The sequence below is a fragment of the Blautia massiliensis (ex Durand et al. 2017) genome, assembly GCF_051861785.1.
Taxonomy (GTDB): Bacteria; Bacillota; Clostridia; order Lachnospirales; family Lachnospiraceae; genus Blautia_A; species Blautia_A luti_A.
Map to the genome: position 1 here is coordinate 287,681 of NZ_CP146725.1, position 57,671 is coordinate 345,351.

Here is a 57,671-nt window from a genome sequence, read left to right on the forward strand (position 1 = left end):
CTCCTTACCGTTACTGTCACGATATAATTCATGCATGGAAAAATCCAAACCTAAAAACTTTTGCATCTTCTTTTCCTGCACTTGATTTTCATACTCAAAAAGAATACTTGCATAGTATTTTCCACTTGGTGTCTGACTTACTGTTACAGATTTCAGTCTGTATTCACTTGGAACAGACCTGTGCTGTTTTAACCGAACTTGTCCAATCTTAGGTAATTTCAAATATCCATTAGATATCGTTATGTTCCCATTGATGCAGACCGTGGAATAGCTGTTTTTATTCCGCTTTTTTGATTTGAACCTTGGAAAACCTATTTTCGGTTGTTTGAAAAAATTCTGAAATGCTGTATCAAGGTGCCTGAGCGATTGTTGCAATGCGATACTATCTACTTCCTTTAAAAATCCGTATTCTTCCGTTTTCTTCATTGCAGCCATTTCTTTTGCACAAATGGTATATGTTACGTTGGTCTTGTTCTCCTCATATTGCCGAATCTTTCTATCAAGCCAATGATTATACACCATTCTGACACATCCAAAAGTCCTGGCAAACAAAATTTTCTGTTCATCATTAGGATATATTCTGAATTTATATGCTCTGTTTGCCATTCAAACGCTTCCTTTTCCTCGAAAAAACGCCTGCGATACTTGACCACAAGCACACAATGCTAGTACAGTAAGAATATTAAATGTGCGTTATCATCTAAATTTATTGTATTTTAATTTTTATTATCTGACTAAAGATATTATACTATGATCAGAATGTTCTATCAAGTAGGTAACAGGCGCAATTCATCTCCCACCTTAGAGGTCGAAGTCTTCTTGCTGTAAAAGGACAAAAAAAGTGACTCCACCATCGGAAATTTTTTCACATTGTTTTACAGACTCATTCTGGCTTGTAAAATTTGCACACTGCATGGCAGTAAATTCAAAAATGCTGAATACGGCACTTAAGATCCATACAATACCAATAATCTCAAATATACATGAGAGAAAAAGAGGGTGATTAAACACATGACTTATAATTTTAAAATCCCTCTTTAGCAGGTGCTCTGTCAGTTTCTTTGCTAGTATCAACATTTTTGCATCGAAGTTTTTTATTACCAAAATGATGTACAATGGCATAAATGACTGTATGATCAATTTTCTTTTTATATTTTTGTTTTCAGCCATTAATCTCTCCAAACAAAACTCTTACACTATATTATACGACAAATTGCTTTAGTTTTCTCTTATTTTGATATTTTCACACCACATCCTCTCGCATCCCAAACCCAACCTCAGATCCTCGCTCTACAAGAAAATCCAAAACAACTAGTACCTGTTTTCGCCTGTGTTCCTCTCTTCGTAATGTAGCCTTTTCTCTCTTTATCAGGCCGCTCATATATTCTTCTATATAATACTGCGTATTCATCGGCAGATCTGCTTTTTTCAGATGAGGGTTATTTTTTATGATAATACTCAGCCATTCCACACCTTCTTTGGAAAACGTATCTTTTCCTATGGAATTTAATATGTACGCAATCGAATATAAAACGATTGGATGGTAGCCGATTGTGACTGCTGCCTTTCTGTAGAAATTCGCATTTTCATGTTTCAGGGAATCCCAGGAGGTCAGATTTTCTGCCCATATCTCGGATGCCAGAAGGTAACTTTTTATCAACCGGTCAAATGCATATCTGTCTACAAAATATACTTCACTTCCGCTTTTTTCCATCATTTTTATCTCATTACATTTTCTGAAAATATCCGGCTGAAGGAGGTTCCAGAGATTCCAGAAAGCCTCATATCTGGGTCTTTCTACCTCGCAAACAACAATTTCCCAAATCCAGGTTGCAAATGTATCATCCATAGAAACACAAGGCATCATATTCTTAAGCAACTCCTTCTGTTTGAGTAATGACAGATTCAATACATAATCTGCCAGCCATTGTACATATTCACACTTTCCTACTGTGTTATTCGGCAAATTAAACGCTGCCGTTTCCATCAGATTAAAACGGGTCTTTCAGAGCACCTAACGATGGGATGAAGCATATATTTTTGGACGCTTCAGGCACGTTATTTTATGAGAAAAAACCATCATGCAGATTATCTTACATGATGGTTTCTAAAGCTATCCGAGTTCACAGTCATTGATTGCCTGCATGACGGCATCGGCGGTTATGATATTTAAATTTGAGCTGTTTCCAACCAACAGACTTGCATTACACAGTTTGTTGATCATACGTGGGGTCCCATTCGCTGCATTGAGGATTGCTTCCAGTGCATTGTCTTCGAATACCGTTTGTGTGCATCCTGCGCCATTCAGCTTGGCAGTAACATAGGAATGTCCTTCTGCTTTTGTCATACCTTCCAGGTTATAATTCATGACAATCCTTTGGCGGAAAGGTTCGTGGATGCTCAGGCGCAGGGTGCTGTTGAGCTGTGGCAGACCAGAAAGAAGAACAACTGCCCGGTCTTTGGAATCCATTTCAAAGTTGAACAGCATTTTTAAGTCATTGAGCACTGCGTTTCCGATATAGTTCGCTTCATCTATGATAATGACAGGCGTCTGTCGTTTTTCAAGTACGAGACGGTTGATCTCATCCTGGATGATCTTGAAGTTATCGGTCTTGCGGAATGCAGGCTGGGCTCCGAGCTCAGTGGCAAGGTTCCGGTAAAAATCATTTACGGTCAGGGTGGAAAGACTGGAATACATCACTTTATAAAGGGAAGTGTTCAGTCCCGAAGCCCAGTTCCTGACTGCGGTGGTCTTTCCCCTTCCGGCGCTTCCGGTGAGGAGCCCGAAACCTTTTGTGGTAAGCAGGTAGTCCAGCCGGAACAGAACCTCCTTGTACTCCTGTGTTTCTACGAGGACTTCCTTTGAGTTTTTCAGGAAAGGATTGAATTCCAATCCGTATCTTGCAGTATAATCCATGCTCATTCGTCTCCTTTACATAAGTGTACTTTTTCTCTTTTTATCAATGCGTTTTCCGTTTTGTTCAGAAGTCGGATCGGGGTTAGTGTTCCATCCGATTCCACGATGAAGATCTCTTTCATATCCGGAGAATAGCGCAGACGGATGCGCTGCCGTGCAAAACGGTAATCAACTTCGTATTCAATCTGGTCGATGACGATCACACTGTCAGCAGATACCCGGCGTTCAATCTCCAGAAGGAAGTTTTGGGTGATGTCTTCCTCAGAAAGCCTGCGGATCTGTTCCGGTTCCGAAAAGAAGCGGTCCTGTGGGGACAGCCCGTGGAGGGAAGAATGGGGGGATTGGTTGTATCTCTGGACAAAAGCATGCAGGCTTCCCCTCAGTTCTTCCAGTGAATGGAAATCCCGCATATCAAGGGCTGCCATCCACTGATCCTTCATGGTCCGGAACCATCGCTCGATCTTGGCTTTTCCGGTAGGAGTGTATGGCTGGCAGTAACTGAGTGTTGTACCGATCCTTGCAGCCAGGAGTTCCATTTGTTTGTTCTTATAAGATTTCCCATTGTCAAAGTTGAAAACTTTGGGGCGCCCGTACTTTGCTATGGCTGATCTCATAACGGACATCAGATTGATAAAGTTATCATTGTAGAACACATCGATCCCGGTAATGAACCGGCTGGCATCATCGATCAGGGCAATGATATAGACCCGGTGTTTTTTTCCGTCCGAATCTGTAAGGCGGGGACCGACACTGCTGTCCCCGCACCAGACTTCGTTGATATGGGGGCGTTCATATCGGCGCATATCCTTGTTCGGTGTCTGCCGCAGTTCCGACTGAAGCCGTTTCACAAAGCGGCTGACGGTGGATTCGGATACCTGTCCGTTTATTACAGAGCCATCGGATTTCAGCTGCCTGTAAATAGCGGCCGCAGACATGCGTGGATAGTTGGTCTTGAAATACCGGATTCTCTCCTGAAGTTCTTCGTCAAGCTTGCGGCTCATGCCGGCATCTGAGCGCCCTTTCGGGACGAGACCTTCAAAACCATGGTTCTGATAGTCCAGATACCATTTTTCAATGGTGGCGGGAGCATAATGATGGAGCTTCCCGTCGGGTCCCATGAGTCCTTTTGCAGAAATTTCCGTGTAAAAAGCGGTCTTGCTTGGATAACGTTCATCAAGTCCTGCAATAATCGGTGCGATGGCGCCATAGCGCATCAGTGCGATTTCCTGTTGTTTTTCTTGTTTCATAGATTTCATCTGCCTCCTTTTTCTAAAGGATAAGGGATAAAACCAGACCTGTCGTGTAAGGTTATGTTGGCAGGATAAAAAGTTTATTGGAGGTTGATTTAATCTGCATGAACTGTCTGGAAAAGAGGGAAAAACATCCTGAAATCAGGCTGGGGATATCGGGGAGGTGAAGCCTCATGGAGAGCAACCGTTGCTTCCAATGTAAACGGTAGTTCCGGATGATGGATTTCAGGTTGTTTTCATCCACGAGGTACTGTTCTGCCAGTATGTTTTGGAATCCGGTCTCATGCTCATAAGCATGGATCAGACGGACGTGCAGAACCAGAGGGATCTGGGAATACGGGATCATGGATGAAAGTAACAGCGCATGGGTATGCCCACATGCTTTGCAGTACACACGAACAACAGAAAGGGAGATGATTCTGTCAGCAAGCTGGACACTGCGTTTATAAGAGCCATGGCGGATGAGACAGCCGGAGTGACCGCAGGTACATGAAATAAGGTTCAGATCGAGAGAATCCATTGTTTTATTGTAAAAATCCTGAGAAATAAGGTTGTAGTTTTCTGTATTAACTGTTATCATAGGTATGCATGAATGTAGCGTAAGCTATGTTTGGGTGAAAGCAGAAATCGAACTTTGGTCGGGGAGGTTTCTGCTTTTTATTTCGTGGTTACAAAACCATATGATAACACAAGAGGTCTCATGATAAAATAATCTGATGGAAAATACGTCAGATTCCTTTATACCAGGATCTCTTTTATTTTGCATGAAAAGTAAAAAATCGGTTTGTTATAGTGTGGCTGATAATACTACTGGTCTTCTGCCATCTTCATCATCGTTATCAAAGATTTTTCCCCATACTTTTTTTCCTGTTTTTATGATAAATGAAAAATTATGCTCATCTTTTTTATCCAATAATTCATAGAAAAACAACAGACATTCAAAATCAAGTGAATCCGTATTTATTTTATCAATATCTGTTATTTCTTCTTTGAAATCCTGCTCTATAAGTTCTTTGTTTTCATCAAGGAATGTTTCCAACCGTCCTTTTTCTGCATACTTCCAGTCTTTTTTCTGATACATAGGATACAGATGGGCATAAGTATATAAGACTTTCAATGCCGCATGTCGGTCGTTTTTCCACAAAGTCTCAGAAATATACGATGAAATTCTCTTCAAATTTTCTGTACATTCCAACAACACTCCCGTAAATAAAAACATGGAATTATCCCAATTGGCAGACAATTTTTCGCAGGAAATCTGTCCGATCAATTCTAAAAGGACTGCATCCAGCACTCCAATCAATAGATAACTGTTGTCTGACAGAAGCACTTGTTTTATCCCTGTCTGTATAGTCTTCTCGCAATTGATAGCTGTTTCTTCGGAAAGTTCTTCTCTAAAATCCCGAAGAAGCACCACACACGTATGCATTGCAACTACGAATTTTTTTATATCTTCCGTATTATCAATATCATTCTCATTATTCAAAATTTCCTGCATCTCCGCATAGGCTTTCTCAGGCTGTTCTTCGTATTTCTTATAGTTTATGTAGCTTTCTGAGTTTTTCCGATAACGGGCATAAGACCACTCATCCAACTCCATGTGCAATTTTTTTCTTTCACTCTCTATATTTTCACTTCGTTCCGTCAGTTTCTCTCTTATCTGATCAATCATGTTGTTAAGTTCAGAGCTTCTTCTACTAAATTCTTCAGGCAGATTTTCATTCTCTATTTGATAATTCAGAATTACATTTTCAAATATTTTTTTCCGAAAATCCTGATTATTACTTGCAATTCTTTCCTTATCAAATATCTCACGCTTTGGAGTAATTCCCTTTAGAAGATTCACACCTGTTTCTGCAATTCTCCTGCTGAAATCGTAATGAAAAATTTCTTTTGTTCTAGCCAAAATACAGCTTATCTTAAATAATTTTTCAGGATAGGCTTCCACAACACTGAGCACCGTCGCTGTAATCGCTACATTATTACTGTTTTTCAGTAAAAATAAACAAAATTTATTCAATAGTTTTTCAGAACAGATTTCCGCCACTTCCAGCAGCCACCTTTCCAGTGCCATCAGAACACATTCCAGAACATTAGGATTCGGTGCGGTACCTCTATGCATTTTCCAGAGTCTGTCACTACTGATCTGTTTCACCTTTTCTTTTTCAGAAAAAACGATCTCTATTTCCTGACACTCACCATATTCTGTTGCCAATGAAGACTTTTGATAACATTCCGAAGCATAATTTAACAGATTCAGTACAAAATCCATACCCTGCTGTGGTGCTATAGCTAAAAGCTTATAAACAGGTGTCTGCAACGCACTCACTGGATGATACTCATATCCAAGATATGCTTTCAACCCAAATTCTGCTTCAAGCTGCGGATGTGTGTCCAATATGATCTCCGGTTCTGACTGAATCCAACAACACTCCAGCAGTTTTATCAGGGTCTCAGAAATAGCTGCATAGATCATTCCGCAATCCATTACATTAGAGGTCGCTTTTTCAATCAACGGATAATACTCCGATCTGTGATCCAATGCATTTTTCTGAATAACATCTGTAAAAAGTTCATCCAGTTCCGCTTTTATTTCTTTTGCCGCATTCAGTATAATATTGTCCAGCTTATCATAGACATTATTATTTTCCAGATCATATTTGTACTTTGTCTCCGCATAAATCTTTTTCCGCAGGTACAGCGCTATCAGACCTGCTGCTCTGGTTGCTTCTCCTTCATGATTCGCCTGTGTCCATGCATACAATGCTTCTGTTACCACTGACAAATTTTCCTCCGACCAGTCAATCCTGTCCCGATTGTCACAGGTATATTTCAGAAGAGTTTCCCATACTGTACCCTTTGGCCTTGTATACCGGTACTGATTAAATTCTCTTTCTTTCTGCCCATTAAGAATCTCCATGATTTCCGGATCTATCCCACCTCTACAAGCCGTATTCAACAAAAACATCATCCTCGTAAAAAGCTCCTGATCAGCCTGACCTAACAGAGTATCCAGAACAAAATATCCTTCTTCACTTTCAGAGTTCATTAATGCGATAAGTGTCTCGTCTTTCCATTGCTGTTCCAGCTCTTCATCGTCAAAAAGCCCAAGAAGAAATTCCAGTATCCGGTCGTCCTCATCTGATAACCGGCTTTCCAGCCAGATCCGGTATGATTTTCTGCTGCGGAGGGAATTTCCAAGGTCTGCGAAAAATGTTTTTTCGGAACAGGTATCCTGTTCCAGGTGTTCGGTAAAGATGTGATTGGTTACGATCTCTTCATATACATCATGACTCATCATCCAGTTTTTCCGGTTTTCCTGATAGGGTATGATAATTCCGCTGCTTTCCAGTGCGGAAACGGTCTCAAAATCATCGGTGGCTTTCAGGGAATAGGTATATCTTTCGTGCGCCATCATGTCACTGACCATCTGCTGGACGAAAGCTTCTCTTTTTACCGGCAGATTGTTGTACTGCTGAAAATCGTTACGGATGACCTGATTCCAGATTGCGTCCCGGAACAAGGTTACGTTCATGTTTTCATCTTCTGAGCTATGCTCCATATTCAGATACAGGTTCAGATAAAACAGATTGCACAGCAGGTCCTGTACTTTTGGGTCTGCGGGCAGCACGAAGGGATACTGAGTGTTTATCTGTGTCAGTGTCTCTTTTTTCAGTTTCGGAATTTCCTGTTGGCTGTATATAGTATTTTTCAGGTATGTATTGCAGAAACTTTCTTTATAAAAGGTGCGGATTGTGATCAGTATTTTCCATCCATGGTCCAGAAACTGACTGAGAATGTCTCCGAATACTTCCGGATATTTTGCAGTACAGTATTTTTCTGCGGAATCGATGATGCATAGTCTGTATTCTTCGTTTTTGTATAGTCCGAATAAATCCTGCAAACCGTAATTTCCATCATAGAGAAACAGATTTTCTTCTTTTACGTCCAGATCAGATGCTGAAAACATCAGTGTGATTTTCCCTTTCTGGTTTTTCTCTGCTTCAAGAAAGTCTTTTACTGTGGCTGATTTTCCGGCACCTGCTGCCCCGTGGATGATCATTACCTGGGTGTCTGATTCCTGGAAGTCTGTAAGTTTCTGGTAATCCTGGGGGATTTTTACCTCTTTCCCGGTAAATTGGATTGTAGAATGGATGTGTTTCAGAATGGAGTTTTTGTGGTTTATGAGGTTTTCGTGGAACCGGTCGATTCCGTCTTTTGCATTGAAATACAGATTTTTTACGTATTTCAGCTCCTCTTCTGCCAGCATTTTTTCTATGTGGCTCTGGCCTCTCCACTGGATTTCGATCCCTAAATCAGCTCCATATTTTTCAATGTACAGCTGATATTGTGGTTTGTCTTTGTCTTTTGCACTGCTGGCGGAGAATTCCTTATTGATATAGAAAATTATCCGGTCAATTCCGACATATTTGTTTTTTGCCCCTTTGATTGCGTCTTTCAGATCCTGTTCTTTGGATGACATCCGAGTTCCTGCGTCATAGTATTTGGCCTGGAATCCGACTTTATGGCCATTGACTGTATCTACGGGCTGTGTTTCGATGTAGGGCTGGTTGTAATATCGGAAAATTCCGTAGGTCTGTTTGAATTCATAGCAGAACAGAATATAGGCGAGGCTTTCAAATGCGGGGCGGGAATCTGTGGAAAATTTGTATTCGAATGCTTTCCAGTCGACGGGTCTGTTCATATATTTTACTTCCATCTCCTTTGTTCAATATCACTTTTCATAAACAACCGATACCTCTGTCCTTCCTTCACAGCAGTCAGCTTTCCCCTTCTTACAAGGTCGTCGATATTCTGCTTGGAACATCCCAGTTCTTCTGCTGCCTGGGAGGAATCTATAATATGGTCGCTTATCATGCTCTGAAGTTCACTGCTGGTAAGTGGAATCTTTTTCCCTGCTTTATGAAGCGTTTCTTTTGGAATGCACAGGCTTTCGCTTTCTCCCCAGCAGATTCCATAGCCTCCTGTTTCTACTTTGACTGAGCGGAAGATTTTTTCATTGTTTAATACTGGTACAAAGTATCTGTCTGAGCCGACCAGATCTTCTAATTTACATTTCCGGACGGAGTCATCGTAAAAGGATATCAACAGTGTGTAATCTTTCAGTGGGAATACATCTTTTACTTTTATGGTATTTCTTTTTATGATATAAGCTGGAAGATTTTTTTCTGAGATGGGTGTCAGGTAGTAATAGTCCTGTGCACAGCGGCCATCAGTCATGGCAAGGAGTTTAAACTCGTCATAGCAGTCCAGGCCATTGTCTTTCAGGATTCTTCCGAGATTTTGCCGGTCCTGGGGGATAATCCTCTGCTGAACCCAGATTTTACTCCAGTATGCATTTATGGTCTTTTCGCCTCGTTTCAGACGGGAAGAAAGAATTAAGGGTGTTTCCCAGATGTCTGCGTCGTCCGGGAGTTCTATATAAAATCGTTTGTCTTTTTCATAATAGATGAGATAGGCGAGATTTTTTCTTGTTTTATCTTCTTCATTTCTGATTACAAAAATCTTCATAGTATAACCACCTTTTCCAGATCATGTTCCAGATTTTTTCCTGTAAATACCGGGGAATAATTCCATCCAGTCCTTCCAATAATATTGCTTTATGTTTTTCCTGTAAGGGATGCAGCTGAGGCATTTTCTCCCGGGGAATCAGCTGCAGGTTTTGCTGTGCATAATAGGAGCCAACAAAACATTCGTGTCCTATTATTCCATTTATACCATCATAATTAGATAACTTATAGTATTTCTTTGGTTTTTGTAAGTCGTCTGTTGCTTTCAGAAAGGAACCTGCTGTTCCGGATGAGGATCGGATCTGTGACCATTGAAGATATTTCAGGTCTTGTTTTTCGTGAATGATACGGGTACTCATGCATGACCTCCTTTTTATTTTATTATATGGCTTTACTTGTTATACGTCAAGTTTTTAGTAATATAAAAGGTAGTCTCAGAATGGTTTGGTCTCTGAGACTACCTTTTTTCATCCAACAGTTTTTTCGGCCCTAATATAGTTCATATTTTAATTTTTATCTTCTGCATTATGAAGTACCTATCACCACCCTACAATCCTTCTTATAACAAGCAATCCCATACTTAATAACCGACCGCATGCCATCGTCCTCCAATTTTGCAGCATATTTCCGCTCTTCAATCTGACTCAGAGCTTTTATACAGGCGTCCTTCATTTTTCCTTTTTCGGCATACTTTACCTCAATGGCAATGCCAGTCCGGCTTTCTGGTATTTCTATCAGAATGTCACTGTAGCCGGTGCCGGATTCTGCATTTGACCGGATTATCCAGTTATCTTTATATCCGAGAAGTCCTAAAAGCATTCCATGATAAAAGTTTTCTTTCTTCGCAGTGGCAGTATCACGGATACTTATTGTATTCCACAGATAATTTCCAAAAAGTTCTTCTATTTTTTCCGGATTCTGTTCTGAAAAAGCATTGCAGAACTGATTCAGGGTGTCGCCATCCTGCCTTGAAGTCTGCCGGAACCACTCCCTGATCTGCTTTATGAAAAGATTTTTCACTTCCAGATTGGGGATCTTCAGACAGAACTGATTTTCTGCTGTTTTTCCCTTCTGGGTTAGATAACCGGTAGTAAAAAGCACGCTCCACAGGTTTTCGATACTGCTGTCCAGCTCATTATATGTCAGTTCCTGATGGATTTCCTTTGTGACAGTTTCTCCTGCAATCAGTCTTTCGATGTCATTTTTGGTCTGGCTATCTGCTCTGTTGATAAATCTTCGTATAATTACGTTTCCGCTGGTATTGGACCAGTAATCTTCCGGTTTGGCGTCTGGATCTGCATATAATTTTTTGCAGTAACATATCACGTCCCACGGGCAGTATACTTCCGTGTTTCCAAACTGATATCCATCATACCATTCTTTGACTTCTTTGTAGTGTCCGGATAAATCGTAATAATCTAGCATGTCATGTACTTCTGTATCGGTAAAGCCAAAGTACTCATCGTACTGCACATCCAGTACAGATAATACTTCAAAATTGTTCAGATCTGTAAATATACTTTCTTTGGCAATTCTCAAACAGCCTGTTAATACGGCAAAGTAAAGATTGGAATTGGTTTTTAATACATTGCCAAACATATTTCTGATCAGAGATACCATTTCCTCATAGTAGCCATACTGAAAAGCTTTATCCAGTGGTACATCATATTCATCAATCAGAAGAATGACTTTTTCTCCATAATATTTACAAAGTAAGGTCGATAGGGTCAACAGCGATTTTTCCATTGCTGAATATGACATTTGAAAATCACCGGTGTCAGAAACCATAGTCAGAGCTTTATACATTTTTTTATCTGTTTCAGATAATTCAGGGCTTTTTTCCAAAAAAGAGAATCTTAAGGCTTCTGCACCGATAGCATATTTCATTGCTGCACAGGTGCTTTCAAAGTTCATTCCTTCAACATTTTTTAAGCTGATGGAAATTACTGGAAAATGTCCCATATATTTTTCGCAGAATTCCCTGTCTTCGGAGATCTTCAGACCTTCAAATACTATTGGATCTGTCCCGATTTCAAAGAATGTCTGCAGCATATTCATATTCAGAGATTTACCAAAACGCCGCGGACGGGTGAAAAGATTTACTTCACTCCAGTTTCGGATGAGACTGTGGATCATTTCTGTTTTATCGACATAATAGAAGTTGTTTTTTATTATTTTTTCAAAATTGTCTATTCCTACCGGAAATTTCTTTTTTTCTGGCATTGAGGTTCCTCCCAAAACAAAAAAGGTTTCACGATATCATTATTTACTACAAATATGATATCATGAAACCTTTTTTACGTAAAGCTATACTCCCTGTTAAACATTCCGTTAATATTCAAATCGTTACTGTTCACTCCGTTCTCAGTAACACGCGGGAGTTTGACACATTGAAATCCAAAAAATTCTGAGTCCTTTTACATCACTCAGTCCTATACAAATGCCAATGGGAAAAGTACTTCCAAAACCATCCGAAATGAAGTAGAAAGAGCCTCAGAGTATGATTTTATACACTCTGAGGCTCCTCCCATATTCACATTTTAAATTTTTTATTCCACTGTCACGCTCTTCGCCAGATTTCGTGGTTTATCCACATCCAGGCCTTTGGCTACGCTTACGTAGTAGCCCAGAAGCTGAAGCGGGATCACTGCCAGGGATGTTGCAAAGTGCGGGTCTGTTTTCGGGATGTAGACGGTGAAGTCTGCGGTATCCTCGATATTGTAATTGCCAAATGTGGTCAGGCCCATAAGGTAGGCGCCACGGCTCTTGCACTCAACCATATTGCTGACTGTTTTTTCGTAGAGATCCGGCTGGGTCAGCACACCGATCACAAGAGTCCCGTCTTCAATCAGAGAGATCGTTCCGTGTTTCAGCTCTCCGGCAGCATAGGCTTCAGAGTGAATGTAACTGATCTCTTTCATCTTCAGACTGCCCTCCAGGCTGATAGCGTAATCGATTCCTCTTCCTACAAAGAAAGCATCTTTTACATTTGCCTGTTTTGAGGCAAACCACTGGATACGCTCCTTATCTTCCAGGATCTTACAGATCTTATCCGGAAGTGTCTGCAGTTCACTGATATAATTGCTGTAGGCTTCTTCTGTGATCGTTCCTCTTACCATTGCAAACTGGATCGCCAGTGTGTAAGCTGCGATCAGCTGTGTGCTGTACGCCTTGGTAGTAGCTACAGAAATCTCCGGTCCGGCCAGAGTATAAAATACATTATCAGCCTCACGTGCAATGGAAGATCCCACTACATTAACGATTCCCAGTGTATGAATACCATTTTCCTTGCATTTACGAAGTGCAGCAAGACTGTCTGCTGTTTCACCGGACTGGCTGATGATCACTGCAAGGCTGTTGGTGTTAAGGGCCATTTTTCGGTAACGGAATTCGGAAGCGAGCTCTACCCTTACCGGGATCTGTGCAAGATCCTCGATTACATACTGTGCTGCCATTCCTACGTGATAAGCGGAGCCGCAGGCTATGATATAGATCTGCTGGATGTTCCGGATGCTTTCTTCTTCCAGGCCAACTTCACTGAGGTCGATCTTTCCATCCTCGAGCACGGAATTCAACGTATCCAGTACTGCCTTTGGCTGTTCGTGGATCTCTTTCATCATGAAATGCTCATATCCGGCTTTTTCCGCTGCTTCTGCATCCCATTCAATGGTTTTCAGCTCTTTCTCGATCTCATCTCCATCAAGATTGTAGAAGGTGACTTCGCCTTTTTTCACACGCGCCATCTCCAGATTGCCGATATAATATACATTGCGGGTGTATTTCAGGATCGCCGGTACGTCAGAAGCGATAAAGGATTCATCTTCTGCCACTCCAAGGATCATGGGGCTGTCTTTTCTGGCTACATATATTTCACCCGGATAATCCTTGAACATGATCGCAAGGGCATAGGAACCACGGATACGTACCATGGAATGTGTGATGGCATCCACCGGTGTTCCCTCATATTTCTTGTAATAATAATCGATCAGCTTAACTGCTACCTCGGTATCGGTCTCCGAATAGAAAGTATAGCCTTTACGGGCGAGCTTATTTTTCAGTTCCTGATAGTTCTCAATGATACCGTTGTGGACTGCTACGATATTACCGTCGTCTGTCATATGCGGATGTGCATTGTTCTCAGAAGGTTCACCATGAGTTGCCCATCTGGTATGACCGATACCACAGGTTCCCGGTACAGTCTCTCCGCCGTTTGTCTTTTCTGACAGAACTTTCAGTCTTCCCTTGGCTTTGATCACTTCCGTCTCGCCCTCGCCGTCACGTACGGCGATTCCAGCGGAATCATATCCTCTGTATTCCAGCTTGGAGAGCCCATCTAAAAGGATCGGAGCTGCCTGGTGTCTACCTGTAAATCCTACAATTCCACACATATTTATCTGTCCTTTCTGTCTATGCAGGTATTTTCGCAAAAGACCGGGCTGTTACATCATATGCAACAGTCCGGTCAGAAGTTTCAGTTATTGCAATATAACATGTCCTACAGTATAGCACGTACCACTCTCGGTTTGCAACCCGCTTTTTCCAGAGCTGCAACGATCTGATTCTTATGATCTGTTCCGAATGCTTCCATAGTGATCCGAAGTTCTACGGCTGCATTTCGGTTGGTACTTACAAACTGGTTATGATCCAGTTTGATAACATTACCCTGATTTTCAGCGATCACACTTGCAACACGTACCAGTTCACCTGGCTTATCCGGGATAAGTACGGATACGGTGAAGATACGGTCACGCTGGATCAGTCCGTGCTGTACAACCGATGACATGGTGATCACATCCATATTTCCACCGCTTAAGATGGAAACGATCTTCTTATTCTTTACATCCAGATGACGGAGAGCTGCTACAGTAAGAAGTCCTGAGTTCTCTACGATCATCTTGTGGTTTTCTACCATATCCAGAAAAGCCACGATCAGCTCATCATCATCAATGGTAATGATATCGTCCAGATTTTCCTGGATATATGGGAAGATATTTTTTCCCGGAGTCTGTACTGCAGTACCATCTGCGATAGTATTTACGTGAGGAAGCGTTACGACCTCCCCTTTCTCCAGGGATGCCTTCATACATGCTGCGCCTGCCGGCTCAACACCGATGACTTTGATGTGTGGGTTCAGAAGCTTCGCAAGTGTGGAGACACCTGTAGCAAGTCCGCCCCCTCCGATCGGTACCAGAATGTAATCTACAAGCGGAAGTTCCTGTACGATCTCCATGGCGATAGTTCCCTGACCGGTTGCTACTGCCGGATCGTCAAATGGATGGATAAAGGTATATCCTTTTTCTTCTGCAAGGGCAAGTGCGTGTGCACAGGCTTCGTCATATACGTCGCCGTGAAGGATAACCTCCGCACCGTAACTCTTGGTGCGCTCTACCTTGATCAGTGGTGTGGTAGTTGGCATGACAATGACTGCTTTTACTCCATATTTATGTGCAGCATAAGCAACACCCTGGGCATGATTTCCTGCAGATGCAGTGATCAGACCTTTGTTCCTCTCTTCGTCAGAAAGTGTGCTGATCTTGTAATATGCGCCACGCACCTTATATGCACCGGTACGCTGCATATTCTCTGGCTTCAGATAAACCTTATTTCCCGTCATATCTGAGAAATAACTGCTGTATATCAGCTTTGTTTCCTGTGTCACTTCTTTTACTTTTGCTGCTGCTTCCTCAAAGCTCTCTAATGTAAGCATTTGTATTTAGCTCCTTTCTTCTACGTCAAAGAGGGCGTTTACAAATGCGTCTGCATCAAATTTCTGCAGATCATCGATACTTTCGCCTACTCCGATGTATTTTACTGGTATGTCAAGCTCAGACTGGATCGCTACTGCAATTCCACCCTTGGCTGTACCATCAAGTTTGGTAAGAATGATTCCGGTAACGTTTGCGACCTCGGCAAACTGTCTTGCCTGGGAAAGCGCATTCTGGCCCGTGGTTCCGTCAAGAACTACCAGCGTTTCCAAATATGCTTCCGGATACTCACGTTCCAGAATACGGTAAATCTTGCGAAGCTCTTCCATAAGGTTTTTCTTATTATGAAGTCTTCCTGCGGTATCGCAGATCAGAATATCTGCATTTCTGGCTTTGGCTGCTGCCACGGCATCATAGACAACAGATGCCGGGTCTGCTCCGTCCTGGCCGCCGATGATCTCAACGCCTGCACGGTTGGCCCACTGTGTCAGCTGCTCCCCGGCTGCCGCACGGAAGGTATCTGCAGCTCCGAGGATGACCTTTTTTCCCTGATCCTTTAATTTACCGGCTAATTTGCCTACAGAGGTAGTCTTACCTACTCCGTTGACACCGATCACAAGGATCACGGATTTCCGGTTCTCAAACTCATATTCTGTGCTTTCTACCTGCATCTGTTTTTTGATGCTGTCGATCAGAAGCTGTTTACACTGGGACGGCTCCTTGATATGCTGCTCAGCAACCTGCTCCTTTAAATGCTCCAGAATGGAAGTGGTTGCGTTAATGCCGATATCTCCCATGATCAGGATCTCTTCCAGTTCTTCATAAAAATCATCATCAATACTGGAAAAACCGCTGAAAATGGAATCAAAGCCGGCAACGATATTGTCTCGCGTTTTGGTAAGTCCGCTTACCAGACGTTTAAAAAATCCTTTTTTTTCTTCTGCCATACTGATTCATCCCCTCTGCTACTGGGTAAGCTGGTTCTCTACTAAATCTACGGATACCAGCGTGGATACCCCTTTTTCCTGCATGGTAATTCCATAAAGCCTGTCTGCTGCATTCATGGTACCACGTCTATGTGTTATTATAATAAATTGTGTGTTCTTCGTCAACTTCTGAAGATATCCCGCAAAACGTCCTACATTGGAATCATCCAGTGCAGCCTCGATCTCATCCAGAAGACAGAATGGTGAAGGCTTCAGATTCTGGATCGCAAAAAGAAGTGCAATGGCTGTCAGTGCTTTTTCTCCACCGGAAAGCTGCATCATGTTCTGGAGTTTTTTTCCGGGCGGCTGGGAAATGATCCGGATCCCTGCCTCAAGGATATCCTCGTCTTCCGCAAGTTCCAGAGTTCCCCGGCCTCCGCCGAACAGTTCTTTGAAGGCTTTATCAAATTCTTTCTGGATCTCTCCGAATTTTTCGCTAAACTGCTTCCGCATGCCCTCATCCAGCTCCTGGATGATCTGTTCCAGCGTTTTTTCCGCTTCCAAAAGATCGTTGTACTGACCGCTTAAGAACGTATGCCGTTCCAGAAGTTCTTTGTAATCCTCAATGGCATTGACGTTGACAGAACCAAGAGCTCGGATCTCGTCCTTTAATTTATGGATCTGCTGCTTCATCACATGCCTGTCATTCATTTCTTCTTTCCTGTACTGCAAGGCATTATTCGGAGTGATCTCGTATTCTTCCCACATATAGGAAGTCCTTGCTTCCCGGTTCTCTTCGATCTTTTCTGCCTGAGTCTTCAGTCGGAAGCATTCTTTGTCCAGAAGACTGATCTGGCCGGACAGCTCATCACGCTTTTCAAAAAACTCCTTATGGCTTTTTGTGCGCTCTTCCTTTTCCTGCTGCCATTTTTTCAGCTGTTTTGCAGCTGCCTCTTCTTTTGCGGCAAAGCCTTCGATCTCCTTACGGACCTTGTCGATCGTCTTTCTCTTTTCTGCAGTTTCCTGGCTGCCCTTTTCCAGAGAATCCAGAATTTCTTCCCTCTCTTTCGAAAGAACTTCGATTTCCTCTTTCAGGCGCCGCAGATTTTCCTTTATGAAGCTTTCCTTCTGCTGGGATGCAGATGCGTCAAGACGGATCCTTTCCAGCTTCTCTGAAGTCTCCGCTTCGTCCTTTTTCCAGTCCTCCAGCTCCTTCTGCCGGGTCTCGATAAACGTTTCCAGCTCTTCCTCATCCCTTTTGGATGCTTCAAGTTCCTGCGTGATCTTTATGTTATCTGCCTGCATGTCTCTTGCCTGAAGACGGATCTCCTCCTGCTCCCTCTCGATCCTGGTATAACCGCCGCGGATCTCCTCCGCTTTTTTCTCCAGCTGTTCAATGTTCAACCTGGCTGTATTCTGCTGAATGGATTGTTCCTGAAATTTCTGCTGCAGCGCCGCCACCGTATCACGCATCTCATTTCTTCTGCTGCGGTTATCTTCCATGGACTGTCGGATCTCATGATACCCGGCTGCCAGCTCTTTTACCTTCTTTTCCAGTTCCTCGATCTCACGACGACGCCCAAGAAGATTGCTGTTGTTCTTAAAAGCTCCACCGGTCATGGAACCGCCTGGACTTAAGGATTCTCCCTCCAACGTTACCATACGGATACTGTGTCGGTATTTTCTGGCAATGGCAATAGCATGATCGATATGATCCACCACCAGCACTCTGCCAAGAAGATACCCGATCAGACCGTCATATTCCTTCTCTGCAGTTACCAGGCCACTGGCAAGACCAATAGCTCCCGGTTCGTTCAAAGCACCTCTCTGATTAAACTCGCCTCTTGAAGAAATGCTGTTTAACGGGAGAAAAGTCGCACGACCATACCGGTTTTTCTTCAGGAATTCGATCATCTGTTTGGCAGTCTGCTCGTTATCCGTAACGATATTCTGAATACTTCCGCCAAGAGCAGTCTCAATAGCGATCTCATAATTTTTTTCAACGTGAATGATATCCGCCACTACGCCACGGATCCCAGGAACATGATTCTTCTGTTCCATGACACGGCGGATACTGTTTCCATATCCATCATAACGTTCTGTGATATTGCGAAGGGATTCCAGTCTGGATGCCTCTCTATGATAGGACGTCTGTTCCTTTTCCAGCTGTGTATTCTGCTGTTTAAGGGTTTCCTGGATGGTATGTATCTCTTTTGTAAGACGGCTGCCTTCTTCTCTGGTTTCCTGAATGGCCTTCGTGATAGTGTCGTATTCCTTCTGTGCCTGATCGATCGCTGACTGCTGCTCCTCTTCCTGGGTTTTCAGGGAAAGGATCCTCTGACTGATTCCTGCTTTCCGGATATCCAGCTGCTCCTTCATGGCATCAAAACGCTGTGCCTTACCTTTGGTGTTTGCACGGGAATTAAGGATCTCAATGATCTCATTCTTACCATCTTCCACTGCCTGGGTACATTCTTCGATGCTGCTCTGGATATTGTCCATTTTTTTCTGCTCGTCAGCAAGTTTTCTGTCGATCTCCCGTAAATTTGCCTGAAGATCTGCTTTTTGCTCTTCCAGAGCCTTCTGGTCTGCAGATTTTTTCTCCGTATCTTCCTGAACTGCTAAAAGACGGCTGCGATAATGACTGTCATTCTGCTCTCCTGCCAGGATCTGTTCATGAAGAACATTGATCTCACCGGACAGCTGTTGTTTACGGATAGCACGATCCCGGCTTTCTTCCCGCAACGCCTCCATCCGCTCATTCAGCTCTTCCAGTATTTTTTCCAGACGTTCATATTCATCCTTGGTACGACTATGAGCATTCTGGGCTTCTTTTAACTGATTTTCTGCGATCCTGGTTTTTTCTTCCAGCTCGCGGATCAGATTTCCGGTGTGTTCATATTCCAGGAGGAACATATTTATATCCAGCTCTTTCAGATTTTCTCTTTTTGCCAGATATATTTTTGCAGTCTCAGACTGACGTTCCAGCGGTTCCAGCTGCTTGGTCAGCTCACTTAAGATGTCCGTGACACGGACCAGATTCTGTTGTTCTTCCTCAAGCTTCTTCAGTGTGGTATTTTTTCGTCTTTTAAATTTGACGATCCCGGCTGCCTCGTCAAAAAGCTCCCGGCGTTCTTCGGGTTTTCCACTTAAGATCTTATCGATCTGACCCTGTCCGATGATGGAATATCCTTCTTTTCCGATACCGGTATCATAGAACATCTCATTGATATCCTTTAAACGACAGGAGCTGCCGTTGATGCGGTATTCGCTCTCACCGGAACGATACAGTCTTCTGGTAACGGTTACTTCTTCAAAATCCACCGGGAGCTTGTGATCGCTGTTATCAAGTGTAATCGCCACGGACGCAAAGCTCAGAGGCTTGCGAAGCTCCGTTCCTGAAAAGATAACATCCTGCATATTCCCGCCTCGAAGCTGCTTGGCGCTCTGTTCTCCCAGAACCCAGCGGACTGCATCGCCAACATTACTTTTTCCGCTGCCGTTAGGTCCTACGATGCCGGTGATCCCGTTATGAAATTCAAAATTTATTTTCTGTGCAAAGGATTTAAATCCCTGCACCTCTATATTTTTCAGATACATTGGCCACCTGCTGTTATTTTATACTGCGTATTGCCTCTAGGGCTGCAGCCTGTTCTGCTGCCTTTTTTGTATGGCCAGTTCCGGTTCCCATACTTTTTCCATTGATCAGCGCCTCCACAGTAAAGCTCTTGCTGTGGTCCGGTCCCTCTTCTTTCAGAAGACGATATTCCACCGGATGATTTCCGCCTTCCTGTACCATTTCCTGAAGCACTGTCTTGCTGTCATAAAAAATCCTCTTATCCTCCAGATCGTTCAGGATAAATTTCATAACAAAAGCCTGTGCCGGTTCAAATCCACCGTCCAGATACATAGCCCCGATCAGAGATTCCAGGGCATCAGAAACGATGGAATCTCTTTTACGACCGCCCATCATTTCCTCACCTCTTCCAAGGAGGATAAACTCCGGAAGCCCGAATTCTCTTGCACAGTAGGCAAGACTCTTTTCACATACCATACTGGCACGTTTCTTGGTCAACTCACCTTCCTGATTATTCCGGAATTTTTTGTACAGGAAATCACTGCTGATCAGCTCCAGCACCGCATCTCCAAGAAACTCCAGACGCTCATTGCATCCAAGCTTTCCAAGGTGTCTTTCGTTGGCATAGGAGCTGTGTGTCATTGCCTGCTCCAGTAAAGATTTTGCGGTAAACTGGTATCCGATAGTCTGCTCCAGCTTTTTTAAATTATTTTCCATTTCTTCTTCCCTTCGTTACCCGGCGAAGAGTCTCCACTGCATCGCCGACAGTAACGATCTCCTCGGCTTCCTCCGGGGCGATACGAACATCAAAAGTTTCCTCCAGATCAATAAGAATCTGAAAAAAATCCAGAGAATCCACTCCCAGATCATCCACAAAGGTAGTTTTTTCTGTAATGGCATCCATATTTCTTCCCAGAGTTTTTTCGATGATGGTCTTCAGCATTTCCAGTTCCACGACTGTTCGCCTCCTGTTCTGTCTGTAATATTTCCGGCAATCCCGGTTTTATTTTTTTTCGCTTTTTTCTTCCGCCTGTGCTTTCTGCTCAGCTGCTATAAACTCCTCGATCTTTTCATTGATCTTCTCTTCCTTAAACTGCTCGCACTGAAAGATCGCATGACGGATTTCTACGCTTCTGGCACTTCCGTGGCTTTTGACCACAAGACCTTTCAGACCAAGAAGCGGTGCTCCGCCATATTCACTGGCATCAAATGATTTTAAGGTTTCCTTAAGAGCAGGTTTTACCATCAGAGCTCCCATTTTACTGCGAATGTTTGTCATCATACCTTTTTTGATCATAGATATCAGAGTAGCTCCAACACCTTCATAAAGCTTAAGGATCACATTTCCTACAAAAGCTTCACAGACTACTACATCTGCATAACCTGACGGGATATCTCTCGCCTCAATACTTCCGATGAAATTGATATCCTTACATGCTTTTAACAGAGGGAAGGTAGCCTTTACCAGCGCATTGCCCTTTTCTTCCTCAGCACCGTTATTAACGATAGCAACTCTTGGCTTCTTAATACCCACTACATTTTCCATATAGATGGAACCCATCTGCGCAAACTGTACCAGGTGATCTGGTCTCGCATCTACATTGGCACCACAGTCGATCAGAAGGGAAACGCCCTTTGCCGTAGGGATCAGCGGAGCAAGAGGTGGTCTCCGGATCCCTTTGATCCTGCCTACGATCACCTGGCCTCCTACCAGTACCGCACCGGTGCTTCCGGAGGAAACAAAGGCATCGGCCTCCTGTTTTTTTACAAGATTTAATCCCACTACAATAGAGGAATCTTTCTTTTTTTGGATAGCCATGACCGGAGGTTCCGCAGTCTCGATCACCTGAGACGCATGCACCACACGGATCCTGTCCCTAGGATAATCCGGATATTTCCGAAGCTCTGCTTCAATCACATCCTGTACTCCTGTAAGGATGACCTGGATGTTCTCTTTTTCTTTCACAGCTTCCACCGCGGCTTTTACCGGTTCCTCGGGAGCATTGTCACCACCCATTGCATCTACAACGACTTTTACCATTTCTGACATATGTTGTCCTTTCTCTGTCCGAAATCTTTTCGGAATGCATATGGTACACTGTAGTGAAAATCCTCATACACATCCGTATAAGGATTTTCATTGCAGAGTACCAAAAGTTAAGCGGATATTCGAAATCCGCATTCGCTACCTGCTCATAACCGAATAACTGCTTCGCAGTTTATCCGGTTAACGTACCGTTATTTATGATACTAGAGTTTTGCCTGAGAAGTCAATATCTTTTACTCTTTCTGATTTTCAATCTGTTCTGCAAGATCATTTAAATATACCCAGCGATCCATTTTTTCGTCCAGCTTCTGCTGGATTTCCTGCTGCTCGTCGGAAAGCTCCCTGAGTTTTCCCGCTTTTGTGGCATTGGCAGCCATCTCTTTGTCGATCTGCTCCAGACGTTCTTCCAATGCTGCGATGTCATCGTCAATAGTGTCAAATTCTTTCTGTTCTTTATAGGTAAATTTCAGTTTCTGTTTCCGGTTCTGTTTCCAGGTATCTGCAGCGGATTTCTTTTTCTCAGGCTCGGCTGTTTCTCCCTGTACTGTACCGCCATTCATATCTGAACGCGTTTCCAGAGACTGTCCCTTTCTTTCCTTTGCTTCCAGATAATCCGTATAACCGCCCTCATACTGGACAAGCCGGCCATCTCCCTCAAATGCCATAATACGGTTCACCACATTATCCAGGAAATAGCGGTCATGGGACACCGTGATCACGATGCCGGAAAAAGAATCCAGATAGTCCTCAAGAATGGTCATGGTGGGAATATCAAGATCATTTCCGGGCTCATCAAGAAGAAGAACATTTGGCGCCTCCATCAGAACCTTCAAAAGATACAGTCTTCGCTTCTCACCTCCGGAAAGCTTCTCCACCGGAGTGTACTGCATGGCCGGATCAAAAAGAAATCTCTCAAGCATCTGGGAAGCTGTGATCCTTCCTTCTTTTGTCGGAACATATTCCGCCACCTCACGGATATAATCGATCACCCGCTGTCTTCCATCCATATCCGGAACGTTTTGGGCAAGATACCCGATACGGATCGTTTCTCCGATCTGAATCTCTCCGGAATCCGGCAAGATCAGTCCATCTGCCATTTTAAGAAGTGTGGACTTACCGCAGCCATTTGGTCCGATGATCCCGAGACGCTGATCACGAAGAACAATATGATCAAAATCATTAATCAAAAGACGACCTTCGATGGTTTTACTTACATGATGAAACTCTATGGTTTTCTTTCCCATACGGGTCTCAATGGAATCCATTTCCACATTCTGCTCTTTCAGCGGGGTTTTTCCCGCCTTCAGTGCTTCCAGACGGTCAAGCCTTGCTCTCTGTTTTGTACTTCTGGCACGACAGCCTCTTGCTGCCCATTCCAGTTCCATCCGAAGTACACTGCGGCGCTTCCGGTCACTGGCAAGCTCCATTTCCTCTCTCTGCGCTTTCAGCTCCAGAAATCTGGAATAATCTCCTGCATAGGAATATAATTTTCCGTGGCTGATCTCCAGGATCCGGTTTGCCACACGATCCAGGAAATAACGGTCATGAGTGACCATGATCACCGTCCCGCGAAAATTCCGGAGAAAATCTTCCAGCCATATGACCATTTCTCCGTCCAGATGGTTGGTAGGCTCATCCAGGATCAGAATGTCAGCCGGATTTAAAAGCATCCTTGCCAGCGCCACTCTTTTCTTTTCACCACCGGAAAGATTATCCATATTAATATTCTGATCGGTAATACCAAGTGTATTCAGCATGCGTCTGGCCTCACTTTTGGTACTCCAGTCCTTCTGCCATTTGCCTTCTGCCACATAGTCCAGAATGGTCATATGCTGCGGAAATTCCGGAGTCTGGGGAAGCCAGCTGATCCGGATCCCGTTCTGGGTGATCACCTGCCCTTCGTCCGGTTCTTCCTCTCCGGCGATCACGCGGAGCAAAGTAGTCTTACCGGTTCCGTTTACACCGATGATACCTATTTTTTCTCCCTGATCGATGCCGCAGGAGATATCATCAAATATCACCTTATCTCCAAAAATTTTGTGGATATGTTCTATATTAAGAATGTTCATGCGCATTTTCTCCGTTTTCTTCCAAAGTATATAAAAATCATTTCCATGATAGCGAATTTCCACGATTCCGTCAAGAATCACTGTTATGACAGGGGAAAGGGCTGTACCTCAAATCTGGAAGTACAGCCCTCTTGGGGGATTGTTTTTTATCTGGATCTTGGTCAACAGTTTCTGGTGTCGCCAGCTGCTGCCTTTATTCTTCGTATATCCACCGCCTTTCGTATCTTCTGACGCTATTGTAAAAAAATTATCAGGAAATGACAACAGACCTGTGACAAAATGACAGTTTCCATGAAATATGACATTTTTATGGTCAAACGGATATTTTCAATAAAAACAGGTGACTTGATCTGTTTGATCAAATGATCCTCAATTTTTTATTTCTGATAATTTTCTACATAATACGTCATTTCGGGCAAAAACCGACATTGGATGTACGCCAAAATTATGATATACTATTTTTACTACTCTTTTACAAACCGGAGGTTATATTATTTTGAATATTGCAATTATTGATGACATCTCAATGGATGCAGAAGCCCTGAAGAGTATCATTGTTTCCTATTTTGAGAAAAAACATATCCTGACAGAAATCTGTCAGTTTTTCAACGCAGAAGATTTTTTTGAGAATTATCAGCCCGGAAAATTTCAGATCCTGTTCCTTGATATTTATATGGACGGAATGACAGGTATGGAAGCTGCGCGCAGGATCCGAAGACAGTCCGATAACTGCATCCTTGTTTTTGTCACTACCAGCAGTGATTTCGCCGTGGAAAGCTATGATGTAGGAGCCTCCTATTATCTGCTGAAACCATTTCAGCCGAAAAAGCTCTGTTCCATCCTGGATTCCTTCCAGTCCAGATATCTGCTGGCATCCCGTTACATTGAAGTAGTTTCTGACCGGATTCCCATCCGGGTCCCTCTGCGCAGTATTTTATATGCAGATACATTCCGAAATGCAGTGTGCCTTCATACCGATGTCGGTCCGGTACGTTCTTATCTTACCTTTCACAAATTTGAGGAGCAGATCCGGGACTGTCCCAATTTTCTCTCCTGTTACCGTGGCTGTGTCGTCAATATGGACCGTATACAGGAAGCTTCTGAAGAAGGCTTTCTTCTGGACAACGGGGAGGTCGTCCAGATCCGGAAACGTGGCTCTTCTGCTATCCGTAAAGCCTATCTTCAGTATCTCTTTGCGTCAGATGAAGAAATATCTCAGCTTTAAAAATGCCATTTTCAGACTGAAAATCCGCAAATCCTCCATAACGTGCCGCAATTTCCATGATCGACGCAGTTCCGATCCCCTGTCCGGAATGCTTACCTGAAAAAAATCCTGTTTTATTTCTGCGTAAGGGATCTGTGCAGCTGTTCTCTTCTTTTATAAGAAGTTTATTACTTCTGGTACGTATCTGTACACGGACAAATCTGGAACTGCCTTTCGGACAAAGCTGTGCCGCTTCTATGGCATTTTCCAGAAGATTTCCAAAGAGACGACAGAAATCTGTATCCTGGATCCCTGTTTTTTCCGGTGCCTCTACCTGACACTGAAAAACGATCCCGTTTTTTCTGCATAGTTCTTCATAATAATGTAAGATCGCATCGGCAACCTGATTTTTACAGTAAGAATGATAGGTCAAACGTTCCTGAAATTCACGGGTATACCGGCAAAGGTATTTCTGCATTTCTCCATACTGCTCACGTTCCAGTAATGCAGACAGAACACGAAGGTGCTGACGCATATCATGACGGACACGGCTGGTTTCTTCCATCTGTTCTTTTAATCGGTCGTAATGATTTTTCTGGGCAAGGAGACGAAGTTCAGTCTGATGACTGTATACCTCATAAGTCAGACGGATCTTATATGCTTCTGACAGGTCTCTCCACAGAACACAGCCAAACGCAGCTGTCAGTATCAGCCCACCTGTCTCCGGGAAACCTCCTCCCAAAATCGGCTCATAAAGATACCCTATCCGATCTGCCACAAGGGAACAGGCATAAATCGTTGTTCCCGCCAAAACGATCTTTCCATATCTGCAATCTGTTTCTCCAAAAGTATTGAGCAGCATATAGATCGCTGCCACCCATTTGACTGCCTCACTGATCCAGACAACATCATAAAGAAGCCTGGCTGAAGGAAGTATACCCGCAAAAATCTCCAGAAAGAAAGCTACTACGATCCAGAGATTGATCAAAAGAAACAGATATATGCCCCTTTTTTTTCCTATAATACAATCCTCAAGCCGAATCATGCAGGAAAGGATCAGATAATAGATCATAGTTTCCAGGGCATACCAGGGCCTTGTGGGAAGAAGAAAAAAATTATGTACCAGGGAGCATAACGAATATCCTGCCACACAGAGACAGACCAGATTAAAAATAGCAAATTCTTTTGTCCTGGTTCTGACATGTACCATAAGAGTCCCAAACATGATACAGATACAGAACGCAATGGCACAGCCGCTTCCGAGTACCCGCAGTCCTCTCTGTATGCTTACACGGACCGGAGATCCCAAAACCGGAATAGCCTGGATTCCGGATCTGATATGGTTTTTGTCTGCTACTGCTATGACAATCTCCACAACCCCGGATCCCTGAAACGTAAAAACACGGTTCATGACCCGGTCCATATAGGTTTTTTCGTCAGGATTCCCCACTTCCCCGGCCAGTTCTCCATTGATATAGATTCGGTATGCGGAAAAAACCTCCGCCATAGATATAGCCCAGATTTTCTCCTCTTCGGGCAGGATCAGAAGCATCCGGTATGTCCCACATCCATACGTAGAAGCCTCTTCATTCCCCAGTTCCATTTCATTACGCTCTCCGATCGAAATATAACAGCTGTAATATCCTGGATCCTTTTTCAGCATCTCCGGTGTAAGCAGCTTTCCCGGAAAATATTGCCATTCCCTGGCAAGATAATGTAGCTTTGCCGCCGCATCTTTATCATCCAGACAAAGGATTCCCTGAATGGGCTGCTCGCCTTTCGCTGTATATTCATTATTCATGAGATACATCATAAAAAAAGCAGTCATAGATAACACCACCGTAAGTCCAAAGATCAGGGTCCATTGCCTACTTTTCTCCTTTATGACTGTCACCTCGCTTTCCGGATCTGCTTCGGATTTCTACGATCAGCACTGTTATCATTGTTGCTGTCGTCAGGACTGCCACTGCAAAAGGATTCTCTTCTATATCATCTATTTTCCGACCTCTTACGCAGAAGATTCCTGTCTCGTCCGTGTCAACGATCAGAAAATCCTTCTTTTTATCCAGGAATGTCTTTAGTTTTCTTCCTCGGGAATCCGTAATTTCCATAGTTTCCGGATCTCCGTTGGGAAACATCTCTTTTACCGGTATCATGATCCGGCTCCCCGGAATATCCGTGATCTTCTGAGTGCCTTTATAGATCTTTATTTCATATGAATGATTGGAAACCTTTTGTACCAGTGCCTGTATTGTACCATTCTCTGCTACCTTCCAGCTTTGTGCCACAGAAGCAGGGATACGAAGACTGATTCCTTCTTTTTCAAAATTTATATCTCCCATATATTTCAGGATAAGATCCAGACGTTTTCCACTGATCACAGTCCATTTTTTAGTAACAACTTCTGTTACCTTTCTGGCCGACTGCTGTACTTCAGGTTCAGCCCGTACAGTTCTCGCGCTATAAATCATACCGACACACAGCGCAATAACTTCAAGTATCAACAAAAAACCATATCGTATTGTTTTTTGCAGATTATGCATATCTGGTCATCCCCATTACATATGTTTCATCTATCTGCATCCAGAATACCTCTTTTTCAGCTTTCAGGCAATCAAATCTATACGTAATAAATCGACATCTTTCGAACAAAACAAAGGTGCTGATCACTGCTACTGCACAGAATCAGCACCTTTTCATATATCATTATTTCTTTTTCTGCATACCTGGAAATCGCCGAAAATAATAGATGACAAACAGTACCGCAGTAATTATCCAGGACACCGGATAACTGAGCATGATACTGTCGATCCCCGGATGAGATCTTACAAAGGCAAACAACCAGATGATACGTAAAAGACAGACTCCTCCACAGGTCAAAATCATAGGAACCAGTACTCTTCCGGCACCACGCAGCGCTCCGGAAATAATTCCGATCACAACATAAATAGCATAGGACGGAATCAGGAAACGGATCATATGCACCCCAATGTCTACAACCACCTGATCGGTTGTAAACAAATGGTAGATCGGATTTGCGAACAGAATAAGTGCTCCGCTTACAATAAACGCCGAAATGTATGCCATCACCATACAGACGCGGACACTTTTTCGCATGCGGTGGTATTTTCCGGCACCATAATTCTGTCCCACAAAGGTGGTAATTGAGATGGCAAAAGCATTGCATACCATCCAGAACACCGCATCAATCTTTCCCATAGTTCCCCAGGCTGCCACTGTGTCAGTCCCCAGTTCATTGACAAAAATCTGAATGGTGAGATTGGCAATATTATACATCACCGATTCCAGTCCTGCCGGAAGTCCAATCCTGAGAACTGCCCCCAAAGACCGGAGATCAAAACGAATCTCATGAAATTCCAGACGATAAATATCCTCTGCGCGCATCAGGAACCAGGTTACAAGGATGGCACTGACTGCCTGGCAGCTGACTGTTGCAAGTGCAACACCGAGGACTCCCATATGGAAGATCACTACAAATACAACATCCAGCAGAATATTCAACAAACAGGTAATGATCAGCACATAGAGCGGTCTTTTGGAATCTCCTACCGCTCTTAGGATACTGGATACCATGTTGTAGACCAGATTGAAAAATGTTCCCGCAAAATAGATATGCAGGTACAGCACAGAATCGGGAATTACTTCTGCCGGTGTTTTCATCAGGTGAAGGATCGGCTCAGCCAGGATAAATCCTGCTGTTCCCACAATAATACTGGCAGCCAGACAGAAGATCATGGATGTGTGAAGTGCTTTTTTAAGGTTTTTGTGGTCTTTCGCTCCGTAAAACTGAGAAATCACTACAGACGCACCGGAACATAAACCTACAAAAAAACCTACGATGAGATTCACGATCATACTGGATGAGCCTCCTACTGCTGCCAATGCTTCTTTTCCCACAAAGCGGCCTACTACAACTGTATCGGCAGTATTGTAGATCTGCTGGAACAGAGTTCCAAACAAGATCGGAAAAAAGAATATCAGAAGCTGCTTCCAGATCACACCCTCTGTGATCTGGTTCACGGCGGTATTTTTCTGATTCTTGTTCTGTTTCATATTTCTTTATTTCCCCCCAGAGTATAAAAAAAGCCGGTATACTTATCTCAGCATACCAGACTCTTTTCGCATCATATATTGACTGTCTAATTAAAATTAGTCCTCAACTTTGATGATTTCCTTCTTATTGTAGCTTCCGCAAGCTTTGCAAACTCTGTGTGGCATCATAAGTGCTCCACATTTGCTACATTTAACAAGGTTCATAGCGCTCATTTTCCAGTTCGCTCTTCTCTTGTCACGTCTAGCTTTGGAAGATTTGTTCTTAGGACAAATGGACATAGGTTACACCTCCTTAAATTTACTGAATATATCACTGATAGCTGCCATGCGGGGATCCTTAGGCTCCTCCTTGCATCCGCAGGGACCTTCGTTCAGGTTCTTCCCGCAGCGGCTGCAGATACCTTTACAGTCTTCTTTACATAAGACCTTTAAAGGCCAGCATATCAATACCTCAAGATAGACCAACCGGTCCACATCCAGGTTCATACCTGTGAGATAGCTGCTTTCATCCAGATCATTGACACGCTCTTCATCAGAAAGCTTCATATCGAGCTTCTTCTTAAATTCCAGCGGTATCTCGACGGCTACTGTCTCAAGACAGCGGTCACAGGGAATGCCCACTGTGATCTTACCGGTTCCTGTAAGCTCAAGAACCTTATCACCGGTATTGGTGATCGTAAGCTCTACCGGTTCCTTCGCAAGTACCGGAAAACTTCCCATCTGAAAATCAATCTTCTCCAGTTCAGGAACAACTGATTCCTGGATCGTCTTGCCATCACAGGAAGAAATGTCTAATAAATGAATCTGCATAAGTCTCTCCTATCCACACTCAATCCATTATACATATGGTCTTGTGATTTGTCAACGTTATTTTCGGGAAAATATTACATTTTTTTAATTTTTTGTTACTGTTGGCTTAATCAGAAATTCGGGGTAAATTACGGGGGTGGACCTTTAATTGTCCGCCCCCCGAATGTATACTGCTGATCCACAGTAATATATAATTCTGCCTGATTACCGATCATGCCCGAACGGTTCTGTACCGGTACTGAAACAGCTGATTATACCAGTGCTACAGTCTCACGGCAGATTGCAAGCTCCTCGTTTGTCGGGATAACTGCAACCTTAACCTTGGAATCCGGTGTGGAGATCACGATTTCCTCGCCACGATGTCCGTTAGCATCTTTGTCAAGTGTTACGCCAAGGTATCCAAGATAGCTGACAACCTTCTCACGTACCGGGATCGCATTCTCACCGATACCTGCTGTGAAGACGATCGCGTCAACACCATTCATTGCTGCAACATATCCGCCTACGAATTTAGCGATGCCATAGCAGAGAACGTCGATGGCATTAGCTGCATCCTCGTTTCCGCCTTCAGCTGCCTCGTTGAGGTCACGGAAGTCGCTGGAAAGCCCGCCGGAAAGTCCGAGAAGACCGGATTTCTTGTTGAGTACGTTCATAACGCCCTCAATGTCCAGGTTCTCTTTCTTAGCAATGAACTCCATGATAGCCGGATCGATGTTACCGGAACGAGTTCCCATAACAACACCTTCAAGTGGTGTAAGACCCATTGTTGTATCTACACATTTGCCATTTACAACTGCGCTGATGGAAGATCCGTTTCCAAGGTGGCAGACGATAACTTTGGAGTTGTCTTTGTCAAGGCCAAGGAAATCAACAGCTCTCTTGGATACGAAGCTGTGGGATGTTCCGTGGAAACCGTATCTTCTTACTTTATATTTCTTGTAGAAGTCAAGCGGAAGTCCATAGAGATATGCTTTAGCAGGCATTGTCTGATGGAAAGCGGTATCAAATACGCCTACCTGCGGTACGCCTGGCATAAGCTCTGCACATACACGGATACCAATGAGGTTAGCCGGGTTGTGGAGCGGTGCAAGGTCATTGCACTCTTCTACTGCTTTGATCATCTCGTCTGTGATCACTGCGGAAGAAGCAAATTTCTCGCCTCCATGTACAACACGATGTCCGATCGCATTAACCTCTTTAAGGCTTCCGATTGCACCTGTCTTATCGTTTGTAAGAGCATCCAGTACCATCTGGATTGCTTCTTTATGTGTTGGCATAGCTGCCTCTGTGATCTCTTTGTCACATCCGGCTTTCTGGTATACCAGTCTTCCGTCGATACCGATTCTCTCGCAGAGACCCTTTGCAAGTACATTCTCTGTCTCAGAATCGATTAACTGATATTTTAATGAAGAACTTCCACAGTTGATAACTAATACGTTCATGATTTAACTCTCCTGATCTTTTAATAATTATTTATCCTCTGCCTGGCACTGTACTGCTGTGATCGCTACAACACCTACGATATCATCTGCAGAGCATCCGCGGGACAGATCGTTTACAGGTTTTGCGATACCCTGTGTAACAGGTCCGTATGCTTCTGCTTTACCAAGACGCTGAGCAAGCTTGTATCCGATGTTACCTGCATCAAGGTCAGGGAATACCAGTACATTAGCTTTACCTGCTACTTCGCTTCCCGGTGCTTTGGATGCGCCTACGCTTGGAACAATAGCGGCATCAAGCTGGAACTCTCCGTCAAGTTTAAGCTCCGGATGCTCCTCTTTGGCAATTCTTGTAGCCTCTACGACTTTATCTACGTCAGGATGCTTTGCACTTCCCTTAGTGGAGTGGGAAAGCATAGCTACGATCGGCTCCTCCTGAACAAGAAGCTTGAAGGACTCAGCAGAAGATGCTGCGATCGCAGAAAGCTCATCCGGAGTCGGGTTCTGGTTCAGACCGGAATCAGCAAATACGAATGCACCGTTTGCACCATACTCGCAATCCGGAACAACGATCAGGAAGAATGCGGATACAAGCTTGGTTCCCGGTTTTGTCTTCAAAATCTGAAGGCATGGACGAAGTGTATCGGCTGTAGAATGGCATGCACCGGATACCATGCCGTCTGCATCCCCCATCTTAACCATCATTACGCCATAGTATGGGTACTGAGTATGAAGGATCTCTTTCGCTTTCTCAGGTGTCATTCCCTTCTTTGCTCTCAGCTCTACAAATTTATCAATATATGCCTGAGTTCTGTCAGATTTCTCCGGATCTACGATCTGTGCACCGGAAATATCAAAGCCGCCCTCTGCAGCTTTCTTGTTGATCTCTTCCTCATTACCGATGAGGATGATCTTTGCAACTCCCTCTTTCAGAATCTTGTCAGTTGCCTCAAGAGTTCTCATATCCTCTGTCTCTGGCAGTACAATTGTTTTTACGCTTTCTTTTGCTCTTTTTTTAAGCAGTTCAACAAATCCCATGATTAAATGGCTCCTTTCTTGATGTAACAAAAACGCTAGTGTCTGTTCGGGCACTACACTATGTTTATTATACCCCCTTACCCTTTTCTTTTCAAGCGTTTCATTGTCAGAAAATGGCTATACTGCGTATTTTTTGAAGTGCAATTGTTACTGTTTACCGACAATGTTCTGCGATGTGTTTTTTGTGGATAAAGATCACAGATGGCCCGAGGATTTCGGCGCATGATCGTAAATTTGCGTGATTTCTGTATCTCACAAAGGGTGTTGCCGGACCCAGAGCGGACAGCAGTATTCTGTTTTATGGCAGCAAAACAGATTTCGAATGCCGCTTAACTTTTTACATTGCTTATGTTAAAATAGCACCATTATTATAATATAAGAACTTATTTCAAGATTTGAATTTTCAGAAACGGCAGGTACTTTTTTATATGAGAGTTGTTGGAATCATTGCAGAATATAACCCATTTCACAAAGGTCACGAATACCAGATCCGCTATGCCCGGGAGATCCTTGGTGCTGATTATATTGTGATCGCCATGAGCGGGGATTTTGTCCAAAGAGGGGCTCCTGCCCTTATGGAAAAACATCTCCGGGCTGAGATGGCTCTTCTCGGAGGCGCCGATCTGATCCTGGAAATGCCGGTACAGACAGTAACGGCCAGTGCGGAAGGATTTGCCGCAGGTGGCGTAAGCCTTCTTGACGGGCTTGGTGTTGTAGATGAGCTATGTTTCGGAAGTGAATGCGGAGATACAGAGACTCTTATGAATATTGCACAGATTCTTGTAAAGGAACCGTTTGAATACCGCAAACTCCTTCAGCAGAATCTTCGTACCGGAATGAGTTTTCCTGCTGCAAGAAGCAGTGCTTTGATCCGTTACATGCGAGAAAAAGCCACTTCCGCGCATAACACATTCGGCGTTTCATCAGAACATATTGAACTCATTCTTTCTTCTCCCAATAACATCCTGGGAATCGAATACTGCAAAGCGCTTCTCCGTCTTAACAGCCGTATCCTTCCTCATGCACTTTTAAGAAAGGGAAGTGGTTATCATGATACGGATTTTTCTCTTCTTTCCGACGAAGAATTTCCCTCTGCTTCCGGCATCCGGAGCCTTATGAAAAAATCCGAAGGAACTGTGCAGTCTGCGGATCTTTCCCGGTTGATCCCTTCTGCTTCCCTTCCCGGATTCCTGGATTCTCTCAAAAAAGGAGCATGGCTTTCTGACTCAGCACTGGATCTTCCTCTGCATTACAAACTGCTTCTGGAATCCGAAGAAACTTTAAAAATGTATCCGGAGCTTTCGGATGCACGGATCCGGCGTATCCTGAAATCCCGAAATCAATATGAAGGTTTTTCCCAGTTTGCGGATCTTTTGAAAACACGGGATATTACCCGTTCTGCTATCTGCCGCAGCCTTGTCCGGATCTTTCTTGACCAAAAAACAAAAGCACCCGGACACATTCCCTATGCCCGGGTACTTGGCTTTCAAAAAAACAGCGCTCCGCTTCTCAGCCAGATCAAGAAAAACTCCTCGATCCCGCTGATCACCAAAGCCGCCGATGCATCTGCGATCCTCGATGAAACTGCGCTTCGACTTTTTAATGAAACCTGTGCGGCTTCCAGTCTTTACGAAATGCTTCTCTGCCACAAAACAGGTCAGCCTTTCATCCACGAGATGAAAAAGCCGCTGCGGATCATTTAAGATCCACAGCGGCTTGAACGCTGATAAGTAATCTTTTCATGGCTTGAGATTGGATTTTGAACAACTTTCAGTTATTCAGTTTAATCCGCTTTTTCGGATCGCTTCCACTGCTTCCCGGATCTTCTCCGGCGGAAGTACCAGGGCGAAACGTACGTAGCCCTCTCCGTGGGGACCAAAGCTTGCTCCCGGAGTCACGATGACGCCGGCCTTTTCCATCAGTTCCATACAGAATGCCATGCTGTCGGTGCGGCCACCCGGGATCTTCGCCCAGACAAACATGGTGCCTTTTCCATTTGGAAGTTCCCATCCGATATCACGAAGTCCCTGGCAGAGAGCATCTCTTCTCTCCTGGTACTTCTGACACTGTTCTTTTACGCTGTCCAGCGGTCCCTGAAGTGCTGCAATAGCTGCTTTCTGAAGCGGCAGGAACATGCCGAAGTCGATCTGGCTTCTCAATTTGCGGAGCGCTGCGATCACATCCGGCCGGCCTACCAGAAAGCTAAGTCTTGCGCCTGTAACATTGAAGGATTTGGAAAGACTGAAAAATTCCACTCCAATATCTTTCGCTCCCGGAGTGGCCAAAAAACTTCCTCCAAATGCCCCGTCAAAGATAATATCGCTGTACGCATTATCATGAATGATCAGAATATCATATTTTTTCGCAAATTCCACGATTTCTTCGTAAAGTCCCGGAGTGGCAATGCTTCCTACCGGGTTGGACGGCAGGGATACTACCATATATTTAGCCTTATTCGCTATTTCTTCCGGAATTCCCTTTACATAGGGAAGGAAATCATGCTCTGCAACCAGAGGATAATAGTAAGGAACTGCTCCTGCCATCAGACTTCCTGCTGCAAATACGGGATAGCACGGATCCGGAAGAAGCACTGTATCTCCCTCATCACAAAGCGCCATGCCAAGATGCCCCATTCCTTCCTGGCTTCCATAAACAGTCATTACCATGTCCGGTGTCAGTTCCACATCAAAACGTTTCTTATAATAAGTACAGACTGCGTCCAGAAGCTCCGGCAGATCGCGGAGACTGTATTTCCAGTTGTTGTCATCCATAGCTGCTTCCGCTACAGCTTTCTTGATATATTCCGGAGTCTTGAAATCCGGAGTTCCCACACTCATGTTATAGATCTTCATGCCCTGTGCTTCCAGCTCCATACGCCGGTTGTTCAGAGCAGCAAAAATTTCATCTCCAAATCGGTCCAGTCTTTTTGAAAACTGCATGTCATTCGTCCCTCTTCCATAATAAAATCAAACGGATATTCGCAATCCGCTTCGCTACTTGCTCATAAATGAAATCACAAAGTGATTTCATTTATTTTATCACGGTAACGTGACATACTCAAGAATTTTCATAAAAAAAGAACCATCACCTGTGTAAAGCAGCTATTCATTTTCCACTTTACACACGATCGGTAACGGTTCTTCATTATTTATTCCGTTTATTCAGACAAAAGAATACGGTCATTATCCAAAGCCTTGCCCACTCCCGTTTTAAATTTCTCAAGAAGGCCATCCACGGTCATATCCTTCTTCTCTTCCCCTCCGATATCCAGCACGATATTGCCGGAGTCCATCATCAGGATACGGTTACCAAGATCAATTGCTGACTGCATATTGTGTGTGATCATCAGACAGGTCAGCTGATTTTCTTCCACGATCCGTCTGGTGAGATTAAGGACTTTCTCAGCAGTTCCCGGATCAAGGGCTGCAGTATGCTCGTCCAGAAGAAGTAATTTCGGCGGATTCATGGTTGCCATCAAAAGCGTCAGCGCCTGTCTCTGTCCACCGGAAAGAAGACCTACCGGATGGCTCATCCGCTCTTCCAGCCCAATGTCCAGCTTCTTTAATTCCTCACGAAAACGCTCTTTTTCCTGCCGGGTCGTGCGGGAAAGCCACCCACCCTTGCCGGCTGCAAGTGCAAGATTCTCTTCGATCGTCATTCCCGGTGCAGTACCACGCATCGGATCCTGATAAAGACGTCCGATCTCTTTTGCGCGTGCATGTTGCGGCATAAATGTGATATCCCTGCCATCCAGTTCGATCGAACCGGCATCTGTAAGAAAATCACCGCAGATTGCATTAAAAAGTGTTGATTTTCCTGCACCATTGGAACCGATGATCGTAGCAAAGTCGCCTTTTTTCAGTTCCAGGGAAAGATCTGTGATCGCCTTTTTTTCGTTTACGGTTCCCGGATTAAATGTTTTTGAAATATGGCTGATTTTTAACATAGATCATCTTCCCCCTTTTGCATGAGTCATTCTTCTTCGGATCTGCGGCCACTGTTTCTTAAGATACGGACCGGAAATTGCAAGAACAACGATCACAGAGGATACCAGCTTCAGCATAAATGCCGGCATATTGAACCGAAGTGCGATGGTATACACAAGGCGGAAGATAAAGGAACCAAACACCATTCCCACCGCTCTCACAAAAATTCCTCCATGTCCGAGAAGGGTACCTCCGATCAGCAAGGATGCCAGTGCGATGGTGACCATACCCTGACCGATGTTGATATCTACGGATTTCTGTGACTGAGACAGAAGACATCCGGAAAGTGCGGTAAATGCATTTGCCACGCAAAGGCCGATCACCGTTGTAAAGACCGGATTGATGGAGGAAGATTTTACCATATCAGAATTATTTCCGGTTGCCCGGATCGCAAGGCCAAGTCTTGTTTTCAGAAAGAATACCAGAAATACGATCACGAGGATCACTGCGATGGCTGCAATGAGGATATCTTCCCTGCCTTTTAACGGTGTACCTGCAAGCGCATCCTTCATCATGGTAAATACTGTGGTCGTCCGGTTCATATTGATCAGGGATGAGCCTCCCATAACTGCGATATTTACGGAATATAACGCCGTATTTACAATGATACCTGCAAGCAGGCTGTCTACTCCCAGCTTCGTCTGCAGGATAGCCGTTACAAATCCTGATGTAACACCTGCTGCCATGGCTGCCGCAATGGACAGAAACGGATGTCCGCTTACAGCAACTACGGCTCCTACAGCGGCTCCGAAGGTAAAGCAGCCATCTGTAGAAAGGTCGCAGACATTCAGCATGGAATAACTAAGGAACAAAGCAAGAACTGTCAGAGAACAGATCAGTCCAAGCTTCAGGGCAGTCTCCCCGAGGGAGAGCATAGTTGCAATCGTCACAGTGATTTCCTCCAATTGGATTTATTTCATAACTGCTCACAAAAGTGAGCGGTTAATTTATTTTGATTCTACTTCATCAAAGCTTTCTGCAGTTGTGATCTCATTTACCTGTGTGCAGAGAGGCTCAAATGCCTTCTTTACGGTATCGAAATCAAGTCCAAGTGCCTTGCAGGTTTCTGTATTAACTGTTGCAGTACCATTGTCAAAGGTTTCAACAGCTGTCTTAGACGGATCCGCATTATCTATCAGGATGTCAGCGATCATATCGGCTGTTTTCTGTCCCAGATTTGCATAATCAACCCCATATCCTACAAAGGCACCATTTAATGCAAAGGAGTCGGCACCTGTGTAGTGCGGGATTCCTGCGTCGATGAATTTTTCATAAATAGAAAGTTCTGCTGTCATGATGGTGTTGTCCGTAGGTGTAAATACGGCATCCACACCGTCAGCGATCAGTGCATCTGCTGCGAGCTGGACTTCATCGGTAGTGGTTCCGGTACGCTCCACATATTCGATTCCCTCTTTATCCAGATAATCTTTTGCTTCCTGGATCGCTGTTGTGGAGGAGTCCTGTCCTACATCATAGAGAAGACCGATCTTCTTTACATCCGGATTCTGTGCCTGGATCAGCTTCATGATAGAAGAAGTATCCAGGTAATCGCTGGTTCCTGTGATATTTGCACCAGGAGCATCCAGAGAATCTACAAGACCGGAGCCAACCGGATCAGATACTGCGGAGAAAACAACCGGTGTATTGCTTCCCTCTGTAGCGGACTGCATACGCATTGCCACCGGTGTAGCCACACCAACCATCAGGTCAACCTTATCCGCCTGAAAATCTGAAATGATCTGTTCCATAACACTGGCATCTGCATTACAGTTATCATAAGACACATCAAATGTGACACCCTTTTCTTTGCCAAGCTCCTCCAGACGGGACTGGATGTTGTCTACGATCTGGTTCAGGGAAGCATCATCTACATAATTGCAGATGCCTACTTTAAAATCCTCCGCCATAACCGGGCTTGTCATCATCATAGTTGTTGCTGCTACTGCTGCTGCGATCACTAACATTCTTTTTTTCATAGTTTTGTTCTCCCTTCTTATTTCCGCTTATGATTACCTTTTGTACACCTTGCGGTCTGCTTTTCCGGAACAACTTTCATGCAACAGAATCGCTTTTCCTGTAACACAAAAACCGTCCCAAGCTTATATCATGCTTGAGACGGTAATAAAAGTTCTTTATTATCGCGGTACCACTCAAATTGACGAATCGTCCACTTTCCGGTGTACTAACATACACTCCTCATTGGTAACGGGTTCGGTTCCCGTCGGCGCCTACTGTACAGATAAATAGTTCGGGCCGCCCTCAAAAGTCCATTCAACATCTGGTCCCCTGCGGATTTCCACCATCACCGCTCTCTGTGAAGCTTCCTGAAATGTTTACTTCTCTTTCTCACCGGTTTGTTTTTTAAGTTGTGTTTACTTTAGCACATCAACGTGAGTCTGTCAAGTCCAAAAATAAAATTAATTCTTAAAGCTGTGGATCGGTGCAGGGATCCTTCCACCTCTCTGTACAAATGCATCACAGGAGAAGGAATTTACAGGCATGATCGGAGCATAGCCAAGAAGACCTCCGAACTCAACCGTTTCGCCCACACCCTTACCGATAACCGGGATGAGACGTACTGCAGTTGTCTTCTGATTTACCATACCGATGGCAGACTCATCTGCGATGATACCTGCCAGTGTAGTCGCCTTGGTATCTCCCGGAACTGCAATCATGTCCAGACCAACAGAGCATACACAGGTCATGGCTTCCAGCTTCTCCAGAGTAAGAGCTCCCTCGTTTACCGCATCGATCATTCCTTGATCCTCGCTGACAGGAATAAAGGCACCACTTAATCCGCCCACAGCAGCTGCTGCCATAACGCCGCCTTTCTTCACCTGGTCGTTGAGAAGTGCAAGCGCGGCAGTTGTTCCAGGTGCACCGGCTCTCTCAAGGCCGATCTCTTCCAGGATCTCAGCTACGGAATCACCGATAGCCGGTGTCGGTGCAAGAGAAAGATCCACAATACCAAACGGCACGTCAAGACGCTTGGATGCCTCACGTGCAACCAGCTGTCCAACTCGTGTAACTTTGAATGCGGTACGTTTGATCATCTCGCAGAGAGTTCCGAAGTCCTCGCCACGAACCTGCTCCAGAGCTTTCTTTACAACTCCGGGGCCACTGACACCTACGTTGATGATGCAGTCCGCCTCTGTGACACCGTGGAATGCGCCTGCCATAAACGGGTTATCATCCGGTGCGTTACAGAATACTACCAGCTTGGCACATCCAAGAGAATCCTGGTCCTTAGTAGCCTCTGCTGTTGCGAGGATGATCTCGCCCATCAGCTTTACGGCATCCATGTTGATACCGGTCTTGGTGGAACCAACGTTTACAGAACTGCAGACGCGCTCTGTTTCTGACATTGCCTGAGGAATGGAGCGGATAAGAAGCTCCTCTGCCGGAGTCATTCCTTTGCTTACCAGTGCAGAATATCCGCCGATAAAGTTAACGCCAACTTCCCTGGCACATTTATCCAGCGTTCTTGCGATGGTCACAAAATCCTCCAGTTTCTTACATGCAGCCCCGCCAACCAGAGCAATGGGTGTTACGGAAATTCGTTTATTTACAACCGGGATACCGTACTCGGTTGCGATCTTATCACCGGTAGCTACCAGATTTCTGGCCTTTGTGGTGATCTTTTCGTATATTTTCTGATTCAGTGCATCCAGGTCAGGATCGATACAGTCCAGAAGGCTGATCCCCATGGTGATGGTACGCACATCCAGATTCTCCTGCTCGATCATTTTATTTGTCTCGTTTACCTCAAAAATATTGATCATTTTATTTTCTCCCTGATGATTGATGTAAAGTAGATATCATATGCATTGGCAATCCGCATTCGCTGCTTGATCATACTCGATGCATCATGTTAAAAATATCTTCATGCTGGCAGTGGATCACAACACCGATCTCCTTGCCCAGATTTTCAAGCTCTTTTGCAAGTTCACCGCCATCCTTTTCACATTTTGCTGTGTCTGCGATCATCATCATGTTGAAGTAACCCTGAACGATGGTCTGAGAAATATCCAGAATATTAACCTGATTCTCTGCAAGATATGTACAAACCTTTGCAATAATTCCTACTGTGTCATTTCCTACTACTGTGATAATTGTCTTCTTCATCGTTTTTTCCTTTCTACACTGTGATTATTTCTGATATGTGATCCCTCTTCGCTACCTGGATCTTAAAATCCCTGGAACGGTACGGGTTGTCACCAAGTGTCACCTCCGAGCACACAGTCTCGTAGGCAAGTTCTTCATAGTTGTTTTCTCTGCTTAAATGGCCAAGAAAAACCGCCTTCAGATTATCATGGAGGATCCGACAGAGCAGACGTCCTGCATTCTCATTGGAGAGATGCCCACGGTCTCCCAGAATCCTCTGTTTGAGATAATAAGGGTATTTTCCAACCTGAAGCATGCGGATGTCATGATTTGCTTCCAAAAGCACTGCATCCAGATTCTCCAGATTTTTTACAATGTAATCATTATATTTTCCAAGGTCTGTGGCAATGCCCACAGAATGCTCTCCACATTCCAGGCGGTAACCCACCGGCTGTGCAGCATCATGGGGAATGGTAAAAGGATTTACCGTCAGATCCTTGATCCCAAAAGGCTCATCCTCCCGGATCTCGTGGATCAGTCCCTCCGGCATTTTTCCAAGGGATTTCATACGAAGCATGGCATCTGCTGTTCCACCTGTGGTATAGATGGGAATTCCATATTTTCTGGAGATCACTCCCAGTCCCTTGATATGGTCGGAATGTTCATGTGTGATCAGGATGCCGTCCACATCTTTCCCGGTAAGATCCAGGGAATTCAGGCCCTTTTCGATACTCTTCCCGCTGATCCCCACATCTACCAGAACATGTGCCTCCTCAGATCCCACATAAATACAGTTGCCGCTGCTTCCGCTGGCAATACTACAAAGTCTCATTTCTTTCTATCCCTTCTCTGATCTGTCTCCGGGTACCCTTCAGATCTCCATTGTTCTCGATCACATAATCCGTATGTTCTCTGAACACCTGGTCAGATACCTGGTTTCGGATAATGCCAAGAGATTTCTCTCTGGAATAACCACGGCTTTCCATCAGACGACGGATCCGGATTTCCTCCTCTGTATACACATACCAGACTTCATCACAGAATTCCTGATAATTCTCTTCCAGAAAAAGAGCAGCTTCCACAACACAGATCTCTCTTCCGGCTTCCTTCTGTTCTCCAAGAAGATCCAGGATTCTCTGCTTTACAGCCGGATGGATGATCCCGTTTAATTTCAAAAGCATATCCTTATCTGTGAATACTACATCAGAAATCCGTCTCCGGTCAATAGTTTTATCCTTTTTTATGATTTCTTTTCCAAACAATGCGATCACCGCATCGTAACATTCTTCCCCCGGTTCCATCAGAATGTGACCAAGCTGGTCTGCCTGGATCACATATGCCTGGAAATCTTCTTCCAGGATTCCAAGTACTGTACTTTTTCCGGCCCCTACTCCGCCGGTTACTCCGATCACTCTCATTTATTTCGCCTCATACCAGCTGTCACCCTGGTGCATATCTACGTCAAGTTCCACTGCAAGGTCTGCCGCTCCCTTCATCTCTTCTTCCAGAATACGGGAAACTTCCTCGATCTCTTCTTTCTTTGTCTCGATCAGAAGCTCATCGTGAACCTGCAGCACCAGCCTTGAACGCAGTCCCTCTTTTTTCATTCGTTCATAAACATGGTTCATGGCTATTTTGATGATATCTGCTGCAGTACCCTGGATCGGAGAGTTCATGGCTACACGTTCTCCGAAGGAGCGCTGCATGAAATTACTGGATCTCAGCTCCGGCACGGGCCTTCGTCTGCCGAACATAGTTGTCACATAACCGTGTTCCTTGCCATCCTTTACCAGACCGTCCAGAAAGCCCTTGATCTTCGGATAGGTCTCGAAATATTTCTCAATATAGGCAGCTGCCTCTTTTCTGGTAATACTCAGATCCTGGCTCAGTCCAAAGGAACTGATCCCATAAACGATTCCGAAATTTACCGCCTTGGCATTTCTTCGCTGAAGAGATGTCACTTCATCCAGCGGCACATGAAACACCTGGGATGCGGTGAGCCGGTGGATATCCTCCGCCTCACGATAAGCCTGGATCAGTTTTTCATCACCGGACATATGTGCCAGCACACGAAGCTCGATCTGGGAATAATCTGCATCCAGAAATACAAATCCCTCTTCCGGCACAAAAACCTTACGGATCAGCCTGCCCAGCTCCATGCGGACCGGTATGTTCTGAAGATTCGGATCTGTACTGCTGATACGACCGGTTGCTGTGATCGTCTGATTAAAAGTAGAGTGGATCCTTCCATCTTCTCCGATCACATTTCCGAGACCATCTGCATAAGTGGATTTCAGCTTGGTCAGCTGGCGGTACTCCAGGATATCTTTTACGATGGCATAATCCGGCGCCAGCTTATCCAGGATATCCGCCGCTGTGGAATAGCCGGTCTTGGTCTTCTTTCCACCTGGAAGTCCCAGCTTTTCAAAAAGGATCACACCCAGCTGTTTCGGGGAATTGATATTAAACTCCTCCCCTGCTTCCTGCCAGATGGTTTTTTCCAGCTCCTGGATACGGACTTTAAGTTTTTCACCATAGCTCTTAAGCTCTTCACCCTTAACGGAAATCCCCCATTTTTCCATGGAATCCAGGGTAAAGACAAGAGGAAGCTCGATCTCATCATAAACCTTACGCATGCCTGTTTCATCCAGTTTTTCAAGAAGAACCTTTCGGGCCATGCAGGGCACAAACGCCTGATAGCAGGCATAATTTCCAAGCCATTCCAGTTCCTCTTCCCAGGCCTTTTTCAGAGAAGTCTTTCCAAGAAGGTCTTCCTTTGAGGGGAGCATCATACCATCCAGATATTCTCTGGCGATGTCATCATGGGAATAGGAAGATTTCAGCGGGTTCAGAAGATATGCAGCAACCCCCGCATCAAAAACCTTCTTCGGATCATCAAGGGAAACATGTTTGAGAACTGATTTAATATCCATAGCACAGAGCACCGTACTGTCCGCCAGAGCTTTCAGTTTTCCGCAAAGATAATCCCCTGTGAGAAGTCCTCCTACCGGGATCTGATAGATTTCTTTTTCATCCAGGACCAGTCCCACGGTATACACCTGATCCGGATCTGCAAGAACAGAAATACCCACCTGATCTTTCTGCGCTGCTTTTTCAAACAGTGCCTCCACACCGGAAAGATCATTACAGGTAAAAAATTCCAGTTCCATGGAGGAATCTGCTGTCGTAGCCGGATCAAAACGGTTCAGCATGTTCTTAAATTCCAGGCGTTTACACAATTCATATGCCTCCGGAGTATAGGGATTTTCCACTTTCGCTTTTTCGTAGGAAAATTCCAGCGGACTGTCTGTGTTGATGGTTGCAAGCTCTTTGGAAAGCTGTGCCAGATCATAATGCTCGCGGAGAGATTCTTTCGCCTTATTAGGCTTTACCTCTTCCAGATGCTCATGAGCATTCTCAATGGAACCGAACTGCACGATCATCTTGGTCGCGGTTTTCTCTCCAACGCCCGGGATTCCCGGAATATTATCGGAGCTGTCGCCCATCAGCGCTTTCAGTTCTATGATCTGCGGCGGCGTTACCTGATATTTCTCAAGAACTTCCGCTGTATGGTAGTTTTCAACGGTTGTCTTTCCCCGGACAGTCTTCGGAAGCCGGATCAGCACCTTATCTGTGGCAAGCTGAAGAAGATCACGGTCTCCGGAAAGAATGGTAACATCCATACCCTTTGCTTCACTTCTTCTGGCGACCGTACCAAGAAGATCATCTGCTTCATAGCCTTCCAGGGACATGATGTTGATTCCCATGGCAGAAAGCATCTCCTTGATCAGCGGAACCTGTTCCCGAAGCTCCTCCGGCATGGGTTTTCGGGTACCTTTATAGGCTTCATATCTCTTATGCCGGAACGTAGGTGCACTCAGATCAAATGCAACGGTAAGATACTCCGGCTTCTCTTCCTCCAGGATCCTGAACATAATATTCAGAAATCCATATACCGCTCCTGTATGACGTCCTTCTGCATTGGTAAGATCCGGCAGACCATAAAACGCACGGTTCAGGATGCTGTGACCATCGATCAGTAATATTTTTTCACTCAAAATCAAATTCCCTCCTTCAGTTCCAGGATCACAAAAACAAGAAAGACCACCAGTGCCACGATCAGAACGCAGACTGCCACTGCAGCGATCGCTCTGTGAAATTTCTTTTTTCGGATATACCTTCTGGATTTTCGGATATCCTCTTCCAGAAGCTCCTTAAAATCCAGAACAGTATCTTCCTGTTTCTCATCCAGCTGCTGCATGGCCTTATGTACAATGAAATATGTGGCAAGCTCATCGTAGCAGGAGGAACACTTCTCAATATGCTCCAGAAAATCCTCCAGATCACTTAACGGCAACGTATGATCGATATATTTATTAACCATTCCCTCTGCAATACGACAGTTCATATTTTCCCTCTCTTTCAAAGCAGCGGATCCTCCCATATGATAAGCCTCTTCGGAGATCCCGCTTCACAATTTGCCCCAGACTGGGGAAATATTTCCCAGAATGTTATACCATTATAGCGAATTAAACGTTGAATGACAAGGGCGGTTTCCTGTGGTATACTTGAGATGTTCCGGTCAGAAAACAGAAAAACTGACCAAATATGAAAATCCATTCAAGGAGGATCACCATTATGAAATCTATAGCAATCGTTACAGACAGTAACTGCGGCATGTCTCCCGCTCAGGTAAAAGACCTTGGCATCTACATGCTTCCAATGCCGTTTTTTATAGATGATAAGGAATATCTGGAAGACATTGACATGAACCAATCAGAGTTCTTTCAGCATCTTGAACAAAATCCAGGCTGCAGAGTTTCCACATCCCAGCCTACACCGGAATCCGTCACTACCCTCTGGGACAAGCTGCTCAAAGACTACGACGAGATCGTACATATCCCCATGTCCAGCGGTCTCTCCAGCTCCATGCAGACTGCCCGCATGCTTGCAGAAGACTATGATGGCCGTGTACGTGTCGTAAACAACCAGAGGATCTCCGGAACCTTACGTTACTCTGCCATCGAGGCTATCCAGCAGGCTAAAAACGGTCTCTCTGCCGATGAGATCGGAACCTGGCTGGAAGAAACCCGCTTCGACTCCAGCATCTATATCACGGTAGCTACTCTGAAGTACCTGAAACAGGGCGGCCGCATCACTCCTGCAGCTGCAGCCATCGGAACCATGCTCCGTCTGAAACCGGTTCTGCAGATCCAGGGCGAAAAGCTGGACGCCTTCTCCAAGGCCCGCACCATGACCCAGGCAAAAAACACTATGACTAAAGCCATCAAAGATGACATTGCAGACCGCTTTGGAGAAAAGATCAACCTGGATGTCATCCACTCCCACAACCTGGAAGCAGCCGAAGAATTCCGAAAAGAAGTCCTCACCACCTTCCCGAATATCGGTGAAGTCAACATCTTCCCTCTCTCCCTGAGCGTTTCCTGCCACATCGGCCCCGGAAGTCTGGCACTCACCTGTTCCAAGGTACACCCGGAAATATGGTAAAGACTAGTCAGAAGCAATCCACATGGCCAGAGCACAGCCGGAGGGAATACTTCTGTATGGCTCTGTCTTTGGAGGAGGGCTGCTAGTCCTTAGGTTCCGGAAATCTGCGTTATAAAAAAAAGTTCGGCTGTCTGAGCGGCAACAAGCCGCGAGTTCCGAACTTTTTTTAATGGTTTTAGCAGATTTTCAGGGCCTTAGAACTAACGCCCAACGGAAGCCGAAGACCATACAGAAGTATTCCCTTCGGCGTCCCTCCCGCCAACATATTTAATTTTCCTGTGTATTCTCAATCTCCACCGGCGCTTCATTCAGGATCTTCATAAACTCCTCACCGGTGATCGTCTCATGCTCATACAGATACTTGGCAATCTCATGGAGCTTTCCGATATTATCTGTCAGGATCTTCGTAGCCTTTTCATGCTCCCGTCTTACAAGCTCCACAACCTTCTTGTCCAAAAGCGTCTGCGTCTCAAAGGAACAGGTTAGACTTGCATCTCCGCCAAGATACTGATTGCTTACATTTTCCATGGCAACCATGTCAAAATCATCACTCATACCATACCTGCTGATCATCGCTCTGGCAATCTTGGTCGCCTGCTCAATATCATTGGAGGCACCGGTAGTAATGGAATGGAAGATCAGCTCTTCCGCTGCACGGCCGCCTGTAAATGTAGCGATCTTATTCTCCAGTTCTTCCTTAGTCATCAGGAAATGTTCCTGCTCATCTACCTGCATGGTATATCCCAGTGCACCGGAGGTACGTGGAATGATCGTGATCTTATGGACCGGTGCAGAATCTGTCTGCTTGGCAGCAACCAGTGCATGACCAACCTCATGATAGGAAACGATCAGCTTTTCCTTATTGGAAAGTACACGGTTCTTTTTCTGATATCCGGCAATAACAACTTCGATGCTTTCTTCAAAATCCGCCTGTGTGGCAAATTTCCGTCCGTCGCGGACTGCACGGAGAGCTGCCTCGTTGACAATATTGGCAAGCTCCGCACCGGAGGCACCGACTGCCGCCTTGGCAATTTCATCAAACCGGACTGTATCCGCAATTTTGATTTTCTTGGCATGAACCTTCAGGATTTCCTCACGCCCCTGAAGATCCGGAAGCTCAACCGGGATCCTTCTGTCAAAACGTCCCGGACGAAGAAGTGCAGGGTCAAGGGAATCCGGTCGGTTGGTAGCTGCCAGGATCACAACACCCTTGGAACCGTCAAAACCGTCCATCTCTGTCAAAAGCTGGTTCAGTGTCTGCTCACGCTCATCGTTTCCGCCGCCCATTCCGGAGCCGTCACGTTTCTTGCCGATCGTATCGATCTCATCAATAAATACGATACATGGTGCCTTCTCATTGGCCTGTTTAAAAAGATCACGGACCTTGGCAGCACCCATACCCACAAACATCTCCACAAATTCCGAACCGGAAATTGAGAAAAACGGAACCTCCGCCTCACCGGCAACTGCCTTGGCAAGAAGAGTTTTACCGGTTCCGGGAGGGCCTACAAGAAGGGCACCCTTCGGCATGGAAGCACCGATCTCTCTGTATTTCTCCGGATTATGAAGGAAATCTACAATTTCCGTCAAAAGCTCCTTGGCTTCATCCTCACCGGCAACATCTGAAAATTTGATTCCCGTAGAGGATTTCACATAAACCTTGGCATTGCTTTTGCCAAAGGACATCATTCCTCCCGGTCCTCCGTTTCCCATGGAACTCATCATCTTCTTGCTGAGCCAGCGTCCCAGGAGAATAAAGATTGCGATCGGGAATACATATCCCAGGATCAGAGATAAAAGCAGGGACTGTCTCTGCGGTGCCGTACCCTCTATACTTACGCCCGCATCGTAAAGATGGGATACAAGATCCTGATCCTCTACAGATACCGTCTTACAATAGACATCATTTCCATCCACTTTCATAGTATAATAAATGTAATCGGAATTAAGGGTTGCCTCATATACTTTTCCTCTGTCTACGGCTTTCAGGAAGGTGGTGTAATCGGTTTCTTTTACACTTCTCTCAGAAAGAGCAGGAAGAGCAAAAACATTCAGCAGAACAATAATTACGACCGCAATAATGTAATATACATACAGCGGCCGCTTCTCTGGTTTTTTTGAATTCAGATTCATGCAGTCTCCTCCGTTATCTTATAGTATATTGCTATATCCACAGTGCTATATCAGGTGGTACAGCCTTGTAGTACACTCTACCACTTTTTTCAGTCAATTTCAAGGATGCCTCATCCGATTTCATAAACTTTTTAGAATTGAAAATCTTTCCAAATAATACCTTTATTCTGAAAAAATCCTTGCAAGCCACCTGATACTGTGCTATTATAATAAATGGTTATGCCGCTGTGGCGGAATTGGCAGACGCACTTGACTCAAAATCAAGCGGAGCGATCCGTGCCGGTTCGAGTCCGGCCAGCGGCATTCGCATAAAAGACCTGACGGAGAAATCTGTCAGGTCTTTATTATATACTACCAAAAAACACGAAAGGAATGGATATAAAAATGGAAAAAGACAAAAGCTTTTTAGGAACCGAGTCTGTCGGAAAGCTTCTTCTGCAGCTTGCACTTCCTACCGTTGCCGCACAGCTCATCAATATGCTCTACAATATCGTCGATCGTATCTATATTGGTCATATTCCCGGAGAGGGTGCTCTTGCCCTTACCGGTGTAGGTGTCTGTATGCCGCTTATTATGGTCGTATCCGCCTTCGCTGCTCTTGTCGGAAACGGAGGCGCTCCCAGGGCCAGCATCTTTATGGGTAAAAATGACACATCAAAAGCCGAACAGACTCTCGGAAACTGCTTCGCCATGCAGGTCATCATCTCCCTGATCCTGACTGTTATCCTGTTTCTCGGAAACCGCAGCCTTCTCCTTGCATTCGGCGCCAGTGCAAACACCATCGACTATGCGGTGGGTTACATGAATATCTATGCAGTAGGAACTATCTTTGTACAGCTGACTCTTGGCATGAATAATTTCATCACAGCCCAGGGATTCGCAAAAACCGGAATGCTCTCCGTACTGATCGGTGCGATCTCCAACATTATTCTGGATCCGGTTTTTATTTTCGGATTCCACATGGGTGTCCGGGGCGCTGCTCTGGCAACGGTAATCTCCCAGGCATTTTCCTGCATCTGGGTTCTCTCATTCCTCTTTGGAAAAAAGACCTTCCTGAAGCTTCGGAAAAGCACCATGAAACTGAAAGCCGATATCATTCTGCCCTGTATGGCTCTTGGCTCTTCTCTCTTTGTCATGCAGCTCAGTGAAAGCGTTATCTCTGTCTGCTACAATTCCTCACTCTTAAAATACGGCGGGGATGTTGCAGTAGGAGCCATGACCATCCTTACCAGCGTCATGCAGTTTGCCATGCTTCCTCTTCAGGGGCTTGGTCAGGGTGCACAGCCTATCATCAGCTACAACTATGGTGCACGTAACAAAAAACGTGTACGTTCTACATTTAAGCTTCTTGTAAAAACAAGTGTTTCTTATTCCGTGATCCTGTGGCTGATCATTATGATCTTCCCGCAGCTCTTTGCAGGAATGTTTACTTCGGACAGTACATTACTTGCTTTCACAAAGACAGCTCTCCGGATCTATATGGCAGTTGTGTTTATCTTTGGTATCCAAATTGCCTGCCAGATGACCTTTATCTCCCTTGGCAGAGCCAAAGATTCCATCATTGTGGCTATTGTCCGGAAATTTATTCTGGTCATCCCGCTGATCTATATCCTGCCCAATATTTTCCGTGCTGACCGGACAAATGCAGTTTATATGGCCGAGCCGGTTGCGGATATCCTGGCCGTTACATTTACTGCCATCCTGTTTTTCTTTGAGTTTAGAAAAGCCCTGGCAGAAATCTCCGGCAGCCGGAAGCTGTAACCCTGCATTTGACCACCTTCCGCCCTGCCCGCAATCTTATACCTGCCAGACACTTAAACATAAAACAGCCTTCCGGCATCACTACCAAGATGCATAGAAGGCTGTTTTTATATATTTCCGCTATTTTATTTCAGTTCGTCTTCATCCTGAAGAAGTTTCTCAAAAACAGGGAAGCAGTCAAAGGTTGCAAAATAATCTCTCGGTGTCTCGGCACGACGGATCATCTCAAAGCTGCCGTCCTCATGAAGAAGGATCTCTGCAGATTTCAGTTTACCATTGTAGTTATAACCCATTGCAAAACCATGAGCACCTGTATCATGGATCACAAGAAGATCTCCCTTGTCGATTTTCGGAAGCATACGGTCAATGGCAAATTTATCATTATTCTCACAGAGGGAACCTGTCACATCATATTTATGATCGCACGGCTCGTTCTCCTTACCCATAACCGTAATGTGATGATAAGCACCATACATAGCCGGGCGCATCAGATTTACTGCACAGGCATCTACGCCGATATACTCTTTATGTGTATGCTTCTCATGGATTGCTTTTGTGACAAGACAGCCATACGGTCCCATCATGAAACGGCCAAGCTCTGTATAGATCGCAACATCCCCCATTCCTTCCGGAACAAGGACTTCTTCATAAACCTTGCGGACACCTTCGCCGATCACACGGATATCATTTGGCTCCTGATCCGGTTTATAAGGAATTCCGATACCACCGGAAAGATTGATGAATTTAATGTGTGCACCTGTCTCCTTCTGAAGCTTCACGGCAAGCTCAAACATAACCTCTGCAAGCATTGGATAATAATCATTGGTCACTGTGTTGCTTGCAAGGAATGCATGGATTCCGAACTCTTTGGCACCTTTGGATTTCAGGATACGGAATGCGTCAAAGATCTGCTCGGTAGTCATTCCGTATTTTGCATCTCCGGGATTATCCATGATACCGTTACTGATCTTAAATACTCCACCTGGATTGTAACGGCAGCTGATCACTTCCGGGATTTTTCCGAGAGCTTTCTCTACGCTCTCAATATGTGTGATGTCATCAAGGTTGATGATCCCACCGATCTCATCTGCATATCTGAACTCTTTCTCCGGTGTGTCATTGGAGGAAAACATGATATCGCCCTTTTTGCAGCCTACTGCCTTGGCCATCATAAGCTCTGTCTCTGAGGAGCAGTCGCAGCCACAGCCATACTCCTGCAGAATATTGATCAGATATGGATTCGGTGTTGCCTTTACCGCAAAAAATTCCTTGAATCCTTTGTTCCATGCAAAGGCCTCTTTCAAGGCTTTTGCATTCTCACGGATTCCCTTCTCATCATAGAGATGGAAGGGTGTCGGAAACTTTTCGGTAATTTCGTTGAGTTTCTCAAGTGTCACAAATGGTTCTTTTTTCATAATAACTGCATCTCCTGTTTTTCCGACTGCTGTTCCCGAAGAAACCTCAGTCTTATTCTGCCTCGATCACGTGCATCATATTTGTCACTGCACCACGACCGTTTGTCATGTTGGTCGCAGGGTCTCCTGCTGTAAATACAACAAGGTCTCCTTTATGTATCAGATGACGGCAGCGGACAACATTCATGGCCTGAGACATGATATGGTCCGTGGTATCTCTCTGATATCCTTTCAGAGGTGTTACACCCCAGATCAGCTGAAGTTTATGCTGGATGGTTGAGTTCGGTGTGATCGCATAGATCGGAACCTTCGGGCGGAAATTGGAGATCAGTCTGGCTGTATTTCCACTCATTGTCGGTGTTACGATAGCGTTCGCCTTCAGGTTCTTTGCAGTACGCACCGTTGCAAGTGCCACTGCACTGGAGATCTTCTCTCTTCCATCCATGGAACGATGTTCAATAAACACTTTATAATCCAGATGCGGCTCTGTCATCTCTGCGATATCTGCCATCATCTTAAGAGCATCAACCGGATATTTACCAGCTGCTGTCTCTCCGGAAAGCATGATCGCATCGGTTCCGTCGTAGATCGCATTGGCAACATCGGCTACCTCTGCACGTGTAGGACGCGGATTACGGATCATGGAATCAAGCATCTGTGTTGCTGTGATAACCGGTGTATAATGTTCGTTACACTTACGGATGATCTCCTTCTGGATGTGAGGTACCTGGCTTGCAGGAATTTCCACACCGAGATCTCCTCTGGCAACCATGATACCGTCAGATGCTTCAATGATGGAATCAATATTCTCAACACCCTCTGCATTCTCGATCTTCGCGATAATACCGATATCCTTTCCACCATTATCATTCAGAAGCTTACGGATCTCACGGATCACCTCTGCGGAACGGACAAAAGATGCCGCGATGAAATCAAATTTCTGCTCGATACCAAAGATAATGTCCTTTTTATCCTGCTCTGTGATTCCCGGAAGATTTACTTTTACATAGGGAACATTTACACCCTTCTTCTCTCCCAGCTCACCACCGTTTAAGATATCACAGACAATATCGGTTTCCTTGATCGCCTTAACCTCCAACTCGATCAGACCATCATCAATGAGGATTCTGTTTCCCGGTTTTACATCCTTGTAAAGTGTCTCATATGTGATAGCAACCTTTGTGCTGTCGCCTTCAAAATCGCCAATTCCAAGTACAAACTGTTTTCCCGCTTCCAGCTTAACCTTCTGTCCGTCCTTTAAAAGTCTGGTACGGATCTCCGGTCCCTTTGTGTCAAGAAGCATGGCAATAGGCATATTAAGCTCCTCACGAAGCTCCTTGATCATATCCACACGGCCCTTCTGCTCCTCGTGATCTCCGTGAGAAAAGTTGAATCTGGCAATATCCATTCCATTCTCCATAAGAGCCTTCAGAGTTTCCCTGTTATTGCTGGCAGGTCCAAGTGTACAGATAATCTTAGTTTTTTTCATAATAATGTTCTCCTTCGCTTGTGCGTTTTACTGTACGTGTTTATGTGTAAATAAATGATCCTGACAATATTCATAATTTCCGTTGCACTTTGAGCAGAAACGAAACTCCAGGTTTGGGTCATCCTTTTCGGTACGTCCGCAGATCGCACATTTATGCTTGGCGATCCCATCCGGACCGAACCCTGTTCTGGAAGGAGCCACAGCCTTCTTAAACTGCTGCCTCCTGTGGATCTCCTTCGGATTGTATCGGTTCATATCACGGGTACTGAAATAAAAGATCACAAAGTTTAAAAGTGATGCTACGATCGGTACTACGCCTACCCAAAGCCCGACTCGAAGATAAGATACGATATCCCACGCAATGAACAGTCCGTATACAAAGGCCATCCATTTCATCCTGATCGGGATCACAAACATAAGAAGCAGCTGAAGATCCGGATATGTGACTGCATAGGCAAGGAAAATAGAAAGACTGATATAATATGTGGTAAAAATATTTCCGCCAAGAGAATAGGCGATGCCGTTCATCACCACATAACCACCTGTAAATACATGTAAAAGCACTGCTGCGATCACAGTAAACAAAACACCTGAAAAAATATACAATGTGTACCGGAAAGTTCCCCAGGTACGTTCCAGTGAAGTACCGATCGGATAATAGAAAAAAAAGATTGCGAGAAGGAACATCACAAGATTGCCGGTTCCTCCCACACTGGACGGCGGATAGATCACCCATGTCACCAGTCTCCAGATCTGTCCCTTCATGACCATGGACATATCAAGACTCAGCATGTTCAAAACTCCCGGAGCAAACATAGCCAGAAAATACCCCAACACATAACATCCGATGATGTAAACAGTCAGATTCGGAACCCCGAATCTTCCGAATTTACGTTCCAGTTTGTCGATAAATTTCATTAAAATCTCCTTTCAGAAAACTTTTGAAAATCAGAAAAATCGCTTCTTGGAAAGAATGATCGCTGCCACAACACTGATTGCCACAGAAATCAGGATAATGATCAGAAATCCCAATGGACTCCCTGATAAGGGCATACCGGAACCAGCCACATTCATTCCGTAAGCACTGAACACAATAGTCGGAATACTCATGACAATAGTAATGATCGCCAGTACCTTCATAACGATATTCATATTATTGGAGATGATCGATGCAAAAGCATCCATAGTTCCGTTCAGGATACCGCTGTACACATTGGCCATTTCGATCGCCTGCTTATTCTCAGTGATGACATCCTCCAGAAGATCGGTGTCCTCCGGATATTTCTTGATGCTGTCTATCTTCAGAAGCTTCTCCAGCACAACCTCATTGGACCGGAGTGACGTAATAAAATAAGTCAGGGATTTCTGCAGCTCCAGAAGCTCGATCAGCTCTTCATTTCTTGTGGAAAGATGCAGTTTTTCTTCCACCTGCTCACTTTTTTGTCAATGATACGCAGATAACGCAGGTACATGCTCGCATTTCTGTAAAGGATCTGAAAGATAAAACGGGTCTTCATATAGGTAAAAAAGCTCCGGACTCTTCCCTCCATAAATCTGGTAAGAACCGGTGTGTCCTCCAGACAGATGGTAAAGATCATAGACCCCGTCACAATGATGCCAAGCGGTATTGTCCCATACCAGTCCTTGTCATTACGTTCCTCGATCATAGGAACATCAACCAGGATCAGTGTATAATTATCCTCAACTTCGATACGTGACCGTTCTTCCTCATCCAAAGGGGATCGTAAATCGTCAACCTCTATATCAAACTTCTCGGAAAATTCAAAAATCTCTGTTGCCGTCGGATTCGTCAACGCAATCCAGCAGCCTTCCTCCGGTTCCTGTATCTGGTGGATGGCTCCGTCTATTGTCTTGTAAATCCTTACCACGATTCCCACTTCCCTTCTCTTGCTTTTCTTTTGCCAGGGCAAAATTCTTTTTTATTATAAATAGTCAAAATAGCTTTGTCAATTCATACCTTTTCTTTTTAAAAGAGCTTTTAAATAATTTCACATGATCTTTACATAAAAATTCCTTCTGCCTTCCACGTTCTTTACATTTTTTCCGGCTTCCTATATAATGATTCCAGAATTCCAACGAAAGGAAGTTATACAAATGAGTCAGTCATCATTCGGAAAAAAATTCGTGGTTACCACCTGGGGAGAATCTCACGGCAAGGCTATCGGTGCCGTTCTCGACGGCTGTCCCGCAGGTCTTTCTCTCTGCGAAGAAGATATCCAGGTTTTTCTTGACCGGAGAAAGCCCGGGCAGAGCCGTTATACAACTGCCCGTAAGGAAGGAGATCTGGTGGAGATTCTTTCCGGAGTTTTTGAAGGAAAGACTACCGGTACTCCAATTTCTCTTCTGATCCGCAATACAGATCAGCGTTCCAGAGATTACGGAAATATCGCATACTCCTATCGTCCCGGTCACGCAGACTTTACCTTTGACCAGAAATATGGATTCCGTGATTACCGTGGAGGTGGACGCTCCTCCGGAAGAGAAACCGCCGGACGTGTGGCAGCCGGTGCCATTGCCATCAAGCTGTTAAACGAACTTGGCATTACATTAACTACCTACGCAAGATCCATCGGTCCTGTGGAAATCCGGTCCTTCTCAGAAGAAGAGATCCGAAATAATGCACTCTGCATGCCAGATGCCGACGCAGCCGCAAAGGCATCTGCCTATCTCGAACAATGTCTGAACAGTCAGGACAGTGCAGGCGGTGTGATCGAATGCCGCATCAAAAACGTTCCTGCCGGTCTGGGCGATACGGTTTTTGACAAGCTGGATGCTACCCTCGCTCATGCGATCATGTCCATCGGTGCTGTAAAAGCTGTTGAAATCGGTGATGGCATCAATGTGACACGTCTTACCGGTTCCGAAGACAACGACGGTTTTGTACAGAAAAACGGCATTATTTCCAAAACCTCCAACCATGCAGGTGGTATTATGGGTGGTATGAGTGACGGCAGTGATATCATACTCCGTGCACATATCAAACCTACTCCTTCCATCAGTCAGTCTCAGTCTACTGTGACCAACACCGGAGAAAACCTGGAGCTTGAGATCAAGGGCCGGCATGATCCGGTGATCGTACCGCGTGCAGTAGTCGTTGTGGAAGCTATGGCAGCACTTACCATTACAGATGCACTTTTTAACAATATGAGTGCACGGATGGATCGTATCCACGAATTTTATCAGCGGTAATTTCACATTTTGACCTGTCCGATAAAAAATTATAAATGCGCAAAAAAACAGACTCAGGGAAAGTTCCTACTCGTCCCTGAGTCTGTTTTTGTCTGCCTGTACAAGACTTACTTTGATCAATCCTGTTCTTAATCCAACTGCTCGCATGTATCCGGTACCGGCCAGATATGGATACTGTTCGGTGTCTCGATCTTTCTCGGTTTTTCGTTCATCATGATGATATTCTTTTCATAATCCACAGTGAAAACGGTAATACTGTTGCTGGCATGATTGGCAACAGCAATATGCTTGTTATCCGGGAAGATCATAAGATCCTTCGGATAATCACCACTGATCGGAAGTGTAAATTTCTTGGTCAGAAGGCCTGTTTCCTGGTCTACTGCATACATAGTCACAGTATTTTCCCCTGCTGTTGTACAGAAAAGATATTTACCGTCCGCAGAAAGAGATATACCGGAAGCTGCGTTATGAAGCGCATCATTGGAATCCTCTTTTCCAAGAGTGGTAATGCTCTGAAGCAGCTGAAACTCCGGATTCTTACCGCTTCCGTCATAGCTGTATACCTTCACCTCATTGCTGAGCTCAAAAAGAAGATATGCAAATCTTCCGTCATCACTGAAACGGATGATACGAGGGCCGCTCTCTCTCGGGCAGCGAAGAATGTCAACCAGCTCCAGTTTGTCTTTCTTCTTATTGATACGATAGATCTTAACCTGATCGATACCATTATCTACCGCACAGAGATACTTATTATCCGGTGTCGGACGTACACAATTAACATGCGGACGGAAGTTACGCTCTGCCACGCTTCCAAGTCCCTTGTGGAAAACGCCGTCCATAACACTTCCCAGACGGCCGTCTTTATGTGTATGTACAACCGTTACCTTACCATCATGGTACCCTGCCACATAAAGATATCTTCCGTCCACATCTGTTGCAAGATAGCAGCCTCGCATTCCGTTGATATCCACACTGTTGAGGCGGGTAAGATCACCGTTCTTGTCTCTTTCAAATACAGCTACACCCTCATCCTCAATGGAATACAGATATTTACCGTTTTTTGATACTGCCAAATGAGAAGCATTGCTAACTTCCACTTCGCTTCGTTCTGTGAGTGTTCCTTTTTCTACATCTACATCGTATACCTGAATTCCCTTACTGGTTCCATGGGTATATGTTCCCACGTAAGCCACGTACTTCTTTTTTCCCATAAGTTCTGGCCTCCTGCTTTTTACATTGGTTACGTATTTTTGTGTTTATTTTATCACAAAGCTTCTGCAAGAACAAGTTATCATCCTGTTATCTTTTGTGCAATTTTTTATGCAAAGCTGCCGTTCACTATGGCGTTCACACATGATCCACGCAAATGTATCGGCTCCTGCGCATCCATTACGCCTCTTTACAGATCTCCCAAAGCGCCTCTCATTGCTTCCAGAGTTTCATCAATTACTTCATCTGTATGCGCTGTGGAAAGGAAC

46 protein-coding genes, 1 tRNA gene, 1 pseudogene and 1 other annotated feature (2 of these 49 running past the window's edge) are annotated in these 57,671 nt (G+C 44.7%); of the genes and pseudogenes, 6 read left to right on the plus strand and 42 right to left on the minus strand.

The genetic code is table 11. The features are described 5' to 3' along the window. The 18 genes from tnpB to V9W66_RS01695 all read right to left on the minus strand — a co-directional run. A protein-coding gene (tnpB, locus tag V9W66_RS01610) for an IS200/IS605 family element RNA-guided endonuclease TnpB (protein ID WP_144094713.1) crosses the window boundary here: on the minus strand, positions 1–606 show its 5' portion. Its footprint begins 513 nt before the window's first position; the window shows 606 of its 1,119 coding nt (coding positions 1–606); its start codon is at positions 604–606; its stop codon lies beyond the left edge, outside the window. Between the two features lie 195 nt (positions 607–801). After that, positions 802–1,170 carry a hypothetical protein gene (locus tag V9W66_RS01615; RefSeq protein ID WP_186290087.1) on the minus strand — a complete coding sequence of 123 codons (369 nt, stop codon included), beginning with the start codon at positions 1,168–1,170 and terminating at the stop codon, positions 802–804. 73 nt (positions 1,171–1,243) lie between these two features. Next, on the minus strand, positions 1,244–1,966 hold the full coding sequence (locus tag V9W66_RS01620) for a hypothetical protein (RefSeq protein WP_186290088.1): 723 nt from the start codon (positions 1,964–1,966) through the stop codon (positions 1,244–1,246). Between the two features lie 147 nt (positions 1,967–2,113). Further along, positions 2,114–2,917: an ExeA family protein gene (locus V9W66_RS01625; RefSeq protein WP_243125600.1), complete on the minus strand. Its 804-nt coding sequence runs from the start codon at positions 2,915–2,917 to the stop codon at positions 2,114–2,116. 2 nt (positions 2,918–2,919) lie between these two features. After that, positions 2,920–4,173, minus strand: a complete 1,254-nt coding sequence (locus V9W66_RS01630) for a DDE-type integrase/transposase/recombinase (protein WP_439362801.1) — start codon at positions 4,171–4,173, stop codon at positions 2,920–2,922. A 52-nt stretch (positions 4,174–4,225) separates the two neighbouring features. After that, on the minus strand, positions 4,226–4,747 hold the full coding sequence (locus V9W66_RS01635) for a hypothetical protein (RefSeq protein ID WP_242828381.1): 522 nt from the start codon (positions 4,745–4,747) through the stop codon (positions 4,226–4,228). Between the two features lie 207 nt (positions 4,748–4,954). Next, positions 4,955–8,872: a hypothetical protein gene (locus V9W66_RS01640; RefSeq protein WP_144095956.1), complete on the minus strand. Its 3,918-nt coding sequence runs from the start codon at positions 8,870–8,872 to the stop codon at positions 4,955–4,957. 5 nt (positions 8,873–8,877) lie between these two features. Beyond that, positions 8,878–9,699, minus strand: a complete 822-nt coding sequence (locus V9W66_RS01645; protein ID WP_144095958.1) for a helix-turn-helix transcriptional regulator — start codon at positions 9,697–9,699, stop codon at positions 8,878–8,880. Next, positions 9,674–10,057, minus strand: a complete 384-nt coding sequence (locus V9W66_RS01650) for a hypothetical protein (RefSeq protein ID WP_144095960.1) — start codon at positions 10,055–10,057, stop codon at positions 9,674–9,676. Before V9W66_RS01650 ends, V9W66_RS01645 begins: the two co-directional genes overlap by 26 nt. 166 nt (positions 10,058–10,223) lie before the next feature. Further along, on the minus strand, positions 10,224–11,921 hold the full coding sequence (locus tag V9W66_RS01655) for an AAA family ATPase (RefSeq protein WP_144100353.1): 1,698 nt from the start codon (positions 11,919–11,921) through the stop codon (positions 10,224–10,226). Between the two features lie 326 nt (positions 11,922–12,247). After that, on the minus strand, positions 12,248–14,086 hold the full coding sequence (gene glmS / locus V9W66_RS01660; protein ID WP_144095964.1) for a glutamine--fructose-6-phosphate transaminase (isomerizing): 1,839 nt from the start codon (positions 14,084–14,086) through the stop codon (positions 12,248–12,250). Positions 14,087–14,193: 107 nt separating this feature from the next. Then, positions 14,194–15,405 carry a threonine ammonia-lyase gene (gene ilvA, locus V9W66_RS01665; protein WP_015525229.1) on the minus strand — a complete coding sequence of 404 codons (1,212 nt, stop codon included), beginning with the start codon at positions 15,403–15,405 and terminating at the stop codon, positions 14,194–14,196. A gap of 6 nt (positions 15,406–15,411) precedes the next feature. Then, the gene (gene ftsY / locus V9W66_RS01670) at positions 15,412–16,350 is read right to left on the minus strand and encodes a signal recognition particle-docking protein FtsY (RefSeq protein WP_015525230.1); all 939 of its coding nucleotides are present in this window, start codon (positions 16,348–16,350) and stop codon (positions 15,412–15,414) included. 18 nt (positions 16,351–16,368) lie between these two features. After that, entirely contained in the window at positions 16,369–19,929 is a 3,561-nt protein-coding gene (smc, locus tag V9W66_RS01675) for a chromosome segregation protein SMC (RefSeq protein WP_144095966.1), read from the minus strand. Positions 19,930–19,942: 13 nt separating this feature from the next. Beyond that, positions 19,943–20,623, minus strand: a complete 681-nt coding sequence (gene rnc / locus V9W66_RS01680) for a ribonuclease III (RefSeq protein WP_144095968.1) — start codon at positions 20,621–20,623, stop codon at positions 19,943–19,945. Further along, complete coding sequence (locus V9W66_RS01685; RefSeq protein ID WP_021652554.1) at positions 20,613–20,861, minus strand: acyl carrier protein; 249 nt, start codon at positions 20,859–20,861, stop codon at positions 20,613–20,615. The genes rnc and V9W66_RS01685 overlap by 11 nt, the downstream gene beginning before the upstream one ends. Positions 20,862–20,909: 48 nt before the next feature. Next, positions 20,910–21,956 (minus strand): phosphate acyltransferase PlsX, encoded by a 1,047-nt coding sequence (gene plsX, locus V9W66_RS01690; RefSeq protein WP_144095970.1) that lies wholly within the window; start codon positions 21,954–21,956, stop codon positions 20,910–20,912. Between the two features lie 230 nt (positions 21,957–22,186). Next, positions 22,187–24,022, minus strand: coding sequence for an ABC-F family ATP-binding cassette domain-containing protein (locus V9W66_RS01695; protein ID WP_144095972.1), 1,836 nt, complete (start codon positions 24,020–24,022; stop codon positions 22,187–22,189). Positions 24,023–24,518: 496 nt separating this feature from the next. On the opposite strand from V9W66_RS01695, the gene V9W66_RS01700 reads away from it, so the two are divergent. Further along, on the plus strand, positions 24,519–25,247 hold the full coding sequence (locus V9W66_RS01700; protein WP_144095974.1) for a LytR/AlgR family response regulator transcription factor: 729 nt from the start codon (positions 24,519–24,521) through the stop codon (positions 25,245–25,247). On the opposite strand, the gene V9W66_RS01705 is transcribed toward V9W66_RS01700, so the two are convergent. The 7 genes from V9W66_RS01705 to pta form a co-directional block, all read right to left on the minus strand. After that, positions 25,186–27,054 (minus strand): sensor histidine kinase, encoded by a 1,869-nt coding sequence (locus V9W66_RS01705; RefSeq protein WP_144095976.1) that lies wholly within the window; start codon positions 27,052–27,054, stop codon positions 25,186–25,188. The two genes, V9W66_RS01700 and V9W66_RS01705, sit on opposite strands and share 62 nt — an antisense overlap. A 40-nt stretch (positions 27,055–27,094) precedes the next feature. After that, positions 27,095–27,769 (minus strand): hypothetical protein, encoded by a 675-nt coding sequence (locus tag V9W66_RS01710; protein ID WP_144095978.1) that lies wholly within the window; start codon positions 27,767–27,769, stop codon positions 27,095–27,097. A 163-nt stretch (positions 27,770–27,932) separates the two neighbouring features. Further along, positions 27,933–29,300 carry an MATE family efflux transporter gene (locus tag V9W66_RS01715; protein ID WP_059085904.1) on the minus strand — a complete coding sequence of 456 codons (1,368 nt, stop codon included), beginning with the start codon at positions 29,298–29,300 and terminating at the stop codon, positions 27,933–27,935. A gap of 96 nt (positions 29,301–29,396) precedes the next feature. Further along, a complete protein-coding gene (gene rpmF / locus V9W66_RS01720) occupies positions 29,397–29,579 on the minus strand; it encodes a 50S ribosomal protein L32 (protein WP_015525241.1) in 183 nt (60 codons plus the stop codon). Between the two features lie 3 nt (positions 29,580–29,582). Further along, positions 29,583–30,110, minus strand: coding sequence for a YceD family protein (locus V9W66_RS01725; protein WP_092069907.1), 528 nt, complete (start codon positions 30,108–30,110; stop codon positions 29,583–29,585). A gap of 251 nt (positions 30,111–30,361) precedes the next feature. Further along, positions 30,362–31,552: an acetate/propionate family kinase gene (locus tag V9W66_RS01730; protein WP_118369303.1), complete on the minus strand. Its 1,191-nt coding sequence runs from the start codon at positions 31,550–31,552 to the stop codon at positions 30,362–30,364. 27 nt (positions 31,553–31,579) lie between these two features. Next, entirely contained in the window at positions 31,580–32,587 is a 1,008-nt protein-coding gene (pta, locus tag V9W66_RS01735) for a phosphate acetyltransferase (protein WP_015525244.1), read from the minus strand. A 428-nt stretch (positions 32,588–33,015) separates the two neighbouring features. Between pta and V9W66_RS01740 the strand changes: the two genes are divergently transcribed. Beyond that, positions 33,016–34,290 carry a tRNA(Met) cytidine acetate ligase gene (locus V9W66_RS01740; RefSeq protein WP_144095259.1) on the plus strand — a complete coding sequence of 425 codons (1,275 nt, stop codon included), beginning with the start codon at positions 33,016–33,018 and terminating at the stop codon, positions 34,288–34,290. Positions 34,291–34,365: 75 nt separating this feature from the next. On the opposite strand, the gene V9W66_RS01745 is transcribed toward V9W66_RS01740, so the two are convergent. The 10 genes from V9W66_RS01745 to V9W66_RS01790 all read right to left on the minus strand — a co-directional run bounded on the left by V9W66_RS01745 (position 34,366) and on the right by V9W66_RS01790 (position 45,121). Beyond that, entirely contained in the window at positions 34,366–35,526 is a 1,161-nt protein-coding gene (locus V9W66_RS01745) for a pyridoxal phosphate-dependent aminotransferase (RefSeq protein WP_118369301.1), read from the minus strand. 218 nt (positions 35,527–35,744) lie between these two features. After that, positions 35,745–36,533 (minus strand): ABC transporter ATP-binding protein, encoded by a 789-nt coding sequence (locus V9W66_RS01750; protein WP_015525247.1) that lies wholly within the window; start codon positions 36,531–36,533, stop codon positions 35,745–35,747. A 3-nt stretch (positions 36,534–36,536) separates the two neighbouring features. After that, positions 36,537–37,448 carry an ABC transporter permease gene (locus V9W66_RS01755; RefSeq protein ID WP_144095331.1) on the minus strand — a complete coding sequence of 304 codons (912 nt, stop codon included), beginning with the start codon at positions 37,446–37,448 and terminating at the stop codon, positions 36,537–36,539. Positions 37,449–37,520: 72 nt separating this feature from the next. Continuing rightward, a complete protein-coding gene (locus V9W66_RS01760) occupies positions 37,521–38,549 on the minus strand; it encodes an ABC transporter substrate-binding protein (RefSeq protein WP_144100355.1) in 1,029 nt (342 codons plus the stop codon). A gap of 132 nt (positions 38,550–38,681) precedes the next feature. Continuing rightward, positions 38,682–38,932, minus strand: a binding site (T-box leader). Positions 38,933–38,990: 58 nt separating this feature from the next. After that, positions 38,991–40,355: a PFL family protein gene (locus tag V9W66_RS01765; RefSeq protein WP_144095263.1), complete on the minus strand. Its 1,365-nt coding sequence runs from the start codon at positions 40,353–40,355 to the stop codon at positions 38,991–38,993. A gap of 70 nt (positions 40,356–40,425) precedes the next feature. After that, the gene (locus V9W66_RS01770) at positions 40,426–40,698 is read right to left on the minus strand and encodes an ACT domain-containing protein (protein WP_015525249.1); all 273 of its coding nucleotides are present in this window, start codon (positions 40,696–40,698) and stop codon (positions 40,426–40,428) included. Positions 40,699–40,711: 13 nt separating this feature from the next. Next, positions 40,712–41,509 carry an MBL fold metallo-hydrolase gene (locus V9W66_RS01775; protein WP_015525250.1) on the minus strand — a complete coding sequence of 266 codons (798 nt, stop codon included), beginning with the start codon at positions 41,507–41,509 and terminating at the stop codon, positions 40,712–40,714. Then, positions 41,496–42,095 carry a dephospho-CoA kinase gene (gene coaE, locus V9W66_RS01780; protein WP_015525251.1) on the minus strand — a complete coding sequence of 200 codons (600 nt, stop codon included), beginning with the start codon at positions 42,093–42,095 and terminating at the stop codon, positions 41,496–41,498. Before coaE ends, V9W66_RS01775 begins: the two co-directional genes overlap by 14 nt. Then, positions 42,096–44,735 (minus strand): DNA polymerase I, encoded by a 2,640-nt coding sequence (gene polA, locus V9W66_RS01785; RefSeq protein ID WP_144095265.1) that lies wholly within the window; start codon positions 44,733–44,735, stop codon positions 42,096–42,098. A gap of 2 nt (positions 44,736–44,737) precedes the next feature. Then, the gene (locus V9W66_RS01790; RefSeq protein ID WP_144095267.1) at positions 44,738–45,121 is read right to left on the minus strand and encodes an anti-sigma factor family protein; all 384 of its coding nucleotides are present in this window, start codon (positions 45,119–45,121) and stop codon (positions 44,738–44,740) included. Between the two features lie 194 nt (positions 45,122–45,315). Between V9W66_RS01790 and V9W66_RS01795 the strand changes: the two genes are divergently transcribed. Beyond that, positions 45,316–46,185, plus strand: a complete 870-nt coding sequence (locus V9W66_RS01795) for a DegV family protein (protein ID WP_059085909.1) — start codon at positions 45,316–45,318, stop codon at positions 46,183–46,185. Between the two features lie 267 nt (positions 46,186–46,452). Here V9W66_RS01795 and ftsH read toward each other — a convergent pair whose 3' ends face one another. Beyond that, positions 46,453–48,318, minus strand: coding sequence for an ATP-dependent zinc metalloprotease FtsH (ftsH, locus tag V9W66_RS01800; protein WP_144095269.1), 1,866 nt, complete (start codon positions 48,316–48,318; stop codon positions 46,453–46,455). A 221-nt stretch (positions 48,319–48,539) separates the two neighbouring features. Between ftsH and V9W66_RS01805 the strand changes: the two genes are divergently transcribed. Next, positions 48,540–48,621, plus strand: a tRNA-Leu gene (locus tag V9W66_RS01805). An 81-nt stretch (positions 48,622–48,702) separates the two neighbouring features. Next, positions 48,703–50,079, plus strand: a complete 1,377-nt coding sequence (locus V9W66_RS01810) for an MATE family efflux transporter (RefSeq protein ID WP_144095271.1) — start codon at positions 48,703–48,705, stop codon at positions 50,077–50,079. 125 nt (positions 50,080–50,204) lie between these two features. Here V9W66_RS01810 and V9W66_RS01815 read toward each other — a convergent pair whose 3' ends face one another. The 4 genes and pseudogenes from V9W66_RS01815 to V9W66_RS01830 all read right to left on the minus strand — a co-directional run bounded on the left by V9W66_RS01815 (position 50,205) and on the right by V9W66_RS01830 (position 54,872). Next, positions 50,205–51,494: a diaminopimelate decarboxylase gene (locus tag V9W66_RS01815; RefSeq protein WP_144095272.1), complete on the minus strand. Its 1,290-nt coding sequence runs from the start codon at positions 51,492–51,494 to the stop codon at positions 50,205–50,207. A 52-nt stretch (positions 51,495–51,546) separates the two neighbouring features. Then, positions 51,547–52,983 carry a pyruvate kinase gene (gene pyk / locus V9W66_RS01820; protein WP_144095274.1) on the minus strand — a complete coding sequence of 479 codons (1,437 nt, stop codon included), beginning with the start codon at positions 52,981–52,983 and terminating at the stop codon, positions 51,547–51,549. A gap of 27 nt (positions 52,984–53,010) precedes the next feature. Beyond that, on the minus strand, positions 53,011–53,901 hold the full coding sequence (locus V9W66_RS01825) for a hypothetical protein (protein ID WP_110103272.1): 891 nt from the start codon (positions 53,899–53,901) through the stop codon (positions 53,011–53,013). A 30-nt stretch (positions 53,902–53,931) separates the two neighbouring features. Continuing rightward, positions 53,932–54,872: pseudogene (locus tag V9W66_RS01830) on the minus strand (magnesium transporter CorA family protein). A gap of 226 nt (positions 54,873–55,098) precedes the next feature. On the opposite strand from V9W66_RS01830, the gene aroC reads away from it, so the two are divergent. Beyond that, positions 55,099–56,193 carry a chorismate synthase gene (aroC, locus tag V9W66_RS01835; protein WP_144095276.1) on the plus strand — a complete coding sequence of 365 codons (1,095 nt, stop codon included), beginning with the start codon at positions 55,099–55,101 and terminating at the stop codon, positions 56,191–56,193. Positions 56,194–56,321: 128 nt separating this feature from the next. On the opposite strand, the gene V9W66_RS01840 is transcribed toward aroC, so the two are convergent. Beyond that, the gene (locus tag V9W66_RS01840) at positions 56,322–57,404 is read right to left on the minus strand and encodes a lactonase family protein (RefSeq protein ID WP_144095278.1); all 1,083 of its coding nucleotides are present in this window, start codon (positions 57,402–57,404) and stop codon (positions 56,322–56,324) included. Positions 57,405–57,592: 188 nt separating this feature from the next. Continuing rightward, positions 57,593–57,671 carry the 3' end of a glutamate-1-semialdehyde 2,1-aminomutase gene (hemL, locus tag V9W66_RS01845; RefSeq protein WP_144095279.1) on the minus strand. It continues 1,202 nt past the right edge of the window, so the window shows 79 of its 1,281 coding nt (coding positions 1,203–1,281); its start codon lies beyond the right edge, outside the window; its stop codon occupies positions 57,593–57,595.

Bases quoted from the DNA above. Each gene is read 5' to 3' on its own strand.
- V9W66_RS01695 (WP_144095972.1), bottom strand. From the start codon at position 24,022: ATGAACATTCTTAATATAGAACATATCCACAAAATTTTTGGAGATAAG.
- V9W66_RS01725 (WP_092069907.1), bottom strand. From the start codon at position 30,110: ATGCAGATTCATTTATTAGACATTTCTTCCTGTGATGGCAAGACGATC.
- rpmF (WP_015525241.1), bottom strand. From the start codon at position 29,579: ATGTCCATTTGTCCTAAGAACAAATCTTCCAAAGCTAGACGTGACAAG.
- V9W66_RS01815 (WP_144095272.1), bottom strand. From the start codon at position 51,494: ATGAAAAAAGAACCATTTGTGACACTTGAGAAACTCAACGAAATTACC.
- pyk (WP_144095274.1), bottom strand. From the start codon at position 52,983: ATGAAAAAAACTAAGATTATCTGTACACTTGGACCTGCCAGCAATAAC.
- ilvA (WP_015525229.1), bottom strand. From the start codon at position 15,405: ATGCTTACATTAGAGAGCTTTGAGGAAGCAGCAGCAAAAGTAAAAGAA.
- V9W66_RS01635 (WP_242828381.1), bottom strand. From the start codon at position 4,747: ATGATAACAGTTAATACAGAAAACTACAACCTTATTTCTCAGGATTTT.
- rnc (WP_144095968.1), bottom strand. From the start codon at position 20,623: ATGGAAAATAATTTAAAAAAGCTGGAGCAGACTATCGGATACCAGTTT.
- V9W66_RS01755 (WP_144095331.1), bottom strand. From the start codon at position 37,448: ATGCTCTCCCTCGGGGAGACTGCCCTGAAGCTTGGACTGATCTGTTCT.
- V9W66_RS01705 (WP_144095976.1), bottom strand. From the start codon at position 27,054: ATGACTGCTTTTTTTATGATGTATCTCATGAATAATGAATATACAGCG.
- V9W66_RS01775 (WP_015525250.1), bottom strand. From the start codon at position 41,509: ATGAGACTTTGTAGTATTGCCAGCGGAAGCAGCGGCAACTGTATTTAT.
- ftsH (WP_144095269.1), bottom strand. From the start codon at position 48,318: ATGAATCTGAATTCAAAAAAACCAGAGAAGCGGCCGCTGTATGTATAT.
- V9W66_RS01625 (WP_243125600.1), bottom strand. From the start codon at position 2,917: ATGGATTATACTGCAAGATACGGATTGGAATTCAATCCTTTCCTGAAA.
- V9W66_RS01730 (WP_118369303.1), bottom strand. From the start codon at position 31,552: ATGAACGTATTAGTTATCAACTGTGGAAGTTCTTCATTAAAATATCAG.
- smc (WP_144095966.1), bottom strand. From the start codon at position 19,929: ATGTATCTGAAAAATATAGAGGTGCAGGGATTTAAATCCTTTGCACAG.
- V9W66_RS01750 (WP_015525247.1), bottom strand. From the start codon at position 36,533: ATGTTAAAAATCAGCCATATTTCAAAAACATTTAATCCGGGAACCGTA.
- aroC (WP_144095276.1), top strand. From the start codon at position 55,099: ATGAGTCAGTCATCATTCGGAAAAAAATTCGTGGTTACCACCTGGGGA.
- V9W66_RS01710 (WP_144095978.1), bottom strand. From the start codon at position 27,769: ATGCATAATCTGCAAAAAACAATACGATATGGTTTTTTGTTGATACTT.
- V9W66_RS01760 (WP_144100355.1), bottom strand. From the start codon at position 38,549: ATGAAAAAAAGAATGTTAGTGATCGCAGCAGCAGTAGCAGCAACAACT.
- V9W66_RS01825 (WP_110103272.1), bottom strand. From the start codon at position 53,901: ATGAAATTTATCGACAAACTGGAACGTAAATTCGGAAGATTCGGGGTT.
- V9W66_RS01840 (WP_144095278.1), bottom strand. From the start codon at position 57,404: ATGGGAAAAAAGAAGTACGTGGCTTACGTGGGAACATATACCCATGGA.
- ftsY (WP_015525230.1), bottom strand. From the start codon at position 16,350: ATGGCAGAAGAAAAAAAAGGATTTTTTAAACGTCTGGTAAGCGGACTT.
- plsX (WP_144095970.1), bottom strand. From the start codon at position 21,956: ATGTCAGAAATGGTAAAAGTCGTTGTAGATGCAATGGGTGGTGACAAT.
- V9W66_RS01650 (WP_144095960.1), bottom strand. From the start codon at position 10,057: ATGAGTACCCGTATCATTCACGAAAAACAAGACCTGAAATATCTTCAA.
- V9W66_RS01655 (WP_144100353.1), bottom strand. From the start codon at position 11,921: ATGCCAGAAAAAAAGAAATTTCCGGTAGGAATAGACAATTTTGAAAAA.
- V9W66_RS01740 (WP_144095259.1), top strand. From the start codon at position 33,016: ATGAGAGTTGTTGGAATCATTGCAGAATATAACCCATTTCACAAAGGT.
- V9W66_RS01615 (WP_186290087.1), bottom strand. From the start codon at position 1,170: ATGGCTGAAAACAAAAATATAAAAAGAAAATTGATCATACAGTCATTT.
- V9W66_RS01745 (WP_118369301.1), bottom strand. From the start codon at position 35,526: ATGCAGTTTTCAAAAAGACTGGACCGATTTGGAGATGAAATTTTTGCT.
- V9W66_RS01715 (WP_059085904.1), bottom strand. From the start codon at position 29,300: ATGAAACAGAACAAGAATCAGAAAAATACCGCCGTGAACCAGATCACA.
- V9W66_RS01640 (WP_144095956.1), bottom strand. From the start codon at position 8,872: ATGAACAGACCCGTCGACTGGAAAGCATTCGAATACAAATTTTCCACA.
- glmS (WP_144095964.1), bottom strand. From the start codon at position 14,086: ATGTGTGGAATTGTAGGATTTACAGGTAGACACCAGGCAGCTCCGATC.
- V9W66_RS01645 (WP_144095958.1), bottom strand. From the start codon at position 9,699: ATGAAGATTTTTGTAATCAGAAATGAAGAAGATAAAACAAGAAAAAAT.
- pta (WP_015525244.1), bottom strand. From the start codon at position 32,587: ATGGGATTTGTTGAACTGCTTAAAAAAAGAGCAAAAGAAAGCGTAAAA.
- V9W66_RS01790 (WP_144095267.1), bottom strand. From the start codon at position 45,121: ATGGGAGGATCCGCTGCTTTGAAAGAGAGGGAAAATATGAACTGTCGT.
- V9W66_RS01630 (WP_439362801.1), bottom strand. From the start codon at position 4,173: ATGAAATCTATGAAACAAGAAAAACAACAGGAAATCGCACTGATGCGC.
- V9W66_RS01765 (WP_144095263.1), bottom strand. From the start codon at position 40,355: ATGATCAATATTTTTGAGGTAAACGAGACAAATAAAATGATCGAGCAG.
- coaE (WP_015525251.1), bottom strand. From the start codon at position 42,095: ATGAGAGTGATCGGAGTAACCGGCGGAGTAGGGGCCGGAAAAAGTACA.
- V9W66_RS01770 (WP_015525249.1), bottom strand. From the start codon at position 40,698: ATGAAGAAGACAATTATCACAGTAGTAGGAAATGACACAGTAGGAATT.
- V9W66_RS01810 (WP_144095271.1), top strand. From the start codon at position 48,703: ATGGAAAAAGACAAAAGCTTTTTAGGAACCGAGTCTGTCGGAAAGCTT.
- V9W66_RS01795 (WP_059085909.1), top strand. From the start codon at position 45,316: ATGAAATCTATAGCAATCGTTACAGACAGTAACTGCGGCATGTCTCCC.